Annotated in this window: 51 protein-coding genes (1 of these 51 only partly in view); 23 read left to right on the top strand and 28 right to left on the bottom strand. The window is 71.1% G+C overall.

Annotation, left to right across the window (positions count from 1 at the left end; translation table 11 throughout):
- Nucleotides 1-27: 27 nt before the first annotated feature.
- Nucleotides 28-324 carry a type II toxin-antitoxin system Phd/YefM family antitoxin gene (locus tag IE325_RS24940; RefSeq protein WP_190072256.1) on the top strand — a complete coding sequence of 99 codons (297 nt, stop codon included), beginning with the start codon at nt 28-30 and terminating at the stop codon, nt 322-324.
- An 87-nt stretch (nt 325-411) separates the two neighbouring features.
- On the opposite strand, the gene IE325_RS24935 is transcribed toward IE325_RS24940, so the two are convergent.
- On the bottom strand, nt 412-1,383 hold the full coding sequence (locus tag IE325_RS24935) for an ABC transporter permease (protein ID WP_190072255.1): 972 nt from the start codon (nt 1,381-1,383) through the stop codon (nt 412-414).
- A gap of 135 nt (nt 1,384-1,518) precedes the next feature.
- On the opposite strand from IE325_RS24935, the gene IE325_RS24930 reads away from it, so the two are divergent.
- The 7 genes from IE325_RS24930 (at nt 1,519) to IE325_RS24900 (ending at nt 7,193) form a co-directional block, all read left to right on the top strand.
- Nucleotides 1,519-2,139, top strand: a complete 621-nt coding sequence (locus IE325_RS24930; protein ID WP_190072254.1) for a TetR/AcrR family transcriptional regulator — start codon at nt 1,519-1,521, stop codon at nt 2,137-2,139.
- A 132-nt stretch (nt 2,140-2,271) separates the two neighbouring features.
- A complete protein-coding gene (locus IE325_RS24925) occupies nt 2,272-2,574 on the top strand; it encodes an urease subunit gamma (protein WP_010988499.1) in 303 nt (100 codons plus the stop codon).
- Nucleotides 2,575-2,588: 14 nt separating this feature from the next.
- Nucleotides 2,589-2,900, top strand: a complete 312-nt coding sequence (locus tag IE325_RS24920) for an urease subunit beta (RefSeq protein ID WP_190072253.1) — start codon at nt 2,589-2,591, stop codon at nt 2,898-2,900.
- Nucleotides 2,893-4,614, top strand: coding sequence for an urease subunit alpha (locus IE325_RS24915; protein WP_190072252.1), 1,722 nt, complete (start codon nt 2,893-2,895; stop codon nt 4,612-4,614). Before IE325_RS24920 ends, IE325_RS24915 begins: the two co-directional genes overlap by 8 nt.
- Before the next feature lie 13 nt (nt 4,615-4,627).
- Nucleotides 4,628-5,302 carry an urease accessory protein UreF gene (locus IE325_RS24910; RefSeq protein WP_190072251.1) on the top strand — a complete coding sequence of 225 codons (675 nt, stop codon included), beginning with the start codon at nt 4,628-4,630 and terminating at the stop codon, nt 5,300-5,302.
- A gap of 452 nt (nt 5,303-5,754) precedes the next feature.
- On the top strand, nt 5,755-6,432 hold the full coding sequence (gene ureG / locus IE325_RS24905) for an urease accessory protein UreG (RefSeq protein ID WP_190072250.1): 678 nt from the start codon (nt 5,755-5,757) through the stop codon (nt 6,430-6,432).
- Nucleotides 6,420-7,193, top strand: coding sequence for an urease accessory protein UreD (locus tag IE325_RS24900; protein ID WP_190072337.1), 774 nt, complete (start codon nt 6,420-6,422; stop codon nt 7,191-7,193). Before ureG ends, IE325_RS24900 begins: the two co-directional genes overlap by 13 nt.
- Here the strand turns inward: IE325_RS24900 and IE325_RS24895 are convergent.
- From IE325_RS24895 to IE325_RS24870, 6 genes are all read right to left on the bottom strand, one after another.
- Nucleotides 7,186-7,923, bottom strand: a complete 738-nt coding sequence (locus IE325_RS24895) for a lysophospholipid acyltransferase family protein (protein ID WP_190072249.1) — start codon at nt 7,921-7,923, stop codon at nt 7,186-7,188. The two genes, IE325_RS24900 and IE325_RS24895, sit on opposite strands and share 8 nt — an antisense overlap.
- Nucleotides 7,924-8,245: 322 nt before the next feature.
- A complete protein-coding gene (locus IE325_RS24890) occupies nt 8,246-9,478 on the bottom strand; it encodes a PP2C family protein-serine/threonine phosphatase (protein WP_190072248.1) in 1,233 nt (410 codons plus the stop codon).
- A 70-nt stretch (nt 9,479-9,548) separates the two neighbouring features.
- Nucleotides 9,549-12,014 (bottom strand): SpoIIE family protein phosphatase, encoded by a 2,466-nt coding sequence (locus IE325_RS24885; protein ID WP_190072247.1) that lies wholly within the window; start codon nt 12,012-12,014, stop codon nt 9,549-9,551.
- 154 nt (nt 12,015-12,168) lie between these two features.
- Complete coding sequence (gene rocD, locus IE325_RS24880; RefSeq protein WP_190072246.1) at nt 12,169-13,386, bottom strand: ornithine--oxo-acid transaminase; 1,218 nt, start codon at nt 13,384-13,386, stop codon at nt 12,169-12,171.
- Nucleotides 13,383-14,195, bottom strand: coding sequence for a dimethylargininase (gene ddaH / locus IE325_RS24875; protein ID WP_190072245.1), 813 nt, complete (start codon nt 14,193-14,195; stop codon nt 13,383-13,385). The genes rocD and ddaH overlap by 4 nt, the downstream gene beginning before the upstream one ends.
- A gap of 123 nt (nt 14,196-14,318) precedes the next feature.
- Nucleotides 14,319-14,825 (bottom strand): Lrp/AsnC family transcriptional regulator, encoded by a 507-nt coding sequence (locus IE325_RS24870; RefSeq protein WP_190072244.1) that lies wholly within the window; start codon nt 14,823-14,825, stop codon nt 14,319-14,321.
- A gap of 87 nt (nt 14,826-14,912) precedes the next feature.
- Here IE325_RS24870 and IE325_RS24865 point away from each other — a divergent pair, with 87 nt between their 5' ends.
- From IE325_RS24865 to IE325_RS24850, 4 genes are read left to right on the top strand one after another with little or no spacing between them, the layout of a single operon-like run.
- Nucleotides 14,913-15,662 (top strand): LytR/AlgR family response regulator transcription factor, encoded by a 750-nt coding sequence (locus IE325_RS24865; RefSeq protein WP_190072243.1) that lies wholly within the window; start codon nt 14,913-14,915, stop codon nt 15,660-15,662.
- Nucleotides 15,659-16,024 carry a hypothetical protein gene (locus IE325_RS24860; RefSeq protein WP_373315205.1) on the top strand — a complete coding sequence of 122 codons (366 nt, stop codon included), beginning with the start codon at nt 15,659-15,661 and terminating at the stop codon, nt 16,022-16,024. The genes IE325_RS24865 and IE325_RS24860 overlap by 4 nt, the downstream gene beginning before the upstream one ends.
- A 21-nt stretch (nt 16,025-16,045) precedes the next feature.
- Complete coding sequence (locus IE325_RS24855; protein WP_190072242.1) at nt 16,046-17,758, top strand: sodium/solute symporter; 1,713 nt, start codon at nt 16,046-16,048, stop codon at nt 17,756-17,758.
- Nucleotides 17,755-18,960, top strand: coding sequence for a sensor histidine kinase (locus tag IE325_RS24850; RefSeq protein WP_190072241.1), 1,206 nt, complete (start codon nt 17,755-17,757; stop codon nt 18,958-18,960). The genes IE325_RS24855 and IE325_RS24850 overlap by 4 nt, the downstream gene beginning before the upstream one ends.
- 3 nt (nt 18,961-18,963) lie before the next feature.
- Here IE325_RS24850 and IE325_RS24845 read toward each other — a convergent pair whose 3' ends face one another.
- From IE325_RS24845 to IE325_RS24815, 7 genes are all read right to left on the bottom strand, one after another.
- Entirely contained in the window at nt 18,964-19,134 is a 171-nt protein-coding gene (locus tag IE325_RS24845; RefSeq protein ID WP_190072240.1) for a hypothetical protein, read from the bottom strand.
- Nucleotides 19,135-19,153: 19 nt separating this feature from the next.
- Nucleotides 19,154-20,992: a serine/threonine-protein kinase gene (locus IE325_RS24840; protein WP_190072239.1), complete on the bottom strand. Its 1,839-nt coding sequence runs from the start codon at nt 20,990-20,992 to the stop codon at nt 19,154-19,156.
- Between the two features lie 34 nt (nt 20,993-21,026).
- Complete coding sequence (locus IE325_RS24835) at nt 21,027-22,409, bottom strand: PASTA domain-containing protein (protein ID WP_190072238.1); 1,383 nt, start codon at nt 22,407-22,409, stop codon at nt 21,027-21,029.
- A gap of 77 nt (nt 22,410-22,486) precedes the next feature.
- The gene (locus IE325_RS24830; protein WP_190072237.1) at nt 22,487-23,437 is read right to left on the bottom strand and encodes a cytochrome c oxidase assembly protein; all 951 of its coding nucleotides are present in this window, start codon (nt 23,435-23,437) and stop codon (nt 22,487-22,489) included.
- Between the two features lie 103 nt (nt 23,438-23,540).
- Nucleotides 23,541-24,566 (bottom strand): 6-phosphofructokinase, encoded by a 1,026-nt coding sequence (locus IE325_RS24825; RefSeq protein ID WP_190072236.1) that lies wholly within the window; start codon nt 24,564-24,566, stop codon nt 23,541-23,543.
- Between the two features lie 166 nt (nt 24,567-24,732).
- Nucleotides 24,733-25,461: a type 1 glutamine amidotransferase gene (locus IE325_RS24820; protein ID WP_190072235.1), complete on the bottom strand. Its 729-nt coding sequence runs from the start codon at nt 25,459-25,461 to the stop codon at nt 24,733-24,735.
- A gap of 23 nt (nt 25,462-25,484) precedes the next feature.
- Entirely contained in the window at nt 25,485-26,723 is a 1,239-nt protein-coding gene (locus tag IE325_RS24815) for a MurT ligase domain-containing protein (RefSeq protein WP_190072234.1), read from the bottom strand.
- Between the two features lie 112 nt (nt 26,724-26,835).
- Here IE325_RS24815 and def point away from each other — a divergent pair, with 112 nt between their 5' ends.
- Entirely contained in the window at nt 26,836-27,375 is a 540-nt protein-coding gene (gene def / locus IE325_RS24810; protein WP_190072233.1) for a peptide deformylase, read from the top strand.
- A 16-nt stretch (nt 27,376-27,391) separates the two neighbouring features.
- Here def and IE325_RS24805 read toward each other — a convergent pair whose 3' ends face one another.
- Nucleotides 27,392-28,036 carry a TetR/AcrR family transcriptional regulator gene (locus IE325_RS24805; protein WP_190072232.1) on the bottom strand — a complete coding sequence of 215 codons (645 nt, stop codon included), beginning with the start codon at nt 28,034-28,036 and terminating at the stop codon, nt 27,392-27,394.
- 170 nt (nt 28,037-28,206) lie between these two features.
- Here IE325_RS24805 and IE325_RS24800 point away from each other — a divergent pair, with 170 nt between their 5' ends.
- Both IE325_RS24800 and IE325_RS24795 read left to right on the top strand, forming a co-directional pair.
- Complete coding sequence (locus IE325_RS24800; protein ID WP_190072231.1) at nt 28,207-29,436, top strand: acyl-CoA dehydrogenase family protein; 1,230 nt, start codon at nt 28,207-28,209, stop codon at nt 29,434-29,436.
- Between the two features lie 27 nt (nt 29,437-29,463).
- The gene (locus IE325_RS24795; RefSeq protein WP_190072230.1) at nt 29,464-30,063 is read left to right on the top strand and encodes a thiaminase II/PqqC family protein; all 600 of its coding nucleotides are present in this window, start codon (nt 29,464-29,466) and stop codon (nt 30,061-30,063) included.
- A gap of 5 nt (nt 30,064-30,068) precedes the next feature.
- Here the strand turns inward: IE325_RS24795 and IE325_RS24790 are convergent, their stop codons facing one another.
- From IE325_RS24790 to IE325_RS24770, 5 genes are all read right to left on the bottom strand, one after another.
- Nucleotides 30,069-30,305 carry a DUF6213 family protein gene (locus IE325_RS24790; protein ID WP_126389501.1) on the bottom strand — a complete coding sequence of 79 codons (237 nt, stop codon included), beginning with the start codon at nt 30,303-30,305 and terminating at the stop codon, nt 30,069-30,071.
- A 25-nt stretch (nt 30,306-30,330) separates the two neighbouring features.
- Nucleotides 30,331-31,725: an NADP-dependent succinic semialdehyde dehydrogenase gene (locus IE325_RS24785; RefSeq protein ID WP_190072229.1), complete on the bottom strand. Its 1,395-nt coding sequence runs from the start codon at nt 31,723-31,725 to the stop codon at nt 30,331-30,333.
- Between the two features lie 76 nt (nt 31,726-31,801).
- Nucleotides 31,802-32,260, bottom strand: coding sequence for an NUDIX hydrolase (locus tag IE325_RS24780; RefSeq protein WP_190072228.1), 459 nt, complete (start codon nt 32,258-32,260; stop codon nt 31,802-31,804).
- Nucleotides 32,257-33,795 (bottom strand): ATP-dependent DNA ligase, encoded by a 1,539-nt coding sequence (locus IE325_RS24775; protein ID WP_190072227.1) that lies wholly within the window; start codon nt 33,793-33,795, stop codon nt 32,257-32,259. The genes IE325_RS24780 and IE325_RS24775 overlap by 4 nt, the downstream gene beginning before the upstream one ends.
- A 43-nt stretch (nt 33,796-33,838) precedes the next feature.
- On the bottom strand, nt 33,839-34,771 hold the full coding sequence (locus IE325_RS24770; RefSeq protein WP_190072226.1) for an NAD(P)/FAD-dependent oxidoreductase: 933 nt from the start codon (nt 34,769-34,771) through the stop codon (nt 33,839-33,841).
- Nucleotides 34,772-34,848: 77 nt separating this feature from the next.
- On the opposite strand from IE325_RS24770, the gene IE325_RS24765 reads away from it, so the two are divergent.
- From IE325_RS24765 to IE325_RS24740, 6 genes are all read left to right on the top strand, one after another.
- Nucleotides 34,849-35,424: a helix-turn-helix domain-containing protein gene (locus IE325_RS24765; RefSeq protein ID WP_190072225.1), complete on the top strand. Its 576-nt coding sequence runs from the start codon at nt 34,849-34,851 to the stop codon at nt 35,422-35,424.
- An 89-nt stretch (nt 35,425-35,513) separates the two neighbouring features.
- The gene (locus tag IE325_RS24760) at nt 35,514-36,491 is read left to right on the top strand and encodes an NADPH:quinone oxidoreductase family protein (protein ID WP_190072224.1); all 978 of its coding nucleotides are present in this window, start codon (nt 35,514-35,516) and stop codon (nt 36,489-36,491) included.
- Nucleotides 36,488-37,672, top strand: coding sequence for an acyl-CoA dehydrogenase family protein (locus tag IE325_RS24755; RefSeq protein WP_190072223.1), 1,185 nt, complete (start codon nt 36,488-36,490; stop codon nt 37,670-37,672). Before IE325_RS24760 ends, IE325_RS24755 begins: the two co-directional genes overlap by 4 nt.
- A complete protein-coding gene (locus IE325_RS24750; RefSeq protein WP_190072222.1) occupies nt 37,669-38,742 on the top strand; it encodes an acyl-CoA dehydrogenase family protein in 1,074 nt (357 codons plus the stop codon). The genes IE325_RS24755 and IE325_RS24750 overlap by 4 nt, the downstream gene beginning before the upstream one ends.
- A gap of 186 nt (nt 38,743-38,928) precedes the next feature.
- The gene (locus IE325_RS24745; protein ID WP_190072221.1) at nt 38,929-39,792 is read left to right on the top strand and encodes a phosphatidylinositol-specific phospholipase C/glycerophosphodiester phosphodiesterase family protein; all 864 of its coding nucleotides are present in this window, start codon (nt 38,929-38,931) and stop codon (nt 39,790-39,792) included.
- A 118-nt stretch (nt 39,793-39,910) separates the two neighbouring features.
- A complete protein-coding gene (locus IE325_RS24740) occupies nt 39,911-40,105 on the top strand; it encodes a hypothetical protein (protein ID WP_190072220.1) in 195 nt (64 codons plus the stop codon).
- A gap of 3 nt (nt 40,106-40,108) precedes the next feature.
- Here IE325_RS24740 and IE325_RS24735 read toward each other — a convergent pair whose 3' ends face one another.
- Both IE325_RS24735 and IE325_RS24730 read right to left on the bottom strand, forming a co-directional pair.
- The gene (locus tag IE325_RS24735) at nt 40,109-41,344 is read right to left on the bottom strand and encodes a phosphodiester glycosidase family protein (protein ID WP_190072219.1); all 1,236 of its coding nucleotides are present in this window, start codon (nt 41,342-41,344) and stop codon (nt 40,109-40,111) included.
- Between the two features lie 80 nt (nt 41,345-41,424).
- The gene (locus IE325_RS24730) at nt 41,425-41,784 is read right to left on the bottom strand and encodes a DUF779 domain-containing protein (protein WP_190072218.1); all 360 of its coding nucleotides are present in this window, start codon (nt 41,782-41,784) and stop codon (nt 41,425-41,427) included.
- 88 nt (nt 41,785-41,872) lie between these two features.
- Here IE325_RS24730 and IE325_RS24725 point away from each other — a divergent pair, with 88 nt between their 5' ends.
- On the top strand, nt 41,873-45,013 hold the full coding sequence (locus IE325_RS24725; RefSeq protein ID WP_190072217.1) for an ATP-binding protein: 3,141 nt from the start codon (nt 41,873-41,875) through the stop codon (nt 45,011-45,013).
- A gap of 26 nt (nt 45,014-45,039) precedes the next feature.
- Here the strand turns inward: IE325_RS24725 and IE325_RS24720 are convergent, their stop codons facing one another.
- The 6 genes from IE325_RS24720 to IE325_RS24695 form a co-directional block, all read right to left on the bottom strand.
- Nucleotides 45,040-46,269 (bottom strand): cytochrome P450, encoded by a 1,230-nt coding sequence (locus tag IE325_RS24720; protein ID WP_190072216.1) that lies wholly within the window; start codon nt 46,267-46,269, stop codon nt 45,040-45,042.
- A gap of 141 nt (nt 46,270-46,410) precedes the next feature.
- Nucleotides 46,411-51,363, bottom strand: a complete 4,953-nt coding sequence (locus tag IE325_RS24715; RefSeq protein ID WP_190072215.1) for a family 43 glycosylhydrolase — start codon at nt 51,361-51,363, stop codon at nt 46,411-46,413.
- 175 nt (nt 51,364-51,538) lie between these two features.
- Nucleotides 51,539-52,171, bottom strand: coding sequence for a DedA family protein (locus IE325_RS24710; protein WP_190072214.1), 633 nt, complete (start codon nt 52,169-52,171; stop codon nt 51,539-51,541).
- A 29-nt stretch (nt 52,172-52,200) separates the two neighbouring features.
- A complete protein-coding gene (locus IE325_RS24705) occupies nt 52,201-53,454 on the bottom strand; it encodes a sugar ABC transporter permease (protein ID WP_190072335.1) in 1,254 nt (417 codons plus the stop codon).
- 14 nt (nt 53,455-53,468) lie between these two features.
- On the bottom strand, nt 53,469-54,242 hold the full coding sequence (locus IE325_RS24700; RefSeq protein WP_190072213.1) for an ATP-binding cassette domain-containing protein: 774 nt from the start codon (nt 54,240-54,242) through the stop codon (nt 53,469-53,471).
- Nucleotides 54,243-54,288: 46 nt separating this feature from the next.
- Entirely contained in the window at nt 54,289-55,377 is a 1,089-nt protein-coding gene (locus IE325_RS24695; RefSeq protein ID WP_190072334.1) for a substrate-binding domain-containing protein, read from the bottom strand.
- A 246-nt stretch (nt 55,378-55,623) separates the two neighbouring features.
- Here IE325_RS24695 and IE325_RS24690 point away from each other — a divergent pair, with 246 nt between their 5' ends.
- Nucleotides 55,624-56,679, top strand: the 5' portion of a protein-coding gene (locus IE325_RS24690) for a SpoIIE family protein phosphatase (RefSeq protein ID WP_190072212.1). Its footprint extends 1,446 nt past the window's final position; the window shows 1,056 of its 2,502 coding nt (coding positions 1-1,056); the start codon lies at nt 55,624-55,626; its stop codon lies off the right edge, out of view.

Genomic DNA, 56,679 nt, shown 5'->3' with positions numbered 1-56,679 from the left:
GGACGTACATCCAGTAATGTGGGGAGCATGGCCTACGAGATTCCGGTGACGCAAGCCAGGGCTGAGCTCGCCGATCTGATCAATCGCGTGGTGTACGGCGGCGAGCGCGTCGTAGTGACCCGTCACGGCAAGCCCCTTGTCGCCCTTGTCTCCGCCTCTGACCTCGAACGACTGGAAAAGCTCGGGGAGCCTGCGGAGCTCGCCGAACTCGGCGAGGAGCAGGTGATCAGCGCCGTCTCCAGCGTCCGCGAGGTCGCTTCCGCTCCCCGCGAACGTCAGCGCTTCGGCATTGCGGCGGAGCACCGCGGGGTCAATCCCGCCTAGCGCCGCCTACTCGCCTCCGATACGACAAGACCGTGCACCCCCGTCCGCTACGGCGGGGGTGCACGGTCGGTTCGGTGTGCCCGCGGGTCAGCCGACGGGCGCCAGCTCCCGCTCGGGCGAGGGCTGGGCGCTCTTCGGCCTCGCCTTGAGCGCGTTGCCGAGCAGTACGGCGCCCAGGCCGAGTGCGGCCCACCAGGTCAGGGTCAGGGCCGGGCCGGTCGCCGCCGCGCCGTCGAAGAAGGACACCGAGCGCAGCAGGGTCGTGCCCGCGCCGGGCGGCAGCCACTGGCCGATCGTGCCGACCGGCTCCGGCAGCATCTGCGGCGCCGAGGGCGCACCGGAGAACGGGTTGCCGAACAGCATCACCACGCCCGCCATGAGTCCGACACCCGCGGTGCCGATGAGTGCGGCGAGCCCGGCGACGGCGGCGCTCACGGCCAGGGTCGCCAGGGCGAACACCCCGGCCTCGGTCCACCAGTCGCCGGTGAGCACGCCGAGCCAGCTGTGCGCGAGCGCGCCGGCGATCACACCGGTCAGGGCGGCCGCGCCGACCAGGGCGCCCACGGCCCGGACGCCGCGCAGTCCGAGCAGGGTCACCGCGGCGCCGGCCGCGATGCCGGCCAGGGCCAGCGGCAGGACGCTCGCGTTCAGGGCCGCGCCGCGCGGGTCGCTCTCGGGTGCGGGGACGACGTCGACGGTCTTGACCTGGGCGCCCTCGGTGGCCATCGCCTGCTGCAGGAACTGGGCGACGGTCGGACCCGCCGCCGAGGCGGTGAGCAGCTGCGGGCCCTGCGGGGTGGCGACCACGGCGCCGTATACGGTCCGGTCCTCGATGGCGTCCCGGGCGGCGGCCTCGTCGGCGTAGCGGTGGATCTCGAACGCGCCCTCGTGCTGCTCCAATTGCCGCTCCAGCTGTGCGGTGGCCGTGGCCGTTCCGGCCACGCCGAGCGGCAGGTCGCGCGGTGCGGTGCGGGCGGCGGGCCAGGCGAAGGCCCACAGGGCGAGGGCGGCGAGGACGGGGACGAGGACGACGACCGCGATCAGGCGGCGGGTGGACATGGGGACTCCCTCAGAGGGCTTGGCTCGGCCGCATGGCCAAGTAAAAAGAAGGATCGTTCGTTTTTGTTGTGTCGCCACCGTCCCTCCGGGACCCGTTCCTTGTCAAGAAGGAATGTTCGTTTTAGTTTGTGGACCATGGCACGCGTATCCCAGGAGCACCTCGACGCCCGCCGCCGGCAGATCCTCGACGGCGCCGCCCGGCTCTTCGCCCGTAACGGCTTCCACGCCACGTCGATGCAGGACGTGCTGAAGGAGGTCGATCTCTCGGCCGGCGCGGTGTACCGCTACTTCAGCGGCAAGGACGAGCTGATCGCCGCGATCGTCAAAGAGGTCCTCGGCGAGATCCGCGCCGCCTTCGCCGATGTCACCCGGCAGAGCCCGCCGCCTCCGCCGGACCTGCTGGTCGGCCTGGTCTTGGGCCGCACACTGCGCGTCTGGTCGTCCCTGAACGTCGCGGGCGAGCCGCTCTTCCCTCAGCTGATCATGCAGGTCTGGGCGGAGACCGTACGCAACGAGGAGCTGGCGGCGGTGCTGACGGAGGTGTACACCGAGCTGCGCGAGAGCTGGGTGCTGGCCGTCGAGGCGTACCAGGACGCCGGGATGATGCGGTCGGACATCCCCGCGGACCATGTCGCGCGCACCATGATCGCCACGGTTCAGGGCTTCGTCGCCCAGCAGGCCCTGTTCGGGGGAGTGCCGGTGGAGGTCCTCCAGGACGGGCTGCGGGCCCTGATGAGCATGCCGGCCGATGCCTGAGAGGTCACAGCTCGGTTAACGTGGCCGAAACGCGGTCCAACTAGCCTGCCCATCCACGCCACCAGGCACTTTGCCTCGTGGCCGCGGCAACCGGACCCCGCACGGTCCGGAGCGAGGACTGTGAGGTGGGACGTGCAACTGACCCCGCACGAGCAAGAGAGGCTGCTCATCCACGTGGCGGCCGATGTCGCCGAGAAGCGCCGGGCCCGCGGCCTGAAGCTGAACCACCCCGAGGCGGTCGCCCTCATCACCTCGCACATCCTTGAGGGCGCCCGGGACGGCCGTACCGTCGCGGAGCTCATGTCCTCCGGACGCAAGCTGCTGACCAGGGACGACGTCATGGAGGGCATCCCCGAGATGATCCACGACGTCCAGGTCGAGGCGACCTTCCCCGACGGCACCAAGCTCGTCACCGTCCACGACCCGATCGTCTGACGGGGGAGGCCGCCGTGATTCCCGGAGAGATCCTCTTCGCCGAGGACCCGATCGTCTACAACGAGGGCCGCGAGGTCACCCGCCTCACCGTCCTCAACGCCGCCGACCGGCCCGTCCAGGTCGGCTCCCACTACCACTTCGCCGAGGCCAACCCCGGCCTGGACTTCGACCGTGCGGCAGCCCGCGGCAAGCGGCTGAACATCGCCGCCGGTACCGCCGTGCGCTTCGAGCCCGGCATCCCCGTCGACGTCGAACTCGTCCCGCTCACCGGCGCCCGAGTGGTGCCCGGACTGCGCGGGGAGACCGGAGGTGCCCTCGATGCCTGAGATCTCCCGTGCCGCTTACGCCGACCTGTTCGGCCCGACCACCGGTGACCGCATCCGGCTCGCCGACACCGACCTGCTGGTCGAGATCGAGGAGGACCGTTCCGGCGGCCCCGGACTCGCCGGTGACGAGGCCGTGTTCGGCGGCGGCAAGGTCATCCGCGAGTCCATGGGCCAGTCGCGGGCCACCCGCGCCGAAGGCACCCCGGACACCGTCATCACCGGTGTCGTCGTCATCGACCACTGGGGCATCGTCAAGGCCGACGTCGGCATCCGCGACGGCCGGATCACCGGCATCGGCAAGGCGGGCAACCCCGACACGATGGACGGGGTGCACCCCGACCTCGTCATCGGCCCCGAGACGGAGATCATCGCGGGCAACGGGCGGATCCTGACGGCCGGCGCGATCGACGCGCACGTCCACTTCATCTGCCCGCAGATCGCGGACGAGGCGCTCGCCTCCGGGATTACGACGCTGGTTGGTGGCGGCACGGGTCCCGCCGAGGGTTCGAAGGCGACCACGGTCACGCCCGGCCCCTGGCATCTGGCCCGGATGCTGGAGGCGATGGAGGGCCACCCCGTCAACTTCGGCCTGCTGGGCAAGGGCAACACCGTCTCCCACGAGGCGATGCTGTCCCAGATCCGCGGCGGCGCGCTCGGCCTCAAGCTGCACGAGGACTGGGGCTCCACCCCGGCCGTCATCGACGCCTCGCTCACCGTCGCCGACCAGACCGGCATCCAGATCGCCATCCACACGGACACGTTGAACGAGGCGGGCTTCGTCCGCGACACCCTCGCCGCGATCGCCGGACGCGGCATCCACGCGTACCACACCGAGGGCGCGGGCGGCGGGCACGCGCCGGACATCATGAGCGTCGTCTCCGAGCCGCACGTACTGCCCAGCTCGACCAACCCGACCCGGCCGTTCACCGTCAACACCGCCGAGGAACACCTCGACATGCTGATGGTGTGCCACCACCTCAACGCCGCCGTGCCCGAGGACCTCGCCTTCGCCGAGTCACGGATCCGGCCGTCGACCATCGGCGCGGAGGACATCCTCCACGACCTCGGCGCGATCTCGATCATCTCGTCCGATGCGCAGGCCATGGGGCGGGTCGGCGAGGTCATCATGCGGACCTGGCAGACCGCGCATGTGATGAAGGGGCGGCGCGGTGCGCTGCCCGGGGACGGACGGGCCGACAACCGGCGGGTGCGGCGCTACGTCGCCAAGTACACGATCAACCCCGCGCTCGCCCAGGGCCTCGGCCGTGAGATCGGCTCCGTGGAGAGCGGCAAGCTAGCCGACCTCGTGCTGTGGGAACCGGCGTTCTTCGGGGTCAAGCCGCAGCTCGTCATCAAGGGCGGGCAGATCGCGTACGCGCAGATGGGCGACGCCAACGCCTCCATCCCCACCCCGCAGCCGATCCTGCCCCGGCCGATGTTCGGCGCGATCGGGCGGGCGCCGGCGTCCAACTCCGTCAACTTCGTGGCGCCCCTCGCCATCGAGGACGGGCTTCCGGAGCGGCTTCAGCTCGGGAAGCGGTTCGTGGGCATCGAGTCGACCCGTGGGGTCACCAAGGCCGACATGCGCGAGAACGACGCGCGGCCGGACGTACGGATCGATCCCGACAGCTTCGCCGTGCATATCGACGGGGAGCTGGTGGAGGCGACTCCGGCCGCCGAACTGCCCATGGCTCAGCGGTATTTCCTGTTCTGAGGGTGGTTCTGTGATGTCTAGGGCTGCTCTATTGGTGCTTGCCGACGGCCGCTTTCCCGCCGGGGGGCATGCGCACTCCGGTGGGGCCGAGGCGGCCGTCAAGGCGGGGCGGATCACCGGGGCCGCGAGTCTGGAGGAGTTCTGCCGAGGGCGGCTGCACACGGCCGGGCTGGTCGCTGCCTCGCTCGCTGCGGCTGCCGCGGGTGGGGTTGATGTAGTGGCCTTGGACGAGGCTGCGGATGCTCGTACGCCGTCGCCTGCGCTGCGGCTGGCCGCGCGGAAGCTGGGGCGGCAGTTGATGCGGGCCGGTCGGGCCACGTGGCCCTCGGCGGAGCTTGAGACTCTGGCTCGGCGGTTTCCCAAGGGGGCCCATCAGCCGGTTGTGCTGGGGGTGGTGGCTCGGGCCGCGGGGTTGGGGGCGGAGGAGGCGGCTTACTGTGCGGCGTACGAGAGTGTGAGTGGGGCGGCGAGTGCGACGGTGCGGTTGCTGAGTCTTGATCCGTTTGACGCTACGGCTGTGCTGGCGCGGTTGGCGCCGGAGCTGGACCGGGTGGTGGATCGGGCGGTGGAGGCGGGGCGGGGTGTTGTCGCGGGCGGGGTCGATGAGCTGCCTGCGGTGTCTTCGCCGTTGCTGGAGATCGGGGCGGAGGTGCATGCCGCTTGTGCCGTGCGGTTGTTCGCGTCCTGAGGGGTTCGCCCCCGCCGCCCCTACCCGTCCCGTCCCCGGGGGCTGCCGCCCCCGGACCCCCGCTTCGGCCCTGAACGGGCCTCGTCCTCAAACGCCGGACGGGCTGAAAAGCCTCACCCGCCGTCGTGAGCTGAGAAGTCCAGCCCCGCCGTCGAGGGCTGAGAAAACCAGAGCCGCCGTCGTCGGCAGAAGTCCAGCCCCGCCGCCGTGAGCTGAGAGATCCAGCCCCGTCGTCGTGAGCTGAGAAGTCCAGTCCCGCCGTCGTCAACAGAAGGCCCAGAGCCGCCGTCGTCACCTGAAAGTCCAGTACCTCCGGCGGTCGCTGGAATTCAGCCCCTCCGGCGTTTGAGGAGCGGGGTCTGGGGCGGAGCCCCAGAAGGATGGGACGGGTAGGGGCGGCGGGGGCGAGGAAGAGCCGTTCCACAGACCACACACAGAGAAGGAGCCTCCCGATGCATCTCGACCACTCCCACGACGGTCCTTCTGCCGTCAGCGCCGACGCGCACCGCCCCGATGGATCCCGCAGAGCGTTCCGCATCGGACTCGGCGGCCCCGTCGGATCCGGCAAGACCGCCACCGTCGCCGCGCTCTGCCGCGCCCTGCGTGACGAGCTGTCCTTGGCCGTCGTCACCAATGACATCTACACGCGAGAGGACGCCGAATTCCTGTTGCGGGAGGCCGTGTTGCCGCCCGAGCGGATCAGCGCCGTGGAGACGGGGGCCTGTCCGCACACGGCCATCCGGGACGACATCTCCGCGAACCTCGAAGCCGTCGAGGATCTGGAGGACGAGGTCGGGCCGCTGGATCTCATCCTGGTCGAGTCCGGTGGGGACAATCTCACCGCCACCTTCTCCAAGGGGCTCGTGGACGTACAGATCTTTGTGATCGACGTGGCCGGAGGGGACGACATCCCGAGGAAGGGCGGGCCCGGGGTCACCACCGCCGATCTGCTCGTCGTCAACAAGACCGACCTCGCACCGTACGTCGGCTCAGACCTGGCGCGGATGGCGGCCGACGCCAAGGCACAGCGCGCCGAACTGCCGGTCGTGTTCCAGTCGTTGCGGAGCGGGACCGGCGTCGAGGACGTCGCCGCGTGGGTGCGGGCCCAGTTCGCCGCCTGGACGGCGTGACCGTGAGCGGGGTGCGCGCCAGCGCTCGGATCGTCGCCCGGGCAGACGGGAGGGGTGGCACTTCGCTGCCCGTCCTTGAGGGTGAGGGGCCGCTCGCGCTGCGGCGGACGCGGGGGAGCGGTGCCGAGGCGCGGGTCATGCTGGTCGGGGCGATGAGCGGGCCGCTCGGCGGGGACCGCTTCGCGGTGGAGGCGAGGGTGGAGGAAGGGGCGCGGCTGAGGGTCGGGTCGGCCGCCGCCACCATCGCGCTGCCCGGGCAGAGCAAGGGCGAGGCGCACTACGACGTACGGCTCGACGTCTCCGAAGGAGGCGAACTCGCCTGGCTGCCCGAGCAGTTGATCTCCGCCCACGGCAGTGATCTGTCCGTCACGACCCACGTCGACGTCGCCGCGACAGGGCGGCTCCTGCTGCGCGAGGAGCAGGTGCTCGGGCGGGTGGGGGAGGAGCCCGGGCGGCTCGGTAGCCGGATCCGGGTGAGCGTCGCCGGGCGGGTCGTCCTCGACCAGGAGCTCTGCTGCGGGCCCGGGGCGCCGGGCGGCTGGGACGGGCCCGCGGGGCTCGGTGGGATGCGCGCCGTCGGTCAGCTCGTCGTCGTACGGCCCGAGTTCGCCGAGGAGCCGGTGGCGGGCCGGGTGCTGGGGGAGGGTGCCGCCGTCATGCCCCTCGCCGGGCCCGCCGTACTGGTGACCGCTGTGGCCGTGGACGCGCTGCGGCTGCGTCGGTTGCTCGACGAGGCGCAGGACGCCCTCGGCGTCAACTGATCGGCAACCTCGGGAACTTGCGCTCCTTCTCCGCCTTGGCCGCCTTGGCCGCGGCCTCCTGTTCGGCCTTGACGACGGCCGCGTACTGGTCGACGTACTCCTGCTCGGAGAGGGACAGGATGGCGTACATGATCTCGTCGGTGATCGCGCGCAGGATGGCCTTCTCGTTCTCCATGCCCTCGTAGCGGGAGAAGTCGAGGGGCTTGCCGAAGCGGATCTTCACCGGGTGGATGTTGGGGATGACCTTGCCGGGCGGCTGTGCCTCGAAGGTGCCGATCATCGCGCAGGGGATGACGGGGACCCCGGCCTTGAGGGCCATCACGGCGACGCCGACCTTGCCCTTGTAGAGGCGGCCGTCGTGCGAGCGGGTGCCCTCCGGGTAGATGCCGAGCAGTTCGTCCTTGCTGAGGACGCCGAGGCCCTCGCGGATCGCGGCCTGGCCCGCCTCCTTGCCGGTGCGGTCGACCGGGATCTGGCCGGCGCTGCGGAAGAAGGCCGCGGTGAGGCGGCCCTTGATGCCGGGGCCGGTGAAGTACTCCTTCTTCGCGAGGAAGGTGATGCGGCGCTTGAGGATCGCGGGCATCAGGAAGTGGTCGGAGAAGGAGAGGTGGTTGCCGGCGACGATGGCCGCGCCCTCGGCCGGTACGTGCTCAAGGCCCTCTATTCGAGGGCGGAAGACCAGTCTCAGCAGCGGTCCCAACAACACGTATTTGAGTACGTAGTAGAACAAAGGGGCGCTCCTCACTCGGGGGGATCAGCTCGGGCCGCCGCGTTCTGGCAGGTCAACCAGCGTGCCGTGGGGGTGCCAGTGTAGGCGCAGGGGTGCGCGGCCGGAACCGGGCCGGATCGGACGGATACCGAACCATGCCGATTTTCCTGACCGGGTGTCAGGAAGGTGGTGGCCGCGTCGTTTCGCGGGTGGGGAGGACCGCTGGACCAGCCTGGTCCGCGGGGATCGCACGCGGCAACCCGATGGCGTGGTTTGGCGTGATCACGTTCGCCGGGTGGCAGGTGGTTCGTCCTTGCGGGGAGGCCGGGTGTCTGCTCGTCCATCACAGCCGCACGATGATCAGCGCGGTGTCGTCCGTGGCACCGCCCGGCGGCAGCAGCTCCAGCAGCACTGCGTCGGCCAGGGTCTCGGGGTCGGCCGTGCGGTGGCGGACGAGGGAGTCCGCGAGACGGGCCAGCCCGGTGTCGATGTCCTCGTGACGGCGCTCCACCAGGCCGTCCGTGTACAGCGCGAGCGTGGCGCCGCTGGTGTAGGTGGTGGTGGCCTGGGGTCTGGGTATCGGGTCGGGGCGGGCGTCCAGCGGCGGGTCGGTGGCCCGGTCCAGGAACTCCACTCGGCCGTCGGGGTGGACCAGGGCGGGCGGCGGATGACCGGCGCTGCTGTAGGTGATGGTGCGGGCGTCGAAATCGATGAACGTCGTGACCGCGGTGGCCGATTCGGCGCCGTCGACGACATGGGCGTACCGGCCCAGGACGTCCAGCGCCTGGGCCGGGCCGTCGGCCACCCGGGAGGTCGCGCTCAGCGCGCTGCGCAGCTGGCCCATCACACCGGCCGCCTCCAGGCCGTGCCCGACCACATCGCCCACGGCGACGCCGATGCGGTTGCCGCCGACCAGGTCGACGAGGTCGTACCAGTCGCCGCACACGTTCAGCGCGCCGACCGCGGGCCGGTAGCGCACGGCGGCCCTGCGGGTGCGCACCTGCCGGCGGGCGGGCAGCATCGCCTCCTGGAGGGCCAGGGCCACCTCGCGCTCCCGGGCATGGGCATGCCGCAGCCGTTCGTTGACCTGCTGCAGCTCCCGTGCCCGCGTGTACAGCTCGGCCTCCAGCACCCGTGCCCGGCCGTTGCCGCCCGTGCCGCCGCGCAGCCGGATGAGTTCGGTGACCTCCTCCACCCGGTGCACGATCAGCGCGACCTGCCCTTCGGGGCCGAAGACGGGCGCGTTGACCGGGCTCCAGTAGCGCTCCTCCCATTCGCCCGGGCGCAGGGGGTCCTCGACGTCGTAGCGCTGCAAGGCCATCGCGTCGCGCTCGCCGGTGTCGGCCACGCGCATCAAGGACGACTGGAGGTGGCGCATGCCGGAGGCGCCGGAGTCGTTGGGGTTGTCGGGGAAGACGTCGAAGAGATAGCGGCCGATCAGTTGCTCACGGGTGCGTCCGGACAGGCGCTGGAAGTCCTCGTTGGCATCGACGTAGACCAGCTCCGGGGTCAGCAGCGCCACCATCCCGGGCAGGCCCTGGAAGACCGCCTCGTAGTCGATCGCCTTCTCTTCCATGGCCGCCGCCTCACCACCGGGTCCGGACCATTTTCCCACGCCTTGTGATGTATATGCCGATCCGATACCGCTAATCCGGTACGTCCGTCAGGGGCTGCTCGGCCCAGATGATCTTCCCCTCGGGGACGAACCGGGTGCCCCACCGCTGGGTGAACTGGGACACCAGCAGCAGCCCGCGGCCACCCTCGTCCGTGGTGCGCGGATGCCGCAGATGCGGGGCGGTGGCACCGCCGTCGAAGACCTCGCAGACCAGCGCGCGCTCCTTGATCAGACGCAGCCGGATGGGGCCTGCGGCATACCGGATGGCGTTGGTGACCAGCTCGCTGACCACCAGTTCCGTGGTGAACGCCAGGTCCTCCAGGCCCCACTCGGCCAGCAGCCGCGCGGCCGTCTTGCGGGCATCGGCGACCGCGGCCGGGTCGGCGGGCAGATCCCAGTCGGCGACCTGCTCGGCGCCCAGCAGCCGGGTGCGGGCCATCAGCAGGGCCACGTCGTCATGCGGGCGGGCCGGGACCAGGGCGTCGACCACCATCCGGCAGCGCAGATCGAGCGTGTCCGAGCGCCGCTCCAGGGCCTGCCGCAACCGGTCCCGGTCGGTGTCCACGACCCAGTCGCCGTCGTCCTCGCGGGCCAGCAGCCCGTCGGTGTGCAGGGCGAGCGTGCTGCCCGCGGCCAGCGCCAGCTCGACCGCCTCGAACGGCGGGCCCCCGACCCCGAGCGGCGCTCCCTGCGGAAGGTCGACGAAGGTGACATCGCCGTCGGGCAGCACGACAGCGGGCGCCGGATGGCCGGCGGCGGCCATGGTGCACTGTCCGTCCACCGGGTCGTAGACCACGTACAGGCATCCCGACCCCACGGACTGGGCGATCGCGGCCTCCTCCGCACCCGGCTCGACGCCCTCCTCCCGGGCCGACCGCGCCACCAGGTCGTCCAGGTGCGCGAGCACCTCCTCGGGCGGCAGGTCCAGCGCGGCGAGGGTCCGTACGGCGGTACGCAGCCGGCCCATCGCCGCCGCCGCGTCGATCCCGTGCCCGGGAACCTCGCCCACCACCAGCGCGACCCGGCCGCCGGACAGCGTGATCAGGTCGTACCAGTCACCGCCGAGGCCGGTCAGCTCGTCCGCCGGGCGGTAGCAGGCGGCGACCTCCACCGCGTCCTGCTCGGGCAGCCGGTGCGGGAGCAGGCTGCGCTGGAGGACCAGGGCGGCGTCGCGCTCGCGGGTGTAGCGGCGGGCGTTGTCGACGCAGACCGCCGCGCGGGAGACGAGGTCCTCGGCGAGGGTCAGGTCGTCCTCGTCGAAGGGATCCTGGCGGCGGCGCCGGAAGAAGGTCGTCACCCCCAGGGTCACGCCCCGGGCCCGGATCGGCACGATCATCACGCTGTGCAGACCCAGCTCCAGGAACGTCGTCTCCCGGCCGCCCGGGATGTCGGTGGCCCACTCCTTGGCCAGCGGGTCGAGGCGTTTCTGGCGCCAGGGCATGCCCGTCGTCAGCACGCGGATCGGCGGAGACCCGGCGAGATAGGTGGCCACCTCGCCGATCGCGACGACCGCCTCCGGCACGTTCTCGTTCACCGACTGGTGCCCGGCGCGGCGCAGCGGCACGACGGCCGTGTCACGCGGCGGACCGGGGGCGAGCTCGGCCCCCGCGAGCACCGAGTCCAGCAGGTCCACGGCGACGAAGTCGGCGAACGTCGGAACCGCCACGTCGGACAGCTCCTGCGCGGTCTGCATGATGTCCAGGCTGCGGCCGATGTGCTCGCCGGCCCGGTCGAGCAGGGCGAGCCGCTGCCGGGCCCGGTGCCGGGCGCTGACATCGACGACGGTGTAGTAGACGCCCATCGGATGGCCGTGCTCGTCCTCCAGGCGGGTGAACGACATCATGTGCGCCGTCTCCCGGTGCGGCGCGGACCGCACGAGGCCGACGTGCTCGTACCCGACCACCGGCTCACCGGTCTCCAGCACGCGCCGCATCTGCGCCTCGATCGACCGGGCGTCCAGGCCGGGCTGGATGTCGGCGAGCCGCCGCCCCAGCCGGGTCCTCGCCGGACCGCCGCCGAACTGCTCCAGCGCCGAGTTCGACCACACATAGCGCAGATCGGCGTCCACGATCGCGATCCCCACGGGGGACCCCGCGACCATCTGCTCCAGCACGGGCCGGCTCATGGCCCACCCCGGGGCGTCGGCCATCTCCGACAGCAGCACCAGCCAGCGCGACGGCCCCGGCGGCTCCTCGGCCGAGGTGACCCGCACCATCAGCTTCACCGGCTCCCCGCCCCTGCGCAGCGCGGTCAGCAGGCCCATCCAGCCGCCGTCCCTGCGGCACCGCCGCCCCAGGTCGGGCACCCGCAGCGCGTCCTCGGCCGCCAGCAGTACCCGGGCCTCCGCGCCGACCACGTCCGCGGCCGGGTACTCCAGCAGCCGCTCGGCGTCCCTGGTCCACCCCGTCACCCGGCCCCGCGCGTCGAGCAGCAGAGCCGCGGCGTCCGCCACGTCGAACCACTGCCGGGCAACGCCCTGCTCCTCGTGTATGCCCACGGCCGACCTCTCTGTCGCTGTGAGCGGTCTACCACCTCTTGTCCCCATCTTCACCCTTCCTCTCACCACCGCCTCTTCGCGAGGGCCGGGAGAGGGCGAGACACCGGTGGCCCGGCACCCACCCAAGGGCAACCGGGCCACCGAACCACTCCGCCTACGTCAGTACCCTCTCCAGCGCTCCCAGCGCCCCCGTCAGCTCCTCCGCCGTGATCGTCAACGGGGGAGCGAGGCGGATCGTGGAGCCGTGGGTGTCCTTGACCAGGACGCCCTCGCGCATCAGGCGGGCGCTGATCTCGCGGCCCGTGCCGAACGCCGGGTCGATGTCGACGCCCGCCCACAGGCCGCGCGCCCGGAAGCCGACGACGCCCTTGCCGAGCAGCGCCGACAGGCCGCCCCGCAGGACCATGCCCAGTTCGGCGGCCCGGCGCTGGAACTCGCCCGTCTCCAGCAGCTCGATCACCGCGGTGCCGACCGCCGCGGCCAGCGGGTTGCCGCCGAACGTCGAGCCGTGCTCGCCCGGCCGCAGGACGCCGAGCACGTCCCGGCGGGCCACCACCGCCGACACCGGCACGATGCCGCCGCCCAGCGCCTTGCCCAGCAGCAGTACGTCCGGCACGACCGACTCGTGCTCGACGGCGAGCGTACGGCCCGTACGCCCGAGGCCCGACTGGATCTCGTCCGCGATGAAGAGGCAGCCCTTGCGGCTGGTCAGCTCGCGCACACCGGCCAGATAGCCCTGGTCGGGGATCAGGACGCCCGCCTCGCCCTGGATGGGTTCAAGAAGCACCGCCGCCGTCGTGTCGTCGATCGCCGCCTCCAGCGCCGGCAGGTCGTTGTACGGCACGACCCGGAAGCCCGGCGTGAAGGGGCCGAAGCCCTGCCGCGCCGTCTCGTCCGTGGAGAACGACACGATCGTCGTCGTACGGCCGTGGAAGTTGTCCGCCGCGACCACGATCGTCGCCTGATCGGCCGGGACGCCCTTCACGTCGTACGCCCACTTGCGGGCCACCTTGATGCCGCTCTCCACGGCCTCGGCGCCCGTGTTCATCGGCAGCACCATGTCGAGGCCGGTCAGCGCCGACAGCCGTTCGGCGAATTCCGCGAGCTTGTCGTTGTGGAAGGCCCGGGAGGTGAGGGTCAGGCGGTCCAGCTGGGCGTGTGCCGCCTCGATCAGCGCCGGGTGGCGGTGGCCGAAGTTGAGCGCCGAGTAGCCCGCCAGCATGTCCAGGTAGCGGCGGCCCTCCACGTCCTCCACCCAGGTGCCCTCGGCACGGGAGACGACCACGGGCAGCGGGTGGTAGTTGTGCGCCAGGACCGGTTCCTCGGCGCGGATCAGATCGGCGGACGAACGGGTCTGCGCGGGCGCGGTCATGAGCGGATCTCCTGGGTGCAGCACTTGATGCCACCGCCGGCCTTGCGGAACTCCGACAGGTCGACGGGGACGGGGACATAGCCGCGTGCGTCCAGCCCGGCGGCGAGCGCCTCGGCCTGGGGCGCGATGAAGACATGGCGGCCGTCGGACACGGAGTTCAGGCCGAAGGCCGCCGCGTCGTCGCGGGTGGCGAGCACCGCGTCCGGGTACAGCCGGGAGAGCACCTCACGGCTGCCCGGCGAGAACGCCTCCGGGTAGTAGGCGATGTTGTCGTCGTCGAGCACGAACAGCGCCGTGTCCAGGTGGTAGAAGTACGGATCCACCAGGGTCAGGCTGACCACGGGGTGGCCGAAGAACTCCTGCACCTCGCGATGCGCCTCGCGGGTGGTGCGGAATCCGGTGCCGGCGAGGACGTACCGGCCGGTCCACACCAGGTCGCCCTCGCCCTCGCACACCGACTCGGGCCGGTACACGTCGAAGCCCGCCGTCTTGAACCATGTGTCGTAGTGCGTGGACTCCGGACGGCGCTCGGGCGCGTGGAAGAGGGAGCCGAAGACACGGCCGCCGACGACGACCGCGGAGTTCGCGGCGAACACCATGTCGGGCAGACCGGCGACCGGCTCCAGAGTGTCGACCGCGTGGCCGTGGGAACGGTAGGCGCGGATCAGCGCCTGCCACTGCTCCTGGGCCAGATCGACGTCGACCCGGATGTCGGGTTGCATCCAGGGGTTGATCGCGTACTGCACGGCGAAGTGTCTGGGCTCGCAGACGAGGAAGCGCCGCCGGCGCGGCACACGGGTTTCGGGCACAGAGGGGTTCCTCCGCTTCCTACGGTGTCTATGAGGATTGACTCAAAGGTAGGAAGTGACCCCGACGAGCGACAAGAAATAACAATTGCGTGTCCACGCAGGAATGCTGCGTCTTCGAGCGGCTCAGCGCACGTTCGCTGCGTCGACCGTCGGAGCGGGCTGGGTGGCCCCCGCCTCCGGACTCTCCGGGAGCAGATGGGACAGCACCATCACGCTGATCGTCTTGCGGATGAACGGCTCCACACGGATGCGCTCCAGCACCTCCTCGAAGTGCTCCACGTCCCGCGCCCGCACATGCAGCAACGCGTCCGCGCCCCCGGTCACCGTCATCGCCGCGGTGATCTCCGGATGGTTGCGGACCACCTCCGCCAGCCGCCGCGGCGGCGCCGCGCCCTCGCAGTACACCTCGACGTACGCCTCCGTGCGCCAGCCCAGCGCCGACGGCTGGACCGTGGCCGTGAACCCGGTGATCACACCGGTGTCCCGCAGCCGGTCCACGCGCCGCTTGACCGCCGTCGCCGACAGCCCGACGCTCATGCCGATCTCTGCGAAACTCGTCCGGGCGTTCGCCATCAGGGCGGTGATGATCTTCCGGTCGAGTTCGTCGAAGGAGGTCTCGCCGCTGTTCATGAGGGCACTGTAAGCGGCACGACACCGAGCGCGAGCGTCCACGCGGCCACATGTCCAGGCGCGCCCATTGCTCTTACACTCCCGTTCATGCTGCGCGCCCTGGCTGTCGACGACGAACGCCCCTCGCTGGAGGAACTGCTGTACCTCCTGAACGCGGACCCGCGCATCGGCAGCGCGGACGGCGCCGGCGATGCCACCGAGGCGCTGCGCCGGATCAACCGCGCCCTGGAGTCCGGACCGGACGGCCCCGAGTCCATCGACGTCGTCTTCCTCGACATCAACATGCCCGGACTCGACGGCCTGGACCTGGCCCGGCTGCTCACCGGCCTGGCGAAGCCGCCGCTCGTCGTGTTCGTCACCGCCCACGAGGACTTCGCCGTACAGGCCTTCGACCTCAAGGCCGTCGACTACGTCCTCAAGCCGGTGCGCAAGGAGCGCCTGGCGGAGGCGGTACGGCGGGCCGCCGAGCTCAGGGACGCCGCTCCCCGAATACCCGTGAGCGAGCCCGACCCCGACCACATCCCCGTCGAGCTGGGCGGGGTGACCCGCTTCGTCGCCGTCGAGGAGATCACCCACGTCGAGGCCCAGGGCGACTACGCCCGGCTGCACACCGTCAAGGGCAGCCACCTCGTCCGCATCCCCCTGTCGACCCTTGAGGAGCGCTGGCGCTCCCGCGGCTTCGTCCGCATCCACCGCCGCCATCTGGTCGCCCTGCGCCACATCGGCGAACTCCGCCTGGACGCCGGCACCGTCAGCGTCATGGTCGGCCCCGAGGAACTCCAGGTCAGCCGCCGGCACGCGCGTGAGCTGCGGGACCTGCTGATGAGGAGGTCATGACGATGCCCCAGAGCCCCGCCGAACGCCGCGTCGTCGTCACCGGTCCGCCCCGGCGCACCCGCCCCGTCTCCGGCTACTACCGCCCACGCACCGAGATCGACGAGCAGACCACCCTCGGCCACACCTACGTCCGCTCCCTGATGCGCTCCCAACTGCGCGCCGGCCTCACCGTGTTCGCGGTCCTCGGCCTCCTCATCGGCCCCCTGCCGCTGCTGTTCGCCGCCATGCCGGACGCCCGCGGCCTGGAATGGCTGGTCCTCGGCTTCTGCCTCTACGCCCCCCTCGTCCTCCTCGCTCGCTGGTATGTGCGGCGCGCCGAACGCAACGAGCGGGACTTCGTGCGCCTTGTCGAAGACCGCTGAGCCCGAGGAACGGACCCGGCCGTGAACTCCAGCTACGCCGTCCCCGCCGTCGCCCTGGTCGTCCTCGCGACCATCCTCGTCGGCGCCTTCGGGCTGCGCATATCCCGCACCACCTCCGACTTCTACGTCGCCTCCCGCACCGTCGGCCCCCGCCTCAACGCCGCCGCGATCAGCGGCGAGTACCTCTCCGCCGCCTCCTTCCTCGGCATCGCGGGCCTCCTCCTCGTCCAGGGCCCCGACATGCTCTGGTACCCGGTCGGCTACACCGCCGGATACCTGGTCCTGCTCCTCTTCGTCGCGGCCCCGCTGCGCCGCTCCGGCGCCTACACCCTCCCCGACTTCGCCGAGGCCCGTCTCTCCTCCCAGGCCGTACGCCGGCTCGCGGGCGCCTTCGTCGTCGGCACCGGCTGGCTGTATCTGCTGCCCCAGCTCCAGGGCGCCGGACTGACCCTGACCGTGCTGACGGGTGCCCCCGACTCCCTCGGCGGACTGATCGTCGCCGTCGTCGTGGTCGCCATCGTCGCCGCGGGCGGTATGCGCAGCATCACCTTCGTGCAGGCCTTCCAGTACTGGCTCAAGCTCACCGCCCTGCTCGTGCCCGCCCTCTTCCTGATCCTCGCCTGGCAGAGCGACGGCGCCCCCCGCCGGGCCTTCGACGAACCGGCGACCTTCCGCGAGCAGAGCGTCGTCCGCGTCGACGACACCCTGAAGCTGAAGCTCGACCGGCCGCTGCCTGTCACCGTCAGCGGCACGATCGACGGCCGCGACCACGAGGAGGACAAGCTCGAACTGCCCGCCGGCACCCACCGGATCGAGGCCGGCACCAGCCTGACCTTCGCCAAGGGCGCCCAGGTCCCCGAACGCGACCGCAGCTCCGGCGGCGGCCTGTCCCCGTCGCAGGCCGAGAGCCGCGGCGAACGCCCGCTGTACGCCACGTACGGACTGATCCTCGCCACCTTCCTCGGCACCATGGGCCTGCCGCACGTCGTCGTCCGCTTCTACACCAGCCCGCACGGCGTCGCCGCCCGCCGCACCACCGTCGCCGTGCTCGGCCTGATCGGCGCCTTCTACCTGCTGCCCCCGGTCTACGGCGCCCTCGGCCGCCTCTACGCCCCCGAACTCACCCTCACCGGCGACGCCGACGCGGCCGCCCTGCTGCTGCCCGACCGCATGATCGGCGGCCTCGGCGGCGACCTGCTCGGCGCACTGGTCGCGGGCGGTGCCTTCGCCGCCTTCCTGTCCACGGCATCGGGCCTGACCATGGCCGTCGCAGGCGTGCTCACCCAGGACGTCCTGCCGACCCGCGGCGTACGGCACTTCCGGCTCGGCACGGTGATCGCCATGGCCGTCCCGCTCGCCGCGAGCGTCCTGGTCGGCGGGCTCCCGGTGGCCGACGCGGTGGGGCTCGCCTTCGCCGTGTCGGCGTCGTCGTTCTGCCCGCTGCTCGTCCTCGGCATCTGGTGGCGCCGGCTCACCCCGCCCGGCGCGGCGGCCGGGATGCTCGTCGGCGGCGGCTCCGCGCTGCTCGCCGTCGCCGCGACGATGGCCGGCTACCCCGGCTCCGGGGCGGCCCACGCGCTGCTCGCCTGGCCCGCCCTGTGGTCGGTGCCGCTGGGCTTCCTCACGATGATCCTGGTGTCCCTGGCGACCCCGGGCCGGGTGCCGCCCGGCACGGCGGCGATCCTGGCCCGGTTCCATCTGCCGGAGGAGCTGAGGGCGGAGGCGAAGGCATGAGCGGCTTCCTCGCGGGCCTGTGCGTGGCGATCCTCCCGCTGCTCGCCGCCGGCTTCTGGCTCGGCCGCCGCACCGCCCGCCCGCAGAACCTCGGCGACCTCGGCACCCCCGTCGAGCACGCCACCTTCGAGACCCTGCACACCGCGTCCCTCGCCGCACCCCCGCTCCGGTCCGGCCTCACCGAGGAGACCGCCCGCAAGTCGGCCCGCAGACTCCGCTCACTGCTCGGCACCGACGCGCTGTGCCTCACGGACCGCAAGGACGTCCTGGTCTGGGACGGCGTGGGCGACCATCACCGTACGGAGATCATGGAACTCCTCGCGGGACCCCTGGAGTCGGGCCGCGGCGAGGCCTTCCCGCTGACCTGCGACGCCCCCGACTGCCCGGTGCGCTGGGCGGTCGTCGCCCCGCTCACCGTCGACGACCGGGTCCACGGCGCCCTCGTCGCCTGCGCGCCCCGCGAGTCGGCGGTGCTGGTGCGCGCGGCCGGCGAGGTGGCCCGCTGGGTGTCCGTGCAGCTGGAACTGGCCGACCTCGACCAGTCCCGCACCCGCCTCATCGAGGCCGAGATCAAGGCACTGCGCGCCCAGATCTCCCCGCACTTCATCTTCAACTCGCTCGCGGTGATCGCCTCGTTCGTCCGCACCGACCCCGAGCGCGCCCGTGAACTGCTCCTGGAGTTCGCCGACTTCACCCGCTACTCCTTCCGCAAGCACGGCGACTTCACCACCCTCGCCGACGAACTCCACGCCATCGACCACTACTTGGCGCTCGTGCGGGCACGCTTCGGCGACCGCCTCTCCGTCACCCTCCAGATCGCCCCGGAGGTGCTCCCGGTCGCCCTGCCCTTCCTCTGTCTCCAGCCCCTCGTGGAGAACGCCGTCAAGCACGGCCTGGAGGGCGCCGCCGACAAGTGCCACATCCAGATCACCGCACAGGACGCCGGCGCCGAGGCCCTCGTCGTGATCGAGGACGACGGCGCCGGAATGGACCCCGTCCTGCTGCGCCGCATCCTCGCGGGCGAGGTCAGCCCGTCGGGCGGCATCGGCCTCTCGAACGTCGACGACCGGCTGCGGCAGGTCTACGGCGACGACTACGGCCTGGTGATCGAGACGGCCGTGGGCGCGGGCATGAAGGTGACCGCCCGGCTGCCGAAGTACCAGCCGGGCGTGCACTCCGCGGGGCGACTCACTCGCGAATGAGCCTCACGTGGGGCGGCTGACAACCATCCCCAGCGTGATCAGGCCGAGCACCACCCACCCGAACCACAGCCAGCCATTGCTCCCGAGTGCCACCGTGTAGGCCGTCACCACGACGAGTCCGCCGACGGTGAGCACTCCCATCGCCTTCGTAGAGCCGTCCGTAGAACCGGGCATCGCAACACCCTCCTCAGGCCTAAGGTTCGTCCCCCTCCATGGTGCCCCCGTTCTGCCTCCGGACGGTGCACACGACGAAATGAGTCCCCGTTTTCCAGGACCCTTCGCTGGTCCAGGACCCGGCCGTGTACACGGAGGGATCGAATCCGTAGTCACGCGGCGGCACCACGCGGGCACACACCGTGTCCGATTCCGTACGGGCCTCACTCAGCGTGACATCGGCGCCGAGCCGGGCGAATCCGAGCACCTGCTCGTCGTGCGGGCCCGCACAGGACACCAGCCGGGCGTCCCGGCGCGAGCGGACGTCCAGACAGTCCCGGCGCTGCATGGTCGCCGTGTCCGCGAACGCCGACCCCGCCCTGCGGTGCTCGCCCAGCGGCCCGAACACCGGCCCGTGCCCGCCCAGTACCAGACACGCCGTACGCCGCCCGGCCGCCTCGAACCCCGCCTCGGTCGGCACCACGGCGACGCTACGGACGTCCGCGAGCCGCTCCCGGACATCCTCCGTCCGCTTCTCGCACCCCGCAGGCCCCTCCCGCCGCGCCTCGGCGGCGGACCCGGCGGCGACGAACCCCATCACCTGCCCGTCGGGCGCCTTCTCACCGCAGCTGGGGTCCACACTCAGCCGGGGCGTGCCCTGGAAGGCGGCCGTGCCGGGCCAGTCGGCGAGCACACAGTCCCCGCCCTTCAGGGGTTCACCGAGCCCGACCGCGGCACCGTACGGCCGCCGCGTCCCGTCGGTGTCCGCCTGCTGCGACAGGGCGTACCAGACGCCGGTCCCCGCGAGCGCCAGCCCGAGCAGACCGGCGAGGACGGCGTGCTGGACGCGGCGCCCGGTACCGGCCGGCTGACGGGGTCCGGGTGACCAGCCGCCGGCCGGCGATCCGAACCCCACCACGTCAGGCACCGGCCGCACCGGCCCCGGAGGCGGCACACCACCCCAGGGCGGCTGCGAACCGAGATCGGTCTGCGTGCGCGCATACGCGTCGGCCTCCGGAACGACGAGCCGCGACAGCGCCGCCTCCGCCTCGGCGGCAGGCCACCGCCGCGCCGGATCCTTCTCCAGCAGCGCCCGCAGCACGGGCCCCAGCGCCCCGGCCCGCCCGGCCGCCCGGGGCTCCTCCATGACCACCGCGGTGAGCTCCGCCAGATGCGACTCCCGGTCGAAGGGACCCCGGCCCTCGACGCCGTAGTACAGGGTGCAGCCCAGCGAGAACAGATCGGTGGCCGGCGTGGGCGCCCCGCCCGTGACCCGCTCCGGCGCCAGATAGCCCGTCGTGCCCACCAGCACCGACGCCATCGTGTACCGCGTCTCACCGGCGTCCGGCTGCACCGAGATGCCGTAGTCGGTGAGCAGCACCCGGCCGTACGGCGCCCCGGAGCGGTCCGGCGCCAGCAGGATGTTCGCCGGTTTCACATCCCGGTGCATGACGCCCCGCCGGTGCCCCGCGGTCAGCGCGTCGAGCACGGCGAGCCCGATACGGGCGCATTCGGCGGGCGCCAGCGGGCCGCGCCGGTCGATCAGATCACGCAGGTTGACGGCACCCTCGACATACTCCATGACGATCCACGGCAGCCCCTCGTGCTCCAGCACATCGTGCACGGTCACCACATGCGGATGCCCGCGCAGCCCCGCCGCGTGCCGTGCCTCCGCGCGGGCGCGGGCCACTCGGGCCTCGCGCTCGTCGGCCTCGGCCGGGTCCCGGAACACGATCTCCTTGAGCGCGACCTCGCAGGCGAGTCTCTGGTCGTGGGCGAGCCAGACATGGCCCATCCCGCCGCTGCCGAGCCGGTTCAGCAGCAGATAGCGGCCGGCGATGACCCGGCCCACTCCCGACGTCGGTGATCCTGAATGCATCCGGTGACTCCCGGGTTCTGCGGGTGCGCGGTTGCTAGGCGGTGGTGCTCGTGGCGGAGGGCGTGCCGCTCACCGGGTCGGTGGTGGCGGGCCCGCTGCTCTCCGGCGGCGGCGCGCTGCTGGTGACCGGGGCGCTGGTCGGGGGCGCGCTCGTGGTCTTCGCGGGTGAGCTGGACGGGGGTGGGGACGGCGGTGGCGGGGGTGGTGGTGAGCTGGTTGTGGGGGTCCTGGTCGACGCGGGAGGCGAGGAAGCGGAAGGCGGCGCAGAGGAGGGCGTGCTCGGGGACGGGGGTCCGCTCGTGGCGCCGGGACCGGGCGACGACGGTGCCGATGGCGACGGTGTCGACGGCGAAGGGCTCGTCGGTGTCCCTGAGCCCGGTGTCCCCGAGCCCGGGGGAGTGGACGTACTCCCGTCCGACGACCCGGAACCACCGGAACCGGAACTCCCGCCGGCCACGCTCAACGTCACGTACTCCCCGAACCGCAGCTCGGTCCCGGCCGGCGGATCCGATGCCGTCACCCTGGCGTCGTCCGGTGGCAGCCCCCCGCCGTCGAAGCCGACCGCCAGCCCCTCGTCGGCCAGCCGCCGGCTCGCCTGCCCGAACGTCGCCCCGGCGAGGTCGGGCACCGCACGCCGCTCACGCGTGTCGAACGCGGTGTCGTCCTCGCCGGTCGTCCCGACAGGACGGCTGATGCCCCGGTCCGGCTCGTCCACGTCGACGAGAGCGAGCCGCTCCACTTTCCGCGGCGCCGGCCGCACGGCCACGACGGACGCCTTCTCGTACCCCTTCCACTCCTCATTGCGGTCATCGAACTCGACGTCTATCCGGGTCGTGTCCCCCTCGAAGGGCCGCAGCGGATTTCCGCACGAGCACTTCACCGCCGGAAGACCCTGCTCATCCACGAGAATCGCGATTCCCGACTGGAGCAGAGCGTTGAAAGGGGCGGCCTTCCCCTTCTTGTAGTCGTGATTCCGTACGAGGGTGTCGTGACGCAGGAGAACAGGTGTGAGGCGATCCAGATAACCCGGAATCCCGTCCGTGGTGAGGGACAGCGCGGCTGCCCACGCCTGTGCCTTGCGTTCATTGGCGGGATCGGTGAGGAACTCCTTCAGCCGTACGACATCGCAGATCGCCGGCTGCCTCGAACCGCCGTACAGACCCGGTGTGTCCCCCTGCTGAAGACCACCACCACCGCGCGCGGCCGATCCCGCGCTGACCCGCGTATCGTCCCGCCCGAGCCCCTGGCTCTCGTCGAAGAAGGGCGCGAGCGAAGGAACTCCTGCGGCGACCGCCTTCACCATGAACAGCGGTGCGTCCCGGTCGCACCCGCTCAGCGCGAGAACGAGGACCAACAGGACGGCGATCCTCCGAATCGCCGTTTTCCCGGACCTGTGTACGAAAACGCGAAGCGCCATTACCGCTCCCCCCGGCGGTTCCCCCGACGCGCTTCATGCTACTGAAAGGCGAAGCCTTTCGGTTTTCTCCGGTTTCCTCAGTTTCCGCGTGCGTTCAATGAGGCCAAATAGGCGTTGTACGCCTCGAGTTCCTTGTCGCCGTCGCGGTCGGCGGCCCGGTCCTTGCGCTTGGCCTGCCGCTGCTCGGAGCCGTACCACTGGAACAGCAGCGCGATCAGCACCAGCACGGACGGAATCTCACTGAACGCCCAGGCGATACCGCCGGCCGCGTTCTGGTCGGAGAGCGCGTCGATGCCGAGGGAGGCGGGCGGGTTCTTGAACGTCTCGACCATCGGCGTCGACGCCATCATCAACGCGATCCCGAAGAACGCGTGGAACGGCATACCGGCGAACAGCTCCAGCATCCGCATCAGATACCCCGGCCGGTGCGGTCCGGGATCCACGCCGATGATCGGCCAGAAGAACACCACACCCACGGCCAGGAAGTGCACCATCATCCCGATGTGCCCCGCCTTGGAGCCCATCAGGAAGTCGAAGATCGGAGTGAAGTACAGCGCGTAAAGGCTGGCGATGAACAGCGGAATGGTGAACGCGGGATGCGTGATGATCCGCATGTACCGGCTGTGCAGCAGGGCCAGCAGCAATTCCCGCAGCCCCTTGCGTCCTCGCCCGGCGGGCGGCAGCGCGCGCAGTGCCAGGGTGACGGGCGCGCCCAGCAGAAGCAGAATCGGCGACAGCATGCTGATCACCATGTGCTGCACCATATGCACGCTGAACATGACCATTCCGTAGTCATTCAGCCCGGTGCACATGACGAGCATCACGGACAGCACACCGAGGACATAGGAGACGGTCCGCCCCACGGGCCACTTGTCACCACGCCGCCGCAGCCGCACGACACCCCACGCGTAAAGCGCGAGCCCCACCAGACAGGCGACGAGGAAGAACGGGTCCGCGGACCACGAAAGCCCCCGCCCCAGCGTGAACGGCGGCAGATCCATCATCATGCCGTGCCCGCTGTGATCCATCCGGCGGCTCCTGATTCATGGGGGTTGAGCGCTGTCTGTCCCCCACAGACTAGAACTGCCCCCGGCGACCGCGGTCACCGGGGGCAAATCACGAGCGCGCTACTCAGAGCACGCACTCCGCCTCTTCGTAGCGGTTGTCCGGAACGGTCTTCAGCGTCTCCACGGCCTCGGCGAGCGACACCATCACGATGTCGGTCCCCCGCAACGCGGTCATCTTCCCGAACTCACCCCGGTGCACGGCCTCCACCGCATGCCACCCGAAGCGGGTCGCCAGCACCCGGTCGTACGCGGTGGGCGTACCGCCCCGCTGCACATGCCCCAGGATCACCGGCCGCGCCTCCTTGCCGAGCCGCTCCTCCAGCTCGATGGACAGCTGACGGGCGATCCCGGCGAACCGCTCATGGCCGTAGACGTCCTTGCCGCCCTCGTCGAACGCCATGGTCCCGGCCTTCGGCTTGGCACCCTCGGCCGCCACCACGATCGCGAACCGCTTGCCCGCCTGGAACCGCTCCCCGACGACCCGGGTCAACTCCTCGATGTCGAAGGGCCGTTCCGGTACGACCACGGCATGCGCGCCGGCCGCCATGCCGGAGTGCAGCGCGATCCAGCCGGTGTGCCGCCCCATGACCTCGACGACGAGCACCCGCTGATGGGACTCGGCGGTGGTCTTGAGCCGGTCCAGCGCCTCGGTCGCCACTGTCACGGCGGTGTCGAAACCGAAGGTGACATCCGTGACCGCGATGTCGTTGTCGATGGTCTTCGGCACACCCACGACGGGCAGGCCGCTGTCCGACATCAGGCGGGCGGCCTTCAGCGTGCCCTCACCGCCGATGGGGATGATCGCGTCGAGGCCGAGCTCCTCGACATGCCCCTTGGCCCGCTCCACGCCGTCCCGCAGATGGGAGGGCTGGACCCGGGAGGAGCCGAGGATCGTGCCGCCGCGGGCGAGGATGCCACCCACCGCGTCGAGGTCGAGCTTGAGGTAGTCGCACTCCAGGAGGCCCTTCCAACCGTCCCGGAAGCCGATGACCTCGTCGCCGTGGTCGACGACGGCGCGGTGCACGACGGACCGGATGACGGCGTTCAGGCCGGGGCAGTCGCCGCCGGACGTGAGGACACCAATGCGCATAGCCCGAAAAACCTTCTTCACGTGGGCCGGGACCGGACCACGCTGTCCGGCTCGAATCCCCGCCACCCTAGCGGCATCAGGGGGCGGGGCCGAACCGTGCGTCCGCCTGCTGGACGACCCCGCTCACCTGTGCGGACAGGGCGTCAGACGGGCTGCCGAGCCAAGGTCACGCGGGCTGCTGCGCGGCCGCGATGCGCTCATTGCGCAGCGCCTCGTACCAGCGGTCGTCGGTCGGGGGCAGCGCGTTCACATCGAGCGCCAGCTTCAGCAGCAGGTCGGCGATCAGCGGGTTCCGCGCCAGCACCGGGCCGTGCATGTACGTACCGAAGACGGTGTCGTTGTACGCGCCCTCCGTGCCGTCACCCGTGCCGTTGCCGTTGCCGATGCGGACCTGGGCGAGCGGGCGGGCGGTCGGGCCGAGGTGCGTGACGCCCTGGTGGTTCTCGAAGCCGGTCAGCGGCGGCAGGCCGAGCCGCGGGTCGATGTCGCCGAGCACGTCACCGACGCACCGCTCGCCCTCGCCGCGCACGGACACGACGTCGATCAGCCCGAGGCCGGGCTCGCGCTGACCGAGGTCGTTGATGAACTCGTGCCCGAGGATCTGATAGCCGGCGCACACGGAGAACACGATCGCGCCGTTCTCCACGGCCCGCTGCAGACCGCCGTCCCGGCGCAACCGCTCGGCGGCGAGCCGCTGCGGGCGGTCCTCGCCCCCGCCGATCAGATAGATGTCGCCGGACGTCGGGATCGGCTGGTCGCTGCGCACGTCGAGCCGGGCCACGTCGAGCCCGCGCTGCCGGGCCCGGCGCTCCACGACGAGGACGTTGCCCTGGTCGCCGTAGGTGCTGAGCAGGTCCGGGTAGACCCAGACGACCCGCAGTTGGTTGTCGCTCACTTAAGTCCCCTGAAGTCTCGAGCTCAGTTGCCGACGCGGCGGCGCAGGTCCTGGAACGCGGTGTAGTTGGCGATGACCTCGATCCGGCCGTGCGGACTCATCTGCACCGCCTGGTCGAGGTTGTCGCACACCTGGAACTGCTGGTTCGCGACCTCCAGCCGCACCGCGAGGTCGAGCTTGCGGTCGCCGATCACACAGATCGGGTGGCCGGACAGTCGGGTGTAGTCGACGTCCCACAGCCAGGAGGTGTCGGTGCCGTCGGCGCCACGCGCGTTCACCGACAGGATCACCGGGGTCGGCGGCGGGTCGATGAGCGAGAACGTCTCCAGCCAGCCGGCCGGGTTCTTGGCGAGCAGCAGCCGCAGATCCCGCTCCTGGAACTGCACGACGTCATAGCGACCGGCGACGGCCTGCACCTGGTACATCCGCTCAAGGGCGACCTGCGGCGGCACCCCGAACACGGCGGCCACGGCGGCCGACGACGCGGCGTTGGCCTTGTTGGCACGCCCGGGCAGCTGCAGATGAATCGGCCAGGCGGACCCGTGCGGGTCGAGCACATGATCACCGGACAGCGCCCAGCTCGGCGTGGGCCGCCGGAACCCGCACTCCCCACAGAACCAGTCATCGCCCGGTCGCTGCATCACGCCACCGCACGACGGGCAGGACCAGGCGTCGTCCTTCCACATCTGCCCGGCGGCGACCCAGATCACATTCGGGGACGAGGAGGCCGCCCATACGACCAGCGGGTCGTCGGCGTTGGCGACGATCACCGCCTTCGAACCCGCGAGCCCCTCGCGCCAGTTCTCGGCGAGCATCCGGGTCTCGGCGGCGCGGTCCAGCTGGTCGCGGGAGAGGTTGAGCAGCGCGATGCACTTCGGGTCGGTGTCCCGGGCGACGCCCGCGAGGTACTTCTCATCGACCTCGATGACGCCGTAGCGCGCCTCCGAGCTGCCCGCCAGCGCCGAGGTGATGCCCGCGGGCATGTTGGCGCCGAGCGCGTTGGACACGACGGGCCCGGCGGCCCGCAGCGCCTCCGCGATGAGCCGGGTCGTCGTGGTCTTGCCGTTGGTCGCCGAGACCAGGACCACGTCCAGGTTCTGGGCGAGCCGGGCGAGGAGGTCGGGGTCGAGTTTGAGCGCCACCCGGCCACCGATCACCGAACCGCTGCCGCGCCCCGCGGCGCGCGATGCCGCCGCGACCGCCTTGCCCGCGGTCACGGCGATCTTGGCCCGCGGCGTCAGCGGGTCCGAGTTGCCTGCCATCAGTTCTCGATCCTCCTTGCGTACGCGCCGCGCCTGAAGCCCTACGGCAACGTGGTGGTGGTCAGCCTATCGAGATCCATTCGCACTCCCGAATCGCCGTACCCTTGCGGCCATGCGCAACGGCTCCATTCCGGGCACTCGTGGACGTGTTCGGCCCTTGACCCTGCTCGGAAGCCCCGTCCTGCACACCCCCTGCGAGGAGGTCACCGACTTCGGCCCGCAACTGTCGACGCTGGTGGACGACTTGTTCGCGACGATGTACGCCGCGCAGGGCGTGGGCCTCGCCGCGAACCAGGTGGGGGAGTCGCTGCGGGTCTTCGTATACGACTGTCCGGATGACGAGGACGTACGACACCTCGGGCATGTGGTGAACCCACGGCTGGTGGAGGCGGATGGGTTGGTGATGCGGGGCCCGGAGGGTTGTCTGTCGCTGCCGGGTCTGGAGGCGGGGACGGAGCGGTACGACCATGCGGTGGTCGAGGGGTTCACGGTGACGGGGGAGCCGGTGAGGGTTCATGGCACGGGGTTCTTCGCACGCTGTCTCCAGCACGAGTGTGACCACTTGGAGGGAAAGGTGTACGCCGACCGCGTAACGGGCTGGCGCCACAGACGCCTGATGCGCCAAGCGGCCCGAGCCTCCTGGCACCGGTGATGTCTTCAGGGGCGCGTCAGAACCCCGGACCGCCCATCTTGTCCCCCGCCGCAGCAAGCCGACCCCACAACAGGTCGGCCAGGCTACGCACCAACTCGGCCCGCGAACACGGCCGTTCCCCCAGCCACCAGTCACCCGCCGCATGCATCATCCCGACGATCCCGTGCCCCCACACCCGGGCCAGCTGCTGACTCCCCGGCCCGAGATCCAGCCGCTCCTCGATCACCGTGGCCAGTTCCTCGCCCATCGTGCGGAGCAACGGCATCGAGTGCTTGCCGACGTCGAATCCCTGGTCTGCCGACTGACTGCCCTCGGTCGGATGCATCAGGAACCGGTACACCTGGGGCCGGGCCTCGATCGCCGCGAGGTAGGTGTCCAACGTGGACTCGACCCGCTCACGCCGGTCCGCGGGAGCGTCCAGCGCGGCCCGCAGCGAGGCCAGCAGCGCATCCGTGTGCCGCTTGGCCAACGCCGCGTAGAGTCCGCTCTTGTCGCCGAAGTGCCGGTACAGAATCGGCTTCGTGATACCCGCCTCCGCGGCGATGGCGTTCATCGAGGCCTGTGGGCCGTCGCGCAGCACCACCCGGTCGGCGGCCTCCAGCAGCTCACGCCGACGGCGGTCGGCGGATCGTTGCTGATCGGTCCGCTGCGTGGTGTCCATTCGTTCTCCCCACCCGTGCTCAATCGATGACGCCTGCGCAAACTAACACTCAACATGCTCCATCCATCGAATGGGCTGTCGATGGGGCATCGGGAGTTGACTTTACCTACCGGCCGGTAACAAACTAGGGTTACCGCTAGTAACACGCACGTACCGCCGCTGGAGGGGACATGGCCGAGTTCACCATGGAGCTCAACGACGAACAGAAGGAGGTCCGGGACTGGCTGCACGGCTTCGCCGCCGATGTGATCCGCCCCGCGGCCGCCGAATGGGACGAGCGTGAGGAGACTCCCTGGCCGGTCATCCAGGAGGCCGCGAAGGTCGGCATCTACTCACTCGACTTCTACGCCCAGCAGTACTTCGACCAGACCGGCCTCGGCATCCCGATGGCCATGGAGGAGCTGTTCTGGGGCGACGCGGGCATCGCCCTGTCGATCGTCGGCACCGGTCTCGCCGCCGTGGGCGTCCTCGCCAACGGCACCGAGGAGCAGATCGGCACCTGGGTGCCCCAGATGTACGGCGACGCCAATGACGTCAAGCTCGCCGCGTTCTGCTCCTCCGAGCCCGACGCCGGCTCCGACGTGGCCTCCATGCGCACGCGTGCCGTCTACGACGAGGCCAAGGACGAGTGGGTGCTCAACGGCACGAAGACCTGGGCGACCAACGGCGGTATCGCCAACGTCCACGTGGTCGTCGCGGTCGTCGACGCCGAGCTCGGCTCCAAGGGCCACGCGTCCTTCATCGTCCCGCCGAACACACCGGGTCTGTCCCAGGGCCAGAAGTTCAAGAAGCACGGCATCCGCGCCTCGCACACCGCCGAGGTCATCCTGGACAACGTGCGTGTGCCGGGCTCCTGTCTGCTGGGCGGCGAGGAGAAGCTGGACGAGCGGCTGGCGCGGGCCCGCGAGCGGGCCAAGGCCGGCGGCGGCGAGCGGGTGAAGAACGCGGCGATGGCGACGTTCGAGGCTTCGCGTCCGGCCGTCGGCGCGATGGCCGTCGGCACCGCCCGTGCCGCGTACGAGGTCGCCCTCGACTACGCGATGACGCGTGAGCAGTTCGGGCGGCCGATCATCGACAACCAGGGCGTGGCCTTCCAGCTGGCCGAGATGCGGACCCAGATCGACGCGGCGCGGCTGCTGGTGTGGCGGGCGTCGTGGATGGCGGTGAACGGCAAGCCGTTCATCGCGGCCGAGGGCTCGATGTCGAAGCTGTTCGCGAGCGAGACCGCCAAGAAGGTCACCGCCCAGGCCATACAGATCCTGGGCGGGAACGGCTACACGCGGGAGTACCCGGTGGAGCGGATGCACCGGGACAGCGCGATCTACACGATCTTCGAGGGGACGAGCGAGATCCAGCGGCTGGTGATTGCCCGTACGTTGTCGGGTATGTCGATCCGGTAGCGCCATGGCGGTCGATGGAGGATGCCGATGACGGACAACCCGCTCGTGCCGTTGATCGCTGCCGGAGAGGCCGGTCTCGACACGCTTGCCGCGCTCGCGCTCGAACAGAGCCGGGTGATTCCGGCCGACCGTCGGTCCTTCCTCAATCTGGCCCAACGGGCCACGTCCGCGGCCCCCGCGTCCGCCGCCTTCTTCACCCTGTTGGCCGAGGGAGAGGTACTGGCGGCGGAGCGGCTGGGCGCGTTCGCGGACGCGTGCGGAGTGACGCGTGTGCAGGCGGCCGCATACGAACCTCTGCCGGGCTGTCAGGCCTACCCCGCCTACGTGGCCTGGCTGGCGCTGAACGCGTCACCCGCCGAAGCGGTACTCGCCCTCACGGCCAACTTCTCCACCTGGGGCGGCTATTGCGCGACGATCGCCGAGGCCCTGCGCCGTCACTACGGCTTCACGGACGAGGCCTGCGCGTTCTTCGACTTCTTCGCGGAACCGTCCCCGGAGCTGGACCGGCGGGCGCAGGCGGCCCTGGACGAGAGCGAACCGGACCGGTCCCGAGCACATGGGTACGGCCGCATGCTCCAGGCCTACGAGGACCAGTTCTGGGCAACGCTGGCCGAACGGACCCCCTAGGACCTTTACGGCGCAGTTCCACTGCTGTGCGCGATACACGCCACATCGATACGATCCGCGAGCTTCGCCAGCTCGATGGTCAACGCGGCCACCGTGTCCTCATCGAGCCCGTCCTCCCCGGCCTCGACAAGGTGCAGCCACCGACCACCCACGGTACGCAGCAGCTTGCTCACATCGGCGGCAGCCACCTGCAAGGTCCCGCGGTCATCGACGATCAGCGGCAGAGTAACTTCGCGGTTCACACTCGGGATCGTAACCGCGCGGCGCTCACGCACCCTGCCAAACCGTAGTGATGTTGCAGAACTCGCGGATTCCGTGCCCCGACAGCTCACGGCCGTATCCGGACCGCTTCACTCCGCCGAACGGGAACGCCGGATGCGAAGCCGTCATCCCGTTGACGTACACACTCCCGGCCTCCAGGTCCCGTACGAACCGGTCCACCTCGGCCTCGTCGCGCGTCCACACGTTCGAACTCAGTCCGAAGGGGGAGTCGTTGGCGATCAGTACCGCCTCGTCCAGATCTGCCGCCCGGTACAGCGTGGCGACCGGCCCGAACGCCTCCTCGCGGTGGATGCGCATCTCGCGGGTGATGTCGGCGAGCACCGTGGGCGGGTAGTACCAGCCGGGCAGTTCGGGGCGGCGGAGCTCGTGGCCGCCGCACAGCACCGTCGCCCCGCTGCGTTTGGCGTCGTCGACGAGTTCTTCGAGGTCCGTGCGGCCCTGTTCGCTGGAGAGCGGGCCGACCTCCGTCTCGTCCCGCATCGGGTCGCCGACCACCAGGGCCTTCATACGGTCGACGAAGCGCTGGGCGAAGGCGTCGTAGACGTCCGTGTGCACGATGAACCGCTTGGCGGCGATGCAGGACTGCCCGTTGTTCTGGACGCGTGCGGTCACGGCGATCTGGGCGGCGCGGTCGAGATCGGCGGACGGCATGACGACGTAGGGATCGCTGCCGCCCAGCTCCAGCACCGTCTTCTTGATCATTTCTCCGCAGGTGGCGGCGACCGCCCGGCCCGCGGGCTCGCTGCCGGTGAGGGTGGCCGCCTTGACGCGCTCGTCGCGCAGGATGTCGTCGACCTGCCCGGCGCCGATGAGCAGGGTCTGGAAGCAGCCCTCGGGGTAGCCCGCGCGGTGGAACAGGTCCTCCAGATAGAGGGCGGTCTGGGGGACGTTCGAGGCGTGCTTGAGGAGGCCGACGTTGCCCGCCATCAGAGCCGGGGCGGCGAAGCGGATCACCTGCCAGAGGGGGAAGTTCCACGGCATGACGGCGAGGACCGGGCCGAGCGGGCGATAGCGCACCCGGACGCGCGAGGCGCCCGAGTCCTTCACGTCGGAGTCGGCCGGCTCCTCGTCGGCGAGCAGTCCCTCGGCCCGTTCGGCGTACCAGCGCATCGCCTTCGCGCACTTGGCGGCCTCCGCGCGGGCCTGCTTGATGGGCTTGCCCATCTCGGTGGTCATCACCCGGGCGACGTCCTCGGCGTCGGCGTCCAGGAGGTCCGCGGCCCGGATCAGGAGGCGTGCGCGGTCGGCGAAGCTCGTCGTGCGGTACGTGCGGAACGTGGCCTCGGCGAGCTGGAGCCTGCGCTCGATCTCCTCCTCGCCCATGGCCTCGTACGTCTTGAGCGTCTCGCCGTTCGCCGGGTTGACCGTCGCGATGGGCATGACCGACCTCCTGGAAGCGGGCTGATGCTTCGAGACTCCCGCGCGGCGGTGGGTACCGCAACGCGTGTACGTCTGCTCAGGCCGAGTGCTCCGCCAGCCGGTCGAGAAACACGGCCTGGGCCTTGACGATCACCTCGCGCGCCCGGTCGAGGCGCACCCACTCCACCCGGTCCAGCTCCGGGAACTCCTGCATACGGCCGGAGCGCGGCGGCCACTCCATGGTGAACGTGCCGGGGACGGCCGTCGCGGGGTCGAGGTCGGCCTCGATCGCCCACACCGTGACGATCTTGCCGCCCGACTGCTTGACCTCGCCGAGCGGTACGGCCTCCCCGTCCGGCGGCGTCAGCCCCAGCTCCTCCCGGAACTCGCGGCGGGCCGCCTCCCAGGCGGGCTCCTCCGGTTCGTACTCACCCTTCGGGACCGTCCACGCCCCGGCGTCCCGCTTGGCGAAGAACGGGCCGCCCATATGGCCGAGCAACACCTCCAAGCCGTCCGCGGTGTGGTGGAAGAGCAGCAGACCGGCGCTGTGCTTCACGGCCGTACCTCCGGATGCGCGGCCAGCAGGGTCTCCACCGTGTCGGCCTCCTCCGGCCGCTTGTCCTCGCGGTAGCGGACCACGCGGGCGAAGCGGAGGGTTACGCCGGCCGGGTAGCGGGTGGAGCGCTGGAGGCCGTCGTAGGCGATCTCGACGACCAGTTCCGGGCGCACGGTGACCACCCAGTCGTCGCTGCGCACGGCGAGCTGCTGGAGCCGCTCGGTCTGCCAGGTCAGCATCGCGTCCGTCATGCCCTTGAAGGTCTTGCCGAGCATCGCGAAACCGCCGTCCGCCGTGCGGGCGCCCAGGTGCAGGTTGGACAGCTTGCCGGTTCTGCGGCCGTGGCCCCACTCGGCGGCCAGCACCACCAGGTCGAGGGTGTGGACGGGCTTGACCTTCAGCCAGGAGGCGCCGCGCCGCCCCGCGCTGTAGGGGGCGTCGAGGGCCTTGACGACGACGCCCTCGTGGCCGCGCCCCAGGGTCTCGGTGAGGAAGCCCTCGGCCCGAGGGAGGTCCTCGGAGCCGGACACCAGCGCGCGACGCACCCGCATCGGCTCGGGCACCAGACGGGCCAGCTCCGCGTGCCGCTCGCTGAACGGCAGGTCGAGCAGGTCGCGGCCGTCGACGGACAGGACGTCGAAGAAGACGGGGGAGACAGGGATCTCCTTGGCCGCCTTCGCCACGTCCGTGCGGGAGCCGACGCGGCCCGCGGTCTCCTGGAAGGAGCGGGGGCGGCCCTCGCTGTCGAAGGAGATGACCTCGCCGTCCAGGATGAAGCGATCGCCTCTCAGCTCCAGGGCGGCGGCCGTCACTTCGGGCAGACGGTCGGTGATGTCGTCCAGGGTGCGGGTGTAGAGCCGTACCGAGTCGCCGTCGCGGTGGACCTGGACGCGGATGCCGTCCAGCTTCTCCTCGACAGCGCACGCGCCGAGCTTGTCGACCGCCTCGGAGACGGAGGACGCGGTGTGCGCGAGCATCGGCAGGACGGGGCGGCCCACCGTGAGCCGGAAGCGGGCGAGTGATTGCGGGCCGTCCGTGAGCAGCGCCTGGGCGACCTGCTGGAGTGAGCCTGCGAGCATCACGGCCCGCCGTACATCTGCGGGTGGCGCCTCGGTCGCCTGGGCGAGGCCCTCCATCGCCACGGCGTCCAGGGCGCCCTGGCGGACCTCGCCGGTGATCAGGCCGAAGAGGAAGCGTTGTTCGTGTTCTGTGGCCGCGCTCATCAACTCGCCCACCAGGCGGGTGCGTTCGGCTTGCGATCCGGGGCCGGAGAGCTTGCCGAGTGCGGTGAGGCGGGCGTCGACCTCGCGGACGGTCAGGGTCGGCTCGGCGGCCGGTTCGACCTGGTGGCTCAGGACCTTCCAGCCGATGCCGAGCCGGCCCTGGGGGAGGCGGCCCGCGAGGTACGGGATCACTATCGGTACGTCGTCCGCCTCGGCGTCCCGGAAGAGTTCCGCGAGAAGGGTGATCTTCCGGGATCGGGCCGAGGTCGCGGCGATCTCTTGGGATACGTGGGCCAGCCGGGTCAGCAGCATGTAGCCAATGATGGGTTGTGTCTCGGCTGCGGGCTCGTCGTGTCTACAGCGTTTTATCCAGGTCGGCGAAGAGCAGCTCCCCGTTGATGAAGGCCCCCGCCCGGTAACCCCCCGCCGCCGCGTTGATGACCTGCTCCGAGAAGCCCATCGCGTTGCCCACCGCCCAGACACCCGGTACCGAGGTCAGCCCGGTCGGGTCGACCTTCGGGTACGCGCCGAAAGGGGTCTCCTGCATCTCGGCGCCCAGCTTCTCCAGCAAGCCGGTCTGCGGCACCGCCCGAGGCGCGACGAAGACCACCTCGCGCGCGTGCACCGTCCCGTCCGCCAGACGCACCCCCGTCAACCGGTCCTCCTCGATCACCAGCCCGGCCACCGCACCCGGCACCACCTTCACCCCGGCCGCCGCGAGCCTGCGCAGGTCGTCGTCCGTCAGGTCGGACTCGGGGACCTCGTGCAGGAAGAAGGTCACGTCCTTCGACCACTGGGACACCATGAGCGCCTGGTGGACGCTCATAGGAGTCGTCGCCAGCACGCCGAACGCCTGGTCGCGCACCTCCCAGCCATGGCAGTACGGGCAGTGCAGCACGTCCTTGCCGAAGCGCTCGGCGACGCCGGGGACCTCGGGCAGCTCGTCCTTGAGGCCGGTGGCGATGATGACGCGGCGGGCATGGACGTGGCGGCCACTGGCCAGGGCGACCGCGAAGTCGACGCCGGGCCTGATGTCCACCGCACGGTCCCGGACCAGCTCGACCCCGTACCGCGCGATCTCCTCCCGGCCGATGGCCAGGAACTCGGCCGGGGGCATGCCGTCCCGGGAGAGATAGCCCTGCATATGGGCGGCGGGCGCGTTGCGTGGCTCGCCGGCGTCGACTACCAGGGTGCGGCGCCGGGCGCGGCCCAGGACGAGGGCCGCGGACAGGCCGGCCGCGCCGCCGCCGATGACGATCACTTCATAGGGATCGGTTGTACCGGTCATGGTGACCACCTCCACCACGACCGTGCCTCCGCCGATACGGGATTGACAAATGCGTTTGCCGAACCTGCAATATCCGTATGAGTACCGACGACGTTCTCGCGGGCGTGGGCCCGAGGCTGCGGCAGATGCGCAAGGAGCGTGAGGTGACCCTCGCCTCGCTGTCCGAGGCGACCGGGATCTCGGTGAGCACGCTGTCCCGGCTGGAGTCCGGCCTGCGCAAGCCCAGCCTGGAACTGCTGCTGCCGATCGCGCAGGCCCACCAGGTGCCGCTGGACGAACTGGTCGGCAACCCCGTCGTCGGCGATCCGCGGGTCCGCGCCACGAAGCCGATCGAGCAGTACGGCCGCAAGCACTGGCCGCTCACCCGCCAGCCCGGCGGCCTCCAGGCCTTCAAGGTGCTCGAACCGCAGCGCAACCTCGAACCGGAACCACGCACGCACGAGGGCTACGAGTGGCTGTACGTCCTGTCGGGCAGGCTGCGTCTGGTGCTGGGTGAGCATGATGTGGTGCTGGCGGCGGGGGAGGCCGCCGAGTTCGACACACGGGTGCCGCACTGGTTCGGATCGACGGGGGAGGGGCCGGTGGAGTTCCTCAGTCTGTTAGGGCCGCAGGGGGAGCGGATGCATGTGAGGGCGCGCCCGAAGCGGTCGTGACCCATCTGACTGTTCCCTGAACGGCAAGCGACCGCTTAGTATGCGAACCGACCCCGGTCAGACGAAGCAGTCCCCCGTGGAGGCACCGCATGCAGGCATGGCAAGTGCACGAGAACGGCGAGCCGAGCGAGGTGATGCGCCTCGACGACGTCGAGACGCCCACGCCCGGTGACGGCCAGGTCCTGCTGAAGGTGCGCGCAGCCAACATCAACTTCCCGGACGCGCTGCTGTGCCGGGGGCAGTACCAGGTCCGGCCGCCGCTGCCGTTCACGCCCGGCGTGGAGATCTGCGGCGAGACCGAGGACGGGCGCCGCGTCCTCGCCAACCCGGCGCTGCCGTACGGCGGCTTCGCCGAGTACGCCGTCGCGGACGCCGCCGCCCTCCTGCCCGCGCCCGAGTCGCTGGACGACGCCGAGGCCGCCGCCCTGCACATCGGCTATCAGACCGGCTGGTTCGGCCTGCACCGCCGGGCCGGGCTGGAGGCCGGGGAGACGCTGCTGGTCCACGCTGCCGCTGGAGGGGTCGGCAGCGCGGCCGTGCAGCTCGGCAAGGCGGCCGGGGCGCGGGTCATCGGCGTCGTGGGCGGGGCCGAGAAGGCGGCCGTGGCGCGGGAGCTGGGCTGTGACGTCGTCATCGACCGGCGTGCCGAGGACGTCATCGGTGCCGTGAAGGAGGCGACCGGTGGGCGGGGCGCCGACGTCATCTATGACCCGGTCGGCGGTGAGGCCTACGCCCAGTCCGCCAAGGTCGTCGCCTTCGAGGGGCGGATCGTCGTGGTCGGCTTCGCCAGTGGGTCGATCCCCAGCCCGGCGCTCAACCACGCCCTGGTGAAGAACTACTCGATCCTGGGTCTGCATTGGGGCCTCTACAACACCAAGAACCCCAAGCTGATCCAGCACTGCCACGAGCAGCTCACCGAGCTGGCCGCCCGGGGCGCGATCAAGCCGCTGGTGAGTGAGCGGGTGCCACTGGGCGGGGCCGCGGCCGCCGTGCAGCGGGTCGCCGACGGTGTCACCACGGGGCGCGTCGCCGTGGTGCCTTCGCTGGAGAACGGAGCCGCCGCATGACGATCGACGCAGCCGAACTTCGGCGCCGTACAGGGGAGTTGCTGGACGCCTGTCCTCCGGACACCACCGACCGGCTGGACTTCCTGCGCGCCCGCTTCGACGCCGGCCTCGCGTGGGTGCACTATCCCGAGGGCCTCGGTGGACTCGGTGCACCCCGTTCCCTCCAGGTCGTCGTGGACGCCGAGTTGGAGGCCGCCGGCGCCCCCGACAACGAGCCGCGGCGCATCGGCATCGGGCTCGGCATGGCCGCGCCGACCATCCTCAAGTACGGCACCGAGGAGCAGAAGCAGCGCTATCTGCGGCCCCTGTGGACCGGCGAAGAGGTCTGGTGCCAGCTGTTCAGCGAGCCCGGCGCCGGATCCGACCTGGCCGCGCTCGGCACCCGGGCCGTACGTGAGGGCGACGACTGGGTCGTCAACGGGCAGAAGGTGTGGACCTCCAGCGCCCACATCGCCCGCTGGGCCATCCTCATCGCGCGCACCGACCCGGATGTGCCCAAGCACGCGGGCATCACGTACTTCCTCTGCGACATGACCGATCCCGGTGTCGAGGTCCGGCCGCTGCGCCAGATCACCGGCGAGGCCGAGTTCAACGAGGTGTTCCTCACCGACGTCCGCATCCCGGACTCCCGGCGCCTCGGCGCGATCGGCGACGGCTGGAAGGTCGCGCAGACCACGCTGAACAACGAGCGCGTCGCCATCGGCGGCATGCGGCTGCCCCGCGAGGGCGGCATGATCGGGCCGGTCGCCAAGACCTGGCGCGAGCGGCCCGAGCTGCGTACCCATGACCTCCACCAGCGGCTGCTGAAGCTGTGGGTCGACTCCGAGGTCTCCCGTCTCACCGCCGAGCGGCTGCGGCAGCAGCTTGTCGCGGGCCAGCCCGGCCCCGAGGGCGCCGGTATGAAGCTCGCCTTCGCCCGCCTCAACCAGGAGATCAGCGGCCTGGAGGTCGAACTGCGCGGCGAGGAAGGACTGTTGTACGACGACTGGACCATGCGCCGGCCCGAGCTGGTGGACTTCGTCGGCCGTGACGCCGGCTACCGCTATCTCCGCTCCAAGGGCAACAGCATCGAGGGCGGGACCAGCGAGGTCCTGCTGAACATCGTCGCCGAGCGCGTCCTGGGCCTGCCGTCCGAGCCGCGCACCGACAAGGACGTCGCCTGGAAGGACCTCGCCCGATGACCGACCTGCTGTACTCGGAGGAGGAAGAGGCGCTGCGGGCCGCCGTACGCGATCTGCTCACCGATCACTGCGACGCGCCCGGCGTCATCGCCCGTGCCGAGTCGGACACCCCGCACGCCCTGGAGGCGTGGAAGGCCCTCGCCGACGGGATGGGCCTGGCCGGGCTCCTGGTTCCGGAGGACAAGGGCGGCCAAGGTGCCACGCACCGTGAAGTCGCCGTCGTACTGGAGGAGTTGGGGCGCGCCGTCGCTCCCGTGCCGTATCTGGCGAGCGCCGTCGTCGCCACCGAGGCGCTGCTGTCCTGCGATGCGGACGACCTGCTCGCCGACCTGGCGTCCGGGCGGCGTATCGGCGCCCTCGCCGTCGCGCTGAACGTCGCCGCGGGCGGCGCCTACAAGGTCGTACGGCATGAAGGCGGGGCCCTGCACGGGGAGTTGACCGGCATCGCGGATGCGGTCATCGCCGATGTGCTGCTGGTGCCCGCGGACGACGGTGGGCTGTACGCGGTGGACGCCGACGCCGTGACCGTCACCCCGCAGGCGTCCCTGGATCTGACCCGGCCCCTCGCCACGGTCACCCTGGACGGGGCGCCCGGTCGGCTCCTTGGCGATGCCGAGCCCGCCGTGCGGCGTGCCCTGCGGGCCGGGGCCGGGCTGCTGGCGTCCGAGCAACTCGGCCTCGCGGAATGGACGTTGACCGAGACGGTCCGCTATCTGAAGGACCGCAAGCAGTTCAACCGGCCCGTCGGCGGATTCCAGGCCCTCAAGCACCGGCTCGCCCAGCTGTGGCTGGAGGTCGTCAACCTGCGTGCCGCCGCCCGGAACGCGGCCGACGCGCTGGCCACCGGCGAGGACGCCGACGTGGCGGTCGCCGTGGCCCAGGCCTACGCGGCGCCCGTCGCCGTGCACGCCGCCGAGGAGGCCCTGCAACTGCACGGCGGGATCGGGATGACCTGGGAGCACCCGGTGCATCTGTATCTGAAGCGGGCCAAGGCCGACTCGATCGCCTACGGCAGCGCGGGCGCCCACCGCGAGGCGCTGGCCGAATCCATCGACCTCCAGGCTCCCTGACGTACACCTGAGCGAACCCTGCGAAAAGCCCGCCCCACCTGGGGCGGGCTTTTTCGTGCGCGCCGATCGGAGGAAATGAACAGGGCGCGGCGGTCCGGCCAACTCCCTGCGCGGGCACTGATGTTCGGGCCCTTCGGAAACGCATACTCGCAGCGTTCCGATCCGGCCCTCTCAGGGAGGCAGAGCATGGCCCTCACCACCCGTCGCAGAGCCCTCACCACCCTCGGCGCCGCCCTCGCGGGCACCGTCGCCCTGCCCGCCACCGCCGCGCTCGCGGGCGGACAGCGGCATGGCCCGCGCCCCTTGTGGCGGGCGCACGCGCACAACGACTACGAGCACCCGCGCCCCCTCTTCGACGCCCTCGACCACCGCTTCGGCAGCGTCGAGGCCGACATCTACCTCGTCGGCGACCAGCTCCTGATCGGCCACGACCCCGAGGACCTCGACCCCAGCCGCACCCTGGAGTCCCTCTACCTCGACCCGCTGGCCGCCCGCGTCAAGGCCAACCACGGCTCTGTGTACCGGCGTCAGCGCGGGTCGCTCCAGCTGCTCATCGACATCAAGACCGAGGGCTCCTCGACGTACCTCGAACTCGACCGGCATCTGGCGCGCTACAAGCACCTGTTCACGACCTACGCCCACGGACGGGTGTTCCGGGGCCCGGTCACCGCGGTGATCTCCGGTGACCGCGCCGCCCGTACGCCGATGGAGGCCCAGACCGTCCGCCGTGCCTTCTACGACGGCCGCATGTCCGACCTCGGCACCTCGGCGCCGGCCTCCTTCGTGCCGCTGATCAGCGACAACTGGACGCTGAACTTCACCTGGCTCGGCGTGGGCGCCTTCCCGGACGCCGAGCGCGAGAAGCTGCACGGCATCGTCCGGGCGGCGCACTCGCGTGGGCAGAAGGTGCGGTTCTGGGCGACGCCGGATGTGGCGGGCCCGGCGCGCGACGCCCTGTGGGGCGAGCTGCTCGCCGCCGACGTCGACTACCTCAACACCGATGATCTGGCCGGTCTGGAGGCGTTCCTCGACGCCCACCGGACGGCCTAGCCCGCGCCTCCGGGGACACCACTCGTTCGGAGTACAGGTCAGCCGCCCGGACGAACCCTCCGCTACGCCACACTTGCGGCCGAAGGCCGCGAAGTGGACGTGGCGGAGGAGGTTGACGATGGCCATTTCCATCTCTGTGGTGCTGCTGCTGTTCGTGCTGGCGGTGATCTTCGTCCGCAACGGCGGACTGAAGATCACCCATGCGCTGGTGTGTCTGCTGCTCGGCTTCTATCTGGCCAGCACCAGCATGGCGCCCACCATCAACAGCGGCCTGACGGCCACGGCGGACATCGTGAGCAGCCTCAGGCCTTGACGATCAGGACGTCGAGAACACCCCGATGCCATTGGGTACGGGGCGTTCCCTGCCGTCGGACGGGTGGTTGCGCACGGACACCGTCGCCGCTCCCGGCTCGCGCGCGACCAGCGTCGACGAGCCGCCGCCGTCCAGGCTGAAGGCGTCGGCCGAGCCCAGGTCCCGCATGACGGAGGCCACTTCGGCGATGGTCAGACCCGAGCGGTACTCGGGCGCGCCGTCCAGCGCTAGCAGCACCAGCCGCCGGCCGCGGTCCGCGATGCCGACCGCGGTGCGCACGGCCGAGGCCCGGTCGTCCAGGCCCGGCAGCGGCTGCCCGTCGTCGAGCACCGGGTAGCCGCCGAGCGCGAAGCGGTACGGGATCAGGGACGACGACGCCACCAGCCGGTGCCGCACCGCCACCGGCTCGCCCTTGAAGAACTTCCGCAGCCGCTGCGCGCCCGCCTCCCGGCCCACCAGGACGGTGCTGCCCGGGGCGATCGTGCCGCTGCCTGGACTGTCGGCGGTCGACACGACGCGGCCGTGACGGACCGTCACCTCGTAGGTGTCGGTGCTGCACGGCGCCGCCCGGTCCGTGTCCGTGCCGCACGTCGCGCGCACCCGGGAGACGGCGCCCCACTTGCTGGTGAACGCGCCGATGGAGTTCACCGGCAGCGCGTACTGGTTGAGGCCGCCCAACGGCAGCCGTCCCTCGGGCGTACGGACCGAGCCGTTGAGGCTCAGCGCGTCGATCCGGGCCCGGTGGTCGACGCCCACGCCGAACACGTCCTCGGTGCTCGTGCCGGGCGGCAGCGCGGGCCCGAAGCGCTGGCCGTTCGGCACCGCCGCCTTCAGCGCCCGGCCGCGTACGATCGCCGGGCCCACGCTCGCGCCGGTCGCCTCCACGCCGGGGTGCTGGGTCTCGCTGATGTTGAAGAAGTCGCCGTTCACGCCCGCCACGGCACCCTGCGCGATGGCCTGCTGCGAGACGGTGGCCCGGGCCGCCACCGCTCCCGGGTACAGCAGATCCAGACGGACACGCGGATCACGCAGATCGACGGAGAGCACATGCGCGTGCGCCGTGCCCTTCGCCGCCGGGATGTCGAACTCGTCGTAGGTGACACCCGGCGCGAGAGGAGTGTCCCCCTGCGCGGCGCCGGCCGGTGCCGCCCCCACCAGGGCCGCACCGGCCAGCGCGCCGAGTGCCGTGCACAGCGTGAGTGCCGTTCTCGCTGTCGCGAACCGTTTCTGACGAAGCATCACGATTTCCCCCCTGAGGTCTCGTCAAATGTCGCAGGACTCAGGGGAAGTGCACCAGACGGCGATGACCCGCCGGGTTTCTAGGCGCCGACTACGCGAGAACGGGTGAGGAAACGCACCCCCTCGGGTGCCTCCAGGGAGAAGCCGCTGCCCCGGCCCTCGACCACGTCGACGATCAGCCGGGTGTGGCTCCACACCTCGTACTGACTGCGCGACATCCAGAACGTCACCGGCTCCGCCACCCCCTCCACCTGCAACTCGGCGAGCAGCACATCCGCGTCACCGGTACGGAACTCGCCCTCCGGGTAGCACATCGGGGCGCTGCCGTCGCAGCAGCCGCCGGACTGGTGGAACATCAGCGGGCCGTGTGTGGCGCGCAGGCGGCGCAGCAGGTCGGCGGCGGCGGGGGTGAGTTCGACACGCGGAGTCTCCTCATACATGGGAGCAAGGGCAGCACGCCCAACGTTGCGAGAGGGTTGCACCCCTGGGCGCCCCGTGGTGACCACCCGTTCTGACTAACCTGCTCGGGTGACCATCGAGTTGACGCTGCTGACGTCCGTCTCCCACCGGGGCGGGGAGATCACCGCACCCCGGCTGCGCGGCCTGCTCGCGCTGCTGGCGGGAGAGGCGCGGGTGGGCTGCGGCACGGGGCGACTGGTGGCCGGGCTCTGGCCCGAGGAGCAGCCGGAGAACCCGACCAAGGCCCTGCAGATCCTCGTCTCGCGGGCCCGGTCCCTGCTGGGCGGCGACGTCATCGCCAGCACCCCGACCGGCTACCGCATCGCCCTGCGCGAGGACCAGGTCGACGCCTGGGCCGTCCAACTGCACGCCGCCGCGGCCACCGAGAAGGCGCGGGCCGGCGACCATCACGGCGCGGTCGCCGAGGCCGAGGCCGGACTCGCCCTGTGGGACGGCGACCCGGCGCGAGAGAGCCTCGCCGACGACCCCTTGGTGGCACTGCACCTCGAACTCGCCGCCGTACACCGGGCGTTGACACGGCTGCGGGCACTCTCGCTGGCCCGCTCCGGGCGCCGGGAGGAGGCGGTGGGGCCGCTCGGTGAACTGGTCGGCGGGGCGGCCCTCGACGAGGAGCCGCTGCTGGAACTGATGCGCTGCCAGGCGGCCACCGCCGGGGCGGCCGTCGCGCTGGCCACGTACGACAGCCACCGGCGGCGGCTGCGCGACGAGCTCGGCACCGACCCGGGGCCCGCCCTCCAGGAGCTGCACCAGGAACTGCTGCGCGGCCAGGCGCCCGTCGTGCGGCGCGGGGTGCCGCACGAACCGAACCCGCTGCTCGGCCGGGACGCCGACATCGCCGCCGTGACCCGGCTGATCCACAGCTCCCGGGTCACCTCCGTGGTCGGGCCCGGCGGCCTCGGCAAGACCCGGCTGGCCGGTGCCGTCGCGTGGGAGGCCGAGCACCGGGTCGTACAGCTGGTGCCCCTCGCCGGGGTCGGCCGGGACGCCGACGTCGTGGGCGAGGTCGCCTCGGCGCTCGGCGCCGGGGAGAGCCCGGTCGGCCGGGCGGGCGACGCCGGGCCGCTCGCCGGGATCATCGGTGCCCTCGGCCCAGGTCCCGCGCTGCTCGTCCTGGACAACTGCGAGCAGGTCGTCTCCGGCGTCGCCGACCTGGTCCAGGCCCTTGTGTCGATGACCAGGAACGTCAGCGTCCTCACCACCAGCCGCGCCCCTCTGGGGCTGTCCTCCGAGGCCGTCCACCCACTGCCCGAGCTGGACCCGGCCACCACGGTCGAGCTGTTCGAGCATCGCGCCCGCGCCGCCCGCCCCGACGTCGAGCTGCCCCCGGAAGCCGTGGCCGACCTGTGCCGCCGCCTCGACGGGCTGCCGCTCGCCACCGAGCTGGCCGCCGCCCGCGTGAGGGTGATGTCGGTCGCCGAGATCACCCGCCGCCTCGAGGACCGGTTCGCCCTGCTGCGCGGCGGACCGCGGGACGCGCCGCGGCGGCACCGCACCCTGCACGCCGTCGTCGACTGGAGCTGGAACCTGCTCGAACCGCCCGCCCGGGCGGCCCTGCGCGCCCTGGCGGTCTTCCCCGGCGGCTTCACCGCTCAGGCGGCGGAAAGCCTCGTCGACGATGAGGCCGTCCTGGAGGACCTCGTCGACCAGTCCCTGCTCAAGGTCACCGACACCGCGCACGGCGCACGCTTCCGGATGCTGGAGACCGTACGGGAGTTCGCCGCGGCGGAGCGTGCGCGGGCCGGGGAGGAGGGCGCCGTGGAGGACCGGTTCCTCGGGTGGGCGCGGGAGTTCGGGGCGACGTACCACGACGCGCCGTTCGGGCCCGACCCGGTCGCGTCCTGGCGGCTGATCCGTGCCGAGCAGGACAACCTGGTCCTGGCACTGCGGCTCGCGCTCGCCCGGGACGACGCCGACACGGTCGCCGCCGTCGCCGCCGCACTGTGCGCCCTGTGGACCACCGAGGCCAACTATGCCCGGCTGATGGTCCTGGCCGACGACACCGCCCCGCTGCTCGCCCGCCACCGGCCCGCCCCCGCGTACATCGAGCCCACCCGCACGGCCCTCGCCATGATGACCGCGACCCTCTTCCTCGCCCTCGGATCCGGTGCCGTGCGCCCGCTGGCCGGTCTGCGCCGACTGCCGGCCGCGCCGCCCGACACCCTGGTGCGGGCCGCGTCGACGGTGCTGTGCGCGCTTCCCGAGGTGCTCGCCTCCGGTGACCGCAAGGCGCTGGAGGCGCTCTGCGACAGTGAAGCGCCGCTGGTCGCGGGCTTCGCCAACTGTGTGGCGAGCTATGTGTGGGAGAGCGAGCACGATCCAGACCGGGCTCTCGAAGCCGCCCGCCGGATGCTCGACGCCTTTGCGGACCGGGACATTCCGCTGCTGCGGTACTGGCCGCAGTCCCGGATCGGCGAGCTGTGTCTGCGCATGGAGCGCGGCGCGGAGGCGATCGCCCCCATGGAGAGCGCGATGACGGAGCTGGCGCGCTTCGGCGAGGGACAGGACCCGGTCGGCCTCAGCTGGGGGCTGATGCTCGCCCACCTCCAGACCGGCGACCTCGACGCGGCCGAGCACTGGCTGGAACACGCCCTGCGCCACCAGCCCGAGGGGGTGACTCCGGACGCGTACGCCCCCGACCTGGGCGCCCGTGCCGAGATCGCGCTCGCCCGGGGCGACACCGAGACCGGCCTCGGGCTGTGGCGCCGGGCCGTCGCACGGATGGAGCGCGCGGCGGGGCCCGCGTTCGGCGGCGAACTCCTGCTGGAGGGCTGGCGGCTGGAGCTCCAGGCCGTCGCCGTGACGGCCCACGCCCGGCACGGCCGCACCGACCTCGTGGCACCCCTCGCCGCAGCGCTCCCCGAGCGTCTGACGACCCTGCTGAACCGGCCCCCGACCGCCGCGCACCCCACGACGGCCGACCTCCCCGTCCAGGGCGCCCTGCTGCTCGCGCTCGGCACCGCCGACCTCGCGAACGGGGAGCACGCGCGCGGCGTACGGCTGCTCGCGCTGGCCGAACGCTTCCGGTATCTGCGCAACTTCCAGCCGACGACGTCCTCCGCCCGCACCCGCGAGGACGCGGAGCACGCCGACCGGGCGGCGTACGCGGACGCGGTGTCCGAGTACGCCGCCCTGGACGCGGACGGGCTGCGCGAGCGTGCACTCGGGCTGCTGGGGGAGCGGATCGGCTGAGCGCATTGGTGGGCTCAGCAGGTTCGTCAGAGCCGCACCGGCAGGCCCAGCAGGTGGAAGCCGTCGCCGGGCCAGTGGCCGAATCGGACGTCGTCCCGGCCGACGGCGAGCTCCGGTGCGACTGGCCGCCTGGTCACCAGCTCCTCCAGTACGACGCCCGTCACCACCCGGCCCAGCGCCGCGCCGGTGCAGTAGTGCGGGCCGTGCCCGAAGGCGAGATGGCCGTCGCCGCGCCCGAACTCCCTGGTGATGTCGAGCCGTTCCGGACTCTCGAACGCGGCCGGGTCGTGGTTGGCGCCGAACAGCGCGACCGTCACGGCCTCGCCCTTCTTCAGCGGCGTCCCGGCGAACTCGAAGTCCTCCGTGGCGTACAGGGTGGCGCCGATACGCACCAGCGTGACGTACCGCAGGAGTTCGGGGACCGCCCGGGACAGCAGCTCCGGCTCGGCGCCCAGCAGTCGCAGCTGCTCGGGGTGGTCCAGCAGGGCGAGCATGCCGTGGGCGAGGAACAGGGCGGGCGGGGTGATGCCGGTGTTGATGAGCAGGAAGAAGACGGTGACGATCTCGTCGTCGGTCATCCCGCCGTCCGCCAGCAGCGCCGACACCAGGTCGTCGGCGGGCTCGGCGCGACGCCGGACGACGAGGTCCTTGGTGTACTCCACGATGCCGGCCAGCCCCTCGGCGATCCCGCTGCCGTCGCCGTACGCGAAGTCCCTGATCCAGCCGCAGACCCGGTCCTGGTCGGCGGCGTCCACACCGACCAACTCGCAGATCACGGCCGTGCACAGCGGATAGGCGAACTCGCCCAGCAGATCGGCCTGTTCACGCCCGGCGAGGTCGGCGATCAGCTCACGGGCGGTCTTCTCCACGAAGGGACGCAGCGCGGACACACGGCGGGCGGTGAAGGTGCGGGTGAGCGGGTTGCGGCGGCGGGTGTGCTCGTCGCCGTCGAACAGCGCCAGGTGCCCCGACAGATACCGCAGGTACTCCTCCGGGAACCCTTCCGCGCCCTGGGCCAGCAACTCGGCCTGTGGGTCCGGCATGTCGGAGCCACCGGGGACGGCGGAGCGGTCCCGGATCAGTCGGGGCTCGGTGAGCGCGGCGCGGGCGTCCTCGTAACGGGTGACGAGCCGGGCGGGGCTGTTCAGGCCCGGCAGGACGGCCTGGCCGAGACCGGGGCGGGAGCGCAGGTCGGCGTATCCGCCTACCGGGTCCTCGACGAGTTCGGGGGTGAGGTGGAGGGGGGTGGCGTTCATGGCCTGTGCCTCTCTGGGGCCGGGGTCGGTGTCACCCAGAGAGTGCGGGCGGGCGCCTTCGGCGCGGTTTCAGGACGGTTTCAGTCGGCAAGGCCCTGAGTCAGGCCGAGGTCTCGGCACTGGCCCAGGGCACATAAGCGCTTATCGCCGGGCGTTGCCGACCTTGACCACGCCTACGGTCCTCGCTCCGGTGACGTTGTCGTAGACGACGTCACCGGTGGACTTCTTCCAGATGTGGATACGGAAGGTGTCCGGGCCGTCGGTGACGCTGATCCGGAAGCCGTAGCCGCTGTTGCCGTTGACGGTGCCGGAACCCTGGTAGACGCCCTGCTTCCCGGTGACCACGAGCCAGTCGGAGCCGGTGGAGCGGAACTTCAGCCTGGCCGGGCCGAAGTCGAACGTCGCCTTTCCGACCAGGGCCTGCTTGGCGTAGGAGGCGGCGAAGGAGAAGGCCGCCTTGCCGGTCAGCGCAGGCCTGGCGGGGTATGCGCCGGCCGCCGACGTGATCACGCCCGCGCCCAGTGCCGGTCCGGCCGCGCGGTCGTAGACGATCAGCTCGGGGAGTGTGGTGCTGTCCGAGCCGCCGTCGTTGTCGGTGACCGTGATCACCGGGTGGTGGATGCCGGCCTTGGTGTAGGTGTGCTCGGCCCGGCAGGTGGTGCCGTCGAGCGTGCCTGCCGTCGGCTCCGTGCCGTCCTTCCAGTCGACGCGGCAGGTGTGCGTGTCCCCGACGTCTGCGTCACGGAACTCGGCCGTGAGCGTGGTGTCGCGGCCCACCGGCACGGGGGAGGTCGGGCCGGTGGCGGAGACGAGAGCCGGCTTTCTGTTGACGATCGGGTCGATGCCCGTCAGCGTCGGGACGACCTTCTTGATCAGGCCGTCGGCGTCGAACTCCAGCTTGTCGACGGTCGTTTCACGGTGGGTGCCGTCACCGCCGGGGATCGCGAACCGGTGGTAGGCGATGTACCACTCGTCGGTCTTCGGGACATGGACGACCGAGTGGTGGCCGGGTCCCTTGATGCCGAGCGAGAGGTCCTTCTCCAGGATCACGCCGTGCTTGGTCCAGGGGCCGGTGGGGGAGGGGCTGGTGGCGTAGGCGACGCGGTAGTTCTCGTCGCGGGTGTCGTTCTCCGACCACATGAAGTAGTAGGTGCCCTTGCGCTTGATGACGAAGGTGCCCTCGTTGTAGCCGCTCGGGGTGATGTCCTTGACCTTCGAGGTGTCGATGGACGTCATGTCGGCGTTCAGGGGCGCGACGTACGCGTGCCCGTTGCCCCAGTAGAGGTACGACTGTCCGTCGTCGTCCGTGAAGACCGCCGGGTCGATCATCTGGCCGCTGAACTGGCCCGCCTTGAGCAGCGGTTGGCCCAGCGCGTCCTTGAACGGGCCGGTCGGCGAGTCGGACACCGCGACGCCGATGTTCGCGTCGGCGCAGAAGTAGAAGTAGTACTTCCCGTCCTTCTCGGCGATCGTCGGCGCCCACGCCCTGCTGTCCGCCCAGGACACGTCCGGACCGAGGTCGAGGATGACGCCGTGGTCCTTCCAGTGGACCAGGTCGGTGGAGGAGTACGCCTTGAACTGCGTGCCGCTCCAGCCCTCGAAGCCGTCGGTGGTGGGGTAGAGGTAGTAGGTGTTGCCGAAGCGGACGATGTTCGGGTCGGCGTTGAGGCCGGGCAGTACCGGGCTCTTCATGACGACCGCCGAGACCGTCCAGGTGCGCTTCTTGCCGTCGGAGCCGGTCACCTCGTATGTCACCGGCTTGCTGAAGTCCTGCACGCTCCCGGAGGCGGGGCTGATCGCCGCGCCGTGCGCGAGGGTGAACTCCGGGGCGAGGGCGGTGAGATCGGTGCCCTCCTTCATCGGGAGCGTGATCCTGCCGCTCGCGTTGTCGATGAGCGCGTCGACCTTCAGCGCGGGGTGCGTCGCCTTCGCGATGCCCGCCGTGTTGCCGCTGAGCTCCATGACCTCGGCGGCGGTGAGGGCACGGTCGTAGATACGGAAGTCGTCCACCTCGCCGCCGAAGTACGGGTCGGCCGCGTACAGGGACCTGCCGATGTAGCCGGAGTAGTCCTTGTCGGCGTCGTACAGGTCGGACGGCTTGATGGTCGTCGTCGTGCGGGCCGCCTCGATGCCGTCCACGTACAGGACCATCGCGCCGGTCGTGCCGTCGAGGGTGACGGTGACGTGCTGCCACTCACCCGGCGTGAGCCGCGAGCCCGCCGTCAGCTTCGACTCCGCCGACCAACTCGCCTTCGTGATCGCCGAGTAGAGGCTGGAGCCGCCGTTGGAGGGGGTCGCGAAAAGGTACTTGTCGCTGTCGGGGCCGAGCCCGAACAGCCACTGGAAGTTGCTGCCGCCCTGCCACTTCGCGTACGTCGAGACGGTCACGCTGTCGGCGTTCCTCAGCACGTCGTTCGGGATCTTCACATACGGCGAGTCGGAGGCGCCGGACATCTTGAACGAGCCGCCATCGACGCCGGTGCCGAAGGCGGGCGTACGGGCATAGGTGCCGTGGTAGCCATGGCCGCTGGAGTCACGGGCGATGTTGCCGTCCGTCTCGTCGAAGCCGTACTGGAGGAGGAGGTCGGCGGGGACATCGGCGCCCTCCTCCGACACGGTGACCTCGGCGCGGACCGGGATCGCGGTGCCGTCGGGCAGGCTGCCGGTCACGGTGAAGGTGCCGGGCTGGGCGTACTTCGACGCCGGGACGTCCTCCCAGGTGACGGAGACGGGGCGCTTGACGCCGTCGGCGTAGGTGGCGACGACGGTGGCCGGCAGGACGGGGGCCTGTCCGATGCCGGTCTTCACCTCGATGTCCTCGACGCTCCGCACCAGCTGATCCGGCTGGTAGGCGCGCAGCAGACGGTCGTACTCGGCCTGGGTGACCGGGAGGACCGTGCCGTGGCGGGGCTTGGCCGGGAGGTCGTAGGCGGTGGACGGGGTCCAGGTGCCGGAGGCGAGGTCGGTCGTCTCGAAGGGGATGTAGCCGCGCCCGCCGAACTCGTCCAGGAACGCGTACCACTTGTCCTCGGTGTTCGACTTGAACACCAGCGGCCCCTCGGCCGCACTCATCGCGCCCTTGCCGATGCCCTCGGCGACGGCCGTCCATGAACCGAGCAGCGAGTCGCTCTTCTCCTCGAAGATGAACTTGCTGTTGGGCGTGGAGGAGCTGTTGTTCCGCTCGTCCTTGGAGAGACGGAAGTACGTCCCGTCGTGCTGGATCATCGTCGAGTCGATGACGGAGTAGCCGCGGTCGATCCAGACCTTGGGCTCGCTGAAGGTGTAGAAGTCGCGGGTCGTCGCGTACATCATGCGGTTGTACGTGTCGCCGGAGTGCGCCTCGTTGTCGTACAGCTTCGACGCCCAGAAGACCACGTACTCACCGCGCTTGGCGTCGTAGAACGCCTCCGGCGCCCAGGTGTTGCCCGCGCTGTCGGGGGAGACCTTCACCAGGCGCTGGTTCGTCCAGTGGACGAGGTCGGTGGACTCCCAGACCATGATGGACTTGCTGCCGGTGCGCTGCGAGCGGTCCCAGTCGCCGTTGCCGTAGATCCTGAGGTCGGTGGCGATCTGGTAGAACTTGTCGCCCTCCGGGGAGCGGATGATGAACGGGTCGCGCAGGCCCTTCTCGCCGAGCGTGGAGGTCAGGACGGGCTTGCCGTCGTTCAACTCCCGCCACTTCAAAGGGTCGTTGCCCTTGCTGAGCGCGGCGTAGAGCTGCTCGCCGTCCGCGGTGCCCTCGCCGGTGAAGTAGCTGAACATATAGCCCTTGAGGGCTTCCTGCTTGGGCAGTTCGGGGACCTTGGCGGTGAAGGTGCGGGTCGTCCTCGCCTCGCCCTTGGTGACGGTGGCGGTCAGGTCGACGGTGGTGGCTCCATGCTCCGGGCGGTGGACCACGCCGTCGGCGGCGATGACGTCCGGGTTCGCGGAGGACCAGGTGACGTCCGTGCCGTAGGCGCCGGTCGCGGGGAGGGTGAGGTTGCCGCGTACGTCGTCCAGGTTGTGGACGGTCAGCTCCTCGGCGGCCTGCTTCGTGGCCGTCGCGTCGTCGAAGGCGGGGAGGACGGTGACGTCGAAGGTCCTGGTGTCGGTCACCGGGCCCTTCTTCAGGGTCGCCGTGAGGGTGGCGTGCGCGTCGGGCTGGCCTGCGGCCGGGCGGGTCACCTTGCCGGAGTCGGCGACGGCGGCCGTGTTGTCGCTGGCCCAGCTGATCGTGGAGCCGCCCTTGTCGCCGGTCTTCGGCAGGTCCAGGTCGGCCGTGACCGCGCTGGTGTCGCCGAGGCTCAGCGCGGCCTTGTCGTCGGCGACGCCCTGCGTGGCCGTGGGGAGGGCGAGTTGCTCGACCTCGGAGCCGGCGAGGGCGCGGTCGTAGACCCGGAAGTCACGGATGCGGCCCTTGAAGAGCTTGTCGCCGGAGTAGACCGACTTGCCGATGGCGTTGGCGGTGGTGGTGCCGGAGCCGATGGCGCCGGGGGTGGTCGTGACGGCCGTGTTGCGGCCTACCTCGACGCCGTCCTCGTACAGCACGCCCGTGGTGCCGGACTGGGTGTAGGTGAGGTGCTTCCAGACGGCGCGGGTGAGGTTGTGGGAGTCGGCGGGCTTCGTGGTCTGCTCGGTCGACCAGTTGCCGGTCGCGATCGAGGTGCGCAGGGAGTTGCCGGTGGTGAAGAGATAGCCGTTGCCGTTGCCGCCGCTGGAGTTGCCGAAGCCGTAGATGAAGTACGGGGTGGACTGGGCGGAGTCGACCATCACGTCCAGGGAGACGGAGATCGCGTCCATGCCCTTCAGTACGTCGTTCGGCACCTTGATGTAGGTGTCGGAGCCGTTGAAGGCGAGTCCCTGACCGGTGCCCGACCAGTCGGCGGTGCCGTTCACGGTCGCGTCCCGGCCGTGGCCCGAGGCGTCGGTGACGGTGCTGCCGGAGGTGGCGTCGAGCTTGTACCAGAGGGCCAGGCCGTCGGTGATGGCTGTGCTGTCGGCGGCTTGGGCGGGGGCGGGTGCGGCGAGGCCCAGCAACAGCGACGCGGCGGTGAGCCCGGCGAGTTGGCCCGCCAGGCGTCTCGCGCGGGCACGGACGCGTGCGATGTACGGCATGTCGAGTTCCCTGCTGAGGCATGGCGGGGGCTCGGCCGTGGGCACCCTGCACGTTTCGGCTGTGTGACGTCGTGTGGCGAGAGTCTCGATCGGGGTGTGGCACACCGTCAAGAGTTTTCGAACGATGTCCGACAGGTCGAACGTGAACTTCGTGGGGTCGACACCGTGGCGGGCGTCAGCGGTTGCGCCGCTCCCGGCGTGCCTCGGTCACCACGGGGATCAAGGGCAGCAGGGAGACCACCACGACGAGGGCGACCAGCGGCAGCAGGAAGTCGTCGACGTCGGGGACGGTGGCGCCCAGCGCGTAACCGGCCATGACCAGGCTCTGCGTCCACAGCAGGCCGCCGACGATCTGCCAGAGCGTGAAGGTGCGCGTGGGCACGCCGAGTGCGCCGGCCGCCGGGTGCAGGACGGTGCGCACCATCGGGATGAAACGGCCGATGACCAGGGCTTTGCCGTAGCCGTAGCGGGCCAGGAGTTTCTCCGCGCGTGCCGCCGTGTCCCGTACCCGCCGTTTCGAGGTACGGGCCAGCAGGGCGCGGCCGCCGTGCCGGCCGAGCAGGAAGCCGACCTGGGCCCCGGCCAGGGCGCCGACGGCCGCGCACAGCAGGACCTGCCACAGCACGAGCCGGGCCGCCTGGTCGGCGGTGGCCGCGCAGAGCACGCCGGCCGGGAAGAGGAGGGTGTCGCCGGGCAGGAAGAAGCCGACGACCAGCAGGCCCGACTCCGCGAAGATCACCACGAGGACCCCGAGGGCGCCGAAGGTCGCCAGCACCGCGTCGCTGTCCATCGGGTTGACGGCGAACACGCCCTCACCTCCCCAGCGGGGCCGCGCTGTCAGGCCCGGCCGTGCGCCTCCTGCGAGCGCCGCGACAGCGCGTCGATGACCACGGCGGCGAACAGCACCCCGCCGGTGATCATGAACTGGACGGCGACCGGGGTGTCCGTGATCGCCATGCCCGAGGCGATCGACTGGATCACCAGCATGCCGAGCACCGCCGACCAGGTCGAACCCCGTCCGCCGAACAGACTGGTGCCACCGATGACGGCCGCCGCGATCGCGTTGAGCAGCAGCACACCCGAGCCCGAGCTCTGGCTCACCGAGGTGATGCGCGAGGCGAGGAACAGACCGCCGACCGCGGCCATGGTGCCCGACACGGCGAGCACCGCGGTCTGCACCCGCGTCACATGGAGGCTGGCGCGGCGGGCCGCCTCGACGCTGCCGCCGAGGGCGTAGATCTGCCGTCCGTAGTGCGTGCGGCGCAGCAGGACGTCCAGCCCGGCCACCACCACGAGGAAGATCAGCAGGGCGAGCGGCAGCCCCTGGAACCGGTTGAGCAGATACGCCACGGTGAACGCGATCACCGCGAGCGCTCCGGCGCGCAGCGCGATGACCTGGAGCGAGCGGTGCTGCATCCCGGCGGCCTGCCGGCGCTGCCGGTCCAGGAAGGACACCAGGAACACCAGGCCCGCGGCGAGTGCGGCAAGCCCGTAGGCGACGGCGTCGTCGGTGAAGTAGTAGCTGGTCAGCTTGGCGACGAGGCCGTTCTCGTCGAGGTTGATGGTGCCTCTGGTGCCCAGGATGTACAGCATGAGGCCGCTCCAGGTGAGCAGCCCCGCCAGCGTGACCACGAACGCCGGCACCCGGGTTCTCGCGAAGGAATAGCCCTGCACGGTGCCGGCCGCGGTGCCCGCGAGGACGGCGATGATCAGGGCGAGCCACTCGGGCACGCCGTTGTCGACGCTCAGCACGGCGAAGATGGCCGCCGCGAGCCCGCTGATCGAGCCGACCGACAGATCGAGTTCGCCGAGCAGCAGGACGAAGACGATGCCGACCGCGATCAGCCCGGTGCCCACGATGTCCACGCTGAGGTTGGACAGGTTCCGGGGCGAGAGGAAGTTCGAGTTCAGGGACTGGAAGGTGATCCAGACGACGGCGAGCACGAGGATGACGGGCAGCGACCCCACCTCGCCCGCCCTGAGCCTGCGCCGTCCGTGGGAGACCCAGTTCTCCACGGCCCGGCCGGCGGCCTGCCCGCGCGGCGCCTTGGCGGGCTCGGCGGGCCGGGCCTGCGGGGTGCCGTCCGTCATGTCGCGTGTCCCTTTCACCACGCCGCCTCCTGATGGGCCGGTCGGCGGGGCTCGTTCTCCGTCGCCCCGGTGATGGAGGAGATGATCTGTTCCTGCGAGACGGTGTTCACGTCGAAGAAGCCGTTGTTGCGGCCGAGCCGCAGCACGACGGCACGGTCCGCGAGCGCCTTGACGTCACCCATGTTGTGGCTGATCAGCAGGACTCCCAGACCGCGGTCCCGCAGCTCGTCGACCAGGTCCAGGACCTCGGTGGTCTGCTGCAGCCCCAGTGCCGCGGTCGGTTCGTCGAGCAGCAGCAGCCGCGGTCCGCCCAGGAGCGAGCGGGCGATGGCGACCGTCTGCCGCTGACCGCTGGACAGCGCCACCACGGGGGCCCGCAGCTCGGGCACGCCCCGGGTCAGGCGCTCAAGCAGCTGGACGGTGCGGCGCTCCATCTCCATCTCGTCGAGGAAGCCGAATCTGCGGATCTCACGGCCGAGGAACAGATTGCCGACGACGTCGAGGTTCCCGCACAGCGCGAGATCCTGGAACACGGTGGCGATACCGAGCTCCCGGGCGTCGCTGGGGCGCCTGATGTGGACGGGGCGGCCCTCCCACCGGATCTCGCCCCGGTCCGCGGGTGTGACCCCGGAGATCACCTTGATCAGGGTGGACTTGCCGGCGCCGTTGTCGCCGAGCAGCGCGACGACCTGGCCGGCCCGGATCTCCAGGTCGATGTCGATGAGGACCTCTACGGCGCCGTAGCGCTTGCACACGCCGTGCAGGGACAGCAAGGGGGCGGCAGACACCCAGAACCATCTCCTTCCCACGGCCCGGTCGGGGCCGAGCCGGAGGTCAGGTCAGCCCGGCGGTGCGACAGGCAGCCCTGAGCTCGGGGGTGCAGATCTGGCGGACCGTGTACACGCCGTCCTTCACCAAGGTGTCCTTGATGTTGCCGACGGTCACGGACACGGGGGTGAGCATGACCGCGGGAACCGACTTGCCGGTGCTGGTGCGCACCTCCTGGTGGCCCACGCGGTCGAGGTTCTCACCGCGGGCCGCGGCCACGGCCATGGCGGCAGCGGCGGCGGCCTCCGGCTCGAAGGGCTTGTAGACGGTCATGTACTGCTCGCCGTCGACGATGCGCCGCACCGCGGCCAGCTCGGCGTCCTGCCCGGTGACCGGGGGCAGCGGGTCCACCTTGTTCGCCTTGAGGGCGGTGATGCTGCCGGCGGCGAGTCCGTCGTTGGCGGCGTAGACCCCCTCGATGTTGTCGACGCCCAGGGCGGAGATGGCGGCGGACATGTTCAGGTTGGCGGTCTCGGCCCTCCACTCAAGCGTGTCGTACGACTTGCCGATCTTCACCTTCCCCGTCAGCACGGACAGCGCGCCCTGCTTGAACAGCACGGCGTTGGGGTCGATGGGATCGCCGTTCATCATCACGATCTGGGCGCCGGGCACCTTGTCGCCCATGGCCGTCAGCAGCGCCCGGCCCTGGAGCCTGCCGACCTCCTCGCCGTCGAAGGAGACATGCCCCGAGATCGGGCCCTCGGAGAGCCGGTCGTAGGCGATGACCGGGATACCGGCCTCCTCCGCCTTGCGGACCGAGGCGGCGAGCGACCGGGAGTCCACCGCGACCAGCAGGATGGCGTCGACACCCTGCGCGATCATCGAGTTCATCTGCTGCTGTTGCATCGCCACATCGCCCTTGGCATTGCCGTGCTCGACCTCGCACGTGGGGCACAGTTCCCGGATCTTCTTCTCCAGCAGCGGCCGGTCCTGGGTCTCCCAGCGGGCCGTGGTGGCGTCGGGCAGCAGCACCCCGATGCGCGGTCCGCTCTCCGTGTCGGTGGCGCTCCCGCCGTCCGTCCCGCAGGCCGCGAGGCCGACGGCCGTGAACACCGCGATCACGGGGAGGGCCGCATGCCGTAGGGAGGCCTTCATACGAGAGATTCCTCTGGCGAGCATGGCGGCACCTGGCTTCTCACTTGCCGACCACTTGGTCAGTGTGACACCGGGCGCGGGGATCGGCGAACGCAGTCGGAGCCCCCTCCGAGGCCCGACAGGCAAGTAGATATGTCCGGCTCATCCATATATGCGATTCTGGTGTTCGGCACCCGGATGCGATGGGAGTGGAGTGCCCCGATCTCCTTCGGCACCTCCGGCATGGACGGGAGGAAGGTTGCGGACATGCCTCATGACGGCCCTGCCCGGACCGGAGTCTCGGCGCCGGGGGCTTCCGAGGCCGGCACCGCAGACACCGGTTCACCGCCTACGGAGCCGCAGGCCGCCACGAGCACTCGCGCCCTGACGTTCGCCGGCGCGGCACTGACGGCGCTCTACGCGCCCGCCGCCGGGGACGACGAGCTCCAGCTCCTGGAGACGGCGGGCGGCACGCCCGAGTACCGGCTGCCGAAGCGGCTCCCCCTGTCCGGCGGCTCGGCCGCGGCCCACGCCGTGCGCGGCGACCGCCCGCTCTGGTTGAACGCCACCGCCCTCGCCTCCTACCCCGAGGGCGCGCCCACACCGCCGCGCGCGAGGACCGCCTCGCTCGGCGCGCTGCCCCTGCGGGCCGACGCCGCCCGGCCGGCCTGTCTCGTCGTCGTGGGCACCTCCGCGGACGGCTTCGACGCCGGGCAGCAGCGCTTCCTGGAGCGCTACGCCGACGCCGTCACCTGCGTCCTCCGTGCCGAGGCCGGCCGGTCCCGGCCGCTCGGTCGCGCCCTGCGCCGGCTGCGCGTCGGATCGTTCGTCCTGGTGCCCGACACCGGCCTGATCGAGGCGGACGAGGCGCTCCTCGAACTCGTCGGCATCACCCCGGACGACTTCGACGGCAAGGTCGACACCCTGCTCGCGCACGCCCTCCCCGAGGACATGCCCGCGCTGATGTCGGTCATGGAACCGTCCCTGCACGCGCTCGGCCGGCGAGAGCTGGAGTTCCGGGTCCGCCGCCCCACCGGCGAGGTGCGCTGGCTGAGCCTGAGCTGCCGGGTGCCCGCGAGCGTCGGCGACGAGCCGGAGCGGGTGCTCGGCGTGGTGACGGCGACCCAGGTCAGGAGCCGCAGCGCCGACGACGTGTCCCGCATCCAGTGGCTGACCGCCGCCCTCGACGACGCCGCGACGGTCGGTGATGTCGCACAGGTCGCGGTCACCGCGCTGCGCGAACCCCTGGGCGCCGACCGGGTCGCGCTCGCCGACGTCCGCGACGAACGCCTCATGGTCACCCTCCTCGACCCGCCGGACCAG

The sequence above is a fragment of the Streptomyces lanatus genome (assembly GCF_014655715.1).
Lineage (GTDB): Bacteria > Actinomycetota > Actinomycetes > Streptomycetales > Streptomycetaceae > Streptomyces > Streptomyces lanatus.
Note: the sequence above shows the minus strand (reverse complement) of the source record. Positions and strands in the feature narration are given on the sequence as shown.

Excerpts from the sequence above, each read along its gene's own strand:
- IE325_RS24940 (WP_190072256.1), top strand. The coding sequence starts at position 28 with ATGGCCTACGAGATTCCGGTGACGCAAGCCAGGGCTGAGCTCGCCGAT.
- IE325_RS24935 (WP_190072255.1), bottom strand. The coding sequence starts at position 1,383 with ATGTCCACCCGCCGCCTGATCGCGGTCGTCGTCCTCGTCCCCGTCCTC.
- IE325_RS24930 (WP_190072254.1), top strand. The coding sequence starts at position 1,519 with ATGGCACGCGTATCCCAGGAGCACCTCGACGCCCGCCGCCGGCAGATC.
- IE325_RS24915 (WP_190072252.1), top strand. The coding sequence starts at position 2,893 with ATGCCTGAGATCTCCCGTGCCGCTTACGCCGACCTGTTCGGCCCGACC.
- IE325_RS24910 (WP_190072251.1), top strand. The coding sequence starts at position 4,628 with ATGTCTAGGGCTGCTCTATTGGTGCTTGCCGACGGCCGCTTTCCCGCC.
- ureG (WP_190072250.1), top strand. The coding sequence starts at position 5,755 with ATGCATCTCGACCACTCCCACGACGGTCCTTCTGCCGTCAGCGCCGAC.
- IE325_RS24890 (WP_190072248.1), bottom strand. The coding sequence starts at position 9,478 with ATGGAAGAGAAGGCGATCGACTACGAGGCGGTCTTCCAGGGCCTGCCC.
- rocD (WP_190072246.1), bottom strand. The coding sequence starts at position 13,386 with ATGACCGCGCCCGCGCAGACCCGTTCGTCCGCCGATCTGATCCGCGCC.
- IE325_RS24870 (WP_190072244.1), bottom strand. The coding sequence starts at position 14,825 with ATGAACAGCGGCGAGACCTCCTTCGACGAACTCGACCGGAAGATCATC.
- IE325_RS24865 (WP_190072243.1), top strand. The coding sequence starts at position 14,913 with ATGCTGCGCGCCCTGGCTGTCGACGACGAACGCCCCTCGCTGGAGGAA.
- IE325_RS24860 (WP_373315205.1), top strand. The coding sequence starts at position 15,659 with ATGACGATGCCCCAGAGCCCCGCCGAACGCCGCGTCGTCGTCACCGGT.
- IE325_RS24850 (WP_190072241.1), top strand. The coding sequence starts at position 17,755 with ATGAGCGGCTTCCTCGCGGGCCTGTGCGTGGCGATCCTCCCGCTGCTC.
- IE325_RS24845 (WP_190072240.1), bottom strand. The coding sequence starts at position 19,134 with ATGCCCGGTTCTACGGACGGCTCTACGAAGGCGATGGGAGTGCTCACC.
- IE325_RS24840 (WP_190072239.1), bottom strand. The coding sequence starts at position 20,992 with ATGCATTCAGGATCACCGACGTCGGGAGTGGGCCGGGTCATCGCCGGC.
- IE325_RS24835 (WP_190072238.1), bottom strand. The coding sequence starts at position 22,409 with ATGGCGCTTCGCGTTTTCGTACACAGGTCCGGGAAAACGGCGATTCGG.
- IE325_RS24830 (WP_190072237.1), bottom strand. The coding sequence starts at position 23,437 with ATGGATCACAGCGGGCACGGCATGATGATGGATCTGCCGCCGTTCACG.
- IE325_RS24825 (WP_190072236.1), bottom strand. The coding sequence starts at position 24,566 with ATGCGCATTGGTGTCCTCACGTCCGGCGGCGACTGCCCCGGCCTGAAC.
- IE325_RS24815 (WP_190072234.1), bottom strand. The coding sequence starts at position 26,723 with ATGGCAGGCAACTCGGACCCGCTGACGCCGCGGGCCAAGATCGCCGTG.
- def (WP_190072233.1), top strand. The coding sequence starts at position 26,836 with ATGCGCAACGGCTCCATTCCGGGCACTCGTGGACGTGTTCGGCCCTTG.
- IE325_RS24805 (WP_190072232.1), bottom strand. The coding sequence starts at position 28,036 with ATGGACACCACGCAGCGGACCGATCAGCAACGATCCGCCGACCGCCGT.
- IE325_RS24800 (WP_190072231.1), top strand. The coding sequence starts at position 28,207 with ATGGCCGAGTTCACCATGGAGCTCAACGACGAACAGAAGGAGGTCCGG.
- IE325_RS24795 (WP_190072230.1), top strand. The coding sequence starts at position 29,464 with ATGACGGACAACCCGCTCGTGCCGTTGATCGCTGCCGGAGAGGCCGGT.
- IE325_RS24785 (WP_190072229.1), bottom strand. The coding sequence starts at position 31,725 with ATGCCCATCGCGACGGTCAACCCGGCGAACGGCGAGACGCTCAAGACG.
- IE325_RS24775 (WP_190072227.1), bottom strand. The coding sequence starts at position 33,795 with ATGCTGCTGACCCGGCTGGCCCACGTATCCCAAGAGATCGCCGCGACC.
- IE325_RS24770 (WP_190072226.1), bottom strand. The coding sequence starts at position 34,771 with ATGACCGGTACAACCGATCCCTATGAAGTGATCGTCATCGGCGGCGGC.
- IE325_RS24765 (WP_190072225.1), top strand. The coding sequence starts at position 34,849 with ATGAGTACCGACGACGTTCTCGCGGGCGTGGGCCCGAGGCTGCGGCAG.
- IE325_RS24760 (WP_190072224.1), top strand. The coding sequence starts at position 35,514 with ATGCAGGCATGGCAAGTGCACGAGAACGGCGAGCCGAGCGAGGTGATG.
- IE325_RS24755 (WP_190072223.1), top strand. The coding sequence starts at position 36,488 with ATGACGATCGACGCAGCCGAACTTCGGCGCCGTACAGGGGAGTTGCTG.
- IE325_RS24750 (WP_190072222.1), top strand. The coding sequence starts at position 37,669 with ATGACCGACCTGCTGTACTCGGAGGAGGAAGAGGCGCTGCGGGCCGCC.
- IE325_RS24745 (WP_190072221.1), top strand. The coding sequence starts at position 38,929 with ATGGCCCTCACCACCCGTCGCAGAGCCCTCACCACCCTCGGCGCCGCC.
- IE325_RS24740 (WP_190072220.1), top strand. The coding sequence starts at position 39,911 with ATGGCCATTTCCATCTCTGTGGTGCTGCTGCTGTTCGTGCTGGCGGTG.
- IE325_RS24735 (WP_190072219.1), bottom strand. The coding sequence starts at position 41,344 with ATGCTTCGTCAGAAACGGTTCGCGACAGCGAGAACGGCACTCACGCTG.
- IE325_RS24730 (WP_190072218.1), bottom strand. The coding sequence starts at position 41,784 with ATGTATGAGGAGACTCCGCGTGTCGAACTCACCCCCGCCGCCGCCGAC.
- IE325_RS24720 (WP_190072216.1), bottom strand. The coding sequence starts at position 46,269 with ATGAACGCCACCCCCCTCCACCTCACCCCCGAACTCGTCGAGGACCCG.
- IE325_RS24715 (WP_190072215.1), bottom strand. The coding sequence starts at position 51,363 with ATGCCGTACATCGCACGCGTCCGTGCCCGCGCGAGACGCCTGGCGGGC.
- IE325_RS24705 (WP_190072335.1), bottom strand. The coding sequence starts at position 53,454 with ATGACGGACGGCACCCCGCAGGCCCGGCCCGCCGAGCCCGCCAAGGCG.
- IE325_RS24695 (WP_190072334.1), bottom strand. The coding sequence starts at position 55,377 with ATGAAGGCCTCCCTACGGCATGCGGCCCTCCCCGTGATCGCGGTGTTC.